63 protein-coding genes and 1 pseudogene (2 of these 64 only partly in view) are annotated in these 55,705 nt (G+C 70.9%); 37 read left to right on the forward strand and 27 right to left on the reverse strand.

Translation table 11 applies throughout. The features are described 5' to 3' along the window. From IH44_RS46255 to IH44_RS42440, 21 genes and pseudogenes are all read left to right on the forward strand, one after another. Positions 1-40 carry the end of a hypothetical protein gene (locus IH44_RS46255; RefSeq protein ID WP_157852136.1) on the forward strand. Its footprint begins 548 nt before the window's first position, so 40 of the gene's 588 nt are visible here — the last part of the coding sequence; its start codon lies beyond the left edge, outside the window; the stop codon is at positions 38-40. 148 nt (positions 41-188) lie between these two features. Next, positions 189-560: a hypothetical protein gene (locus tag IH44_RS0106600; RefSeq protein ID WP_030458462.1), complete on the forward strand. Its 372-nt coding sequence runs from the start codon at positions 189-191 to the stop codon at positions 558-560. Next, the gene (locus tag IH44_RS0106605; protein ID WP_030458463.1) at positions 557-1,213 is read left to right on the forward strand and encodes a hypothetical protein; all 657 of its coding nucleotides are present in this window, start codon (positions 557-559) and stop codon (positions 1,211-1,213) included. The genes IH44_RS0106600 and IH44_RS0106605 overlap by 4 nt, the downstream gene beginning before the upstream one ends. A gap of 384 nt (positions 1,214-1,597) precedes the next feature. Next, the gene (locus IH44_RS0106610; RefSeq protein WP_030458464.1) at positions 1,598-1,861 is read left to right on the forward strand and encodes a hypothetical protein; all 264 of its coding nucleotides are present in this window, start codon (positions 1,598-1,600) and stop codon (positions 1,859-1,861) included. Positions 1,862-1,876: 15 nt separating this feature from the next. Further along, complete coding sequence (locus tag IH44_RS42420; RefSeq protein ID WP_030458465.1) at positions 1,877-2,521, forward strand: hypothetical protein; 645 nt, start codon at positions 1,877-1,879, stop codon at positions 2,519-2,521. After that, a complete protein-coding gene (locus IH44_RS47155; protein ID WP_198544953.1) occupies positions 2,518-2,694 on the forward strand; it encodes a DNA cytosine methyltransferase in 177 nt (58 codons plus the stop codon). The genes IH44_RS42420 and IH44_RS47155 overlap by 4 nt, the downstream gene beginning before the upstream one ends. Positions 2,695-2,737: 43 nt before the next feature. After that, positions 2,738-3,037, forward strand: a pseudogene (locus IH44_RS47700) (DNA cytosine methyltransferase); the annotation flags it as partial. 145 nt (positions 3,038-3,182) lie between these two features. Then, positions 3,183-3,515, forward strand: a complete 333-nt coding sequence (locus tag IH44_RS47705) for a hypothetical protein (RefSeq protein WP_232794841.1) — start codon at positions 3,183-3,185, stop codon at positions 3,513-3,515. Further along, a complete protein-coding gene (locus tag IH44_RS47710; protein WP_232794842.1) occupies positions 3,512-3,793 on the forward strand; it encodes a hypothetical protein in 282 nt (93 codons plus the stop codon). Before IH44_RS47705 ends, IH44_RS47710 begins: the two co-directional genes overlap by 4 nt. A 102-nt stretch (positions 3,794-3,895) precedes the next feature. Beyond that, positions 3,896-4,213, forward strand: a complete 318-nt coding sequence (locus IH44_RS46260; RefSeq protein WP_051816615.1) for a hypothetical protein — start codon at positions 3,896-3,898, stop codon at positions 4,211-4,213. Then, positions 4,128-4,463 (forward strand): DUF4913 domain-containing protein, encoded by a 336-nt coding sequence (locus tag IH44_RS40650; protein ID WP_081966753.1) that lies wholly within the window; start codon positions 4,128-4,130, stop codon positions 4,461-4,463. Before IH44_RS46260 ends, IH44_RS40650 begins: the two co-directional genes overlap by 86 nt. A 12-nt stretch (positions 4,464-4,475) precedes the next feature. Beyond that, positions 4,476-5,231: a hypothetical protein gene (locus tag IH44_RS0106630; RefSeq protein WP_030458466.1), complete on the forward strand. Its 756-nt coding sequence runs from the start codon at positions 4,476-4,478 to the stop codon at positions 5,229-5,231. Continuing rightward, positions 5,228-5,734 carry a hypothetical protein gene (locus IH44_RS0106635; RefSeq protein WP_157852138.1) on the forward strand — a complete coding sequence of 169 codons (507 nt, stop codon included), beginning with the start codon at positions 5,228-5,230 and terminating at the stop codon, positions 5,732-5,734. Before IH44_RS0106630 ends, IH44_RS0106635 begins: the two co-directional genes overlap by 4 nt. 36 nt (positions 5,735-5,770) lie before the next feature. Continuing rightward, positions 5,771-6,601: a winged helix-turn-helix transcriptional regulator gene (locus tag IH44_RS0106640; RefSeq protein WP_030458468.1), complete on the forward strand. Its 831-nt coding sequence runs from the start codon at positions 5,771-5,773 to the stop codon at positions 6,599-6,601. 116 nt (positions 6,602-6,717) lie between these two features. Further along, a complete protein-coding gene (locus IH44_RS0106645; RefSeq protein WP_107066477.1) occupies positions 6,718-7,827 on the forward strand; it encodes an MFS transporter in 1,110 nt (369 codons plus the stop codon). Positions 7,828-7,910: 83 nt separating this feature from the next. Beyond that, positions 7,911-8,609, forward strand: a complete 699-nt coding sequence (locus IH44_RS0106650) for an HAD family hydrolase (protein ID WP_232794843.1) — start codon at positions 7,911-7,913, stop codon at positions 8,607-8,609. Further along, positions 8,606-9,148: a hypothetical protein gene (locus IH44_RS0106655; RefSeq protein WP_030458471.1), complete on the forward strand. Its 543-nt coding sequence runs from the start codon at positions 8,606-8,608 to the stop codon at positions 9,146-9,148. The genes IH44_RS0106650 and IH44_RS0106655 overlap by 4 nt, the downstream gene beginning before the upstream one ends. Before the next feature lie 166 nt (positions 9,149-9,314). Then, the gene (locus tag IH44_RS0106660; protein ID WP_157852140.1) at positions 9,315-9,974 is read left to right on the forward strand and encodes a hypothetical protein; all 660 of its coding nucleotides are present in this window, start codon (positions 9,315-9,317) and stop codon (positions 9,972-9,974) included. An 80-nt stretch (positions 9,975-10,054) separates the two neighbouring features. Next, on the forward strand, positions 10,055-10,369 hold the full coding sequence (locus IH44_RS42435) for a hypothetical protein (protein ID WP_051816618.1): 315 nt from the start codon (positions 10,055-10,057) through the stop codon (positions 10,367-10,369). Between the two features lie 8 nt (positions 10,370-10,377). Continuing rightward, a complete protein-coding gene (locus tag IH44_RS0106670) occupies positions 10,378-11,226 on the forward strand; it encodes a hypothetical protein (protein WP_157852142.1) in 849 nt (282 codons plus the stop codon). A gap of 174 nt (positions 11,227-11,400) precedes the next feature. Further along, positions 11,401-12,909 (forward strand): DUF317 domain-containing protein, encoded by a 1,509-nt coding sequence (locus IH44_RS42440; RefSeq protein ID WP_157852143.1) that lies wholly within the window; start codon positions 11,401-11,403, stop codon positions 12,907-12,909. Positions 12,910-13,088: 179 nt separating this feature from the next. Here the strand turns inward: IH44_RS42440 and IH44_RS46265 are convergent, their stop codons facing one another. After that, on the reverse strand, positions 13,089-13,235 hold the full coding sequence (locus IH44_RS46265; protein WP_157852146.1) for a hypothetical protein: 147 nt from the start codon (positions 13,233-13,235) through the stop codon (positions 13,089-13,091). Between the two features lie 244 nt (positions 13,236-13,479). Here IH44_RS46265 and IH44_RS46270 point away from each other — a divergent pair, with 244 nt between their 5' ends. Beyond that, positions 13,480-14,256 (forward strand): hypothetical protein, encoded by a 777-nt coding sequence (locus tag IH44_RS46270; protein ID WP_157852149.1) that lies wholly within the window; start codon positions 13,480-13,482, stop codon positions 14,254-14,256. A 35-nt stretch (positions 14,257-14,291) separates the two neighbouring features. Here the strand turns inward: IH44_RS46270 and IH44_RS47715 are convergent, their stop codons facing one another. After that, entirely contained in the window at positions 14,292-15,791 is a 1,500-nt protein-coding gene (locus IH44_RS47715; protein ID WP_232794844.1) for a hypothetical protein, read from the reverse strand. 270 nt (positions 15,792-16,061) lie between these two features. Between IH44_RS47715 and IH44_RS0106700 the strand changes: the two genes are divergently transcribed. The 4 genes from IH44_RS0106700 (at position 16,062) to IH44_RS0106715 (ending at position 18,377) form a co-directional block, all read left to right on the forward strand. Next, positions 16,062-16,706: a hypothetical protein gene (locus IH44_RS0106700; protein ID WP_030458479.1), complete on the forward strand. Its 645-nt coding sequence runs from the start codon at positions 16,062-16,064 to the stop codon at positions 16,704-16,706. Between the two features lie 268 nt (positions 16,707-16,974). Beyond that, a complete protein-coding gene (locus IH44_RS40665; protein WP_035954162.1) occupies positions 16,975-17,211 on the forward strand; it encodes a DUF317 domain-containing protein in 237 nt (78 codons plus the stop codon). A gap of 122 nt (positions 17,212-17,333) precedes the next feature. After that, positions 17,334-17,513, forward strand: a complete 180-nt coding sequence (locus tag IH44_RS0106710) for a hypothetical protein (protein WP_030458480.1) — start codon at positions 17,334-17,336, stop codon at positions 17,511-17,513. A gap of 498 nt (positions 17,514-18,011) precedes the next feature. Then, complete coding sequence (locus IH44_RS0106715; RefSeq protein ID WP_030458481.1) at positions 18,012-18,377, forward strand: hypothetical protein; 366 nt, start codon at positions 18,012-18,014, stop codon at positions 18,375-18,377. A gap of 176 nt (positions 18,378-18,553) precedes the next feature. Here IH44_RS0106715 and IH44_RS0106720 read toward each other — a convergent pair whose 3' ends face one another. The 7 genes from IH44_RS0106720 to IH44_RS42445 form a co-directional block, all read right to left on the reverse strand. After that, on the reverse strand, positions 18,554-18,955 hold the full coding sequence (locus IH44_RS0106720; RefSeq protein ID WP_051816622.1) for a hypothetical protein: 402 nt from the start codon (positions 18,953-18,955) through the stop codon (positions 18,554-18,556). Positions 18,956-19,150: 195 nt separating this feature from the next. After that, complete coding sequence (locus tag IH44_RS0106725; protein ID WP_157852155.1) at positions 19,151-20,281, reverse strand: hypothetical protein; 1,131 nt, start codon at positions 20,279-20,281, stop codon at positions 19,151-19,153. 373 nt (positions 20,282-20,654) lie between these two features. Next, complete coding sequence (locus tag IH44_RS0106730) at positions 20,655-21,896, reverse strand: ATP-grasp domain-containing protein (protein ID WP_081966756.1); 1,242 nt, start codon at positions 21,894-21,896, stop codon at positions 20,655-20,657. Between the two features lie 58 nt (positions 21,897-21,954). Continuing rightward, positions 21,955-23,076 carry an MFS transporter gene (locus IH44_RS45205; protein ID WP_157852158.1) on the reverse strand — a complete coding sequence of 374 codons (1,122 nt, stop codon included), beginning with the start codon at positions 23,074-23,076 and terminating at the stop codon, positions 21,955-21,957. Between the two features lie 113 nt (positions 23,077-23,189). Further along, entirely contained in the window at positions 23,190-24,440 is a 1,251-nt protein-coding gene (locus IH44_RS46275) for an acetyl-CoA carboxylase biotin carboxylase subunit family protein (protein WP_030458486.1), read from the reverse strand. Positions 24,441-24,517: 77 nt separating this feature from the next. After that, on the reverse strand, positions 24,518-25,792 hold the full coding sequence (locus IH44_RS0106745) for an acetyl-CoA carboxylase biotin carboxylase subunit family protein (protein ID WP_030458487.1): 1,275 nt from the start codon (positions 25,790-25,792) through the stop codon (positions 24,518-24,520). 43 nt (positions 25,793-25,835) lie between these two features. After that, positions 25,836-26,642, reverse strand: coding sequence for a hypothetical protein (locus IH44_RS42445; RefSeq protein ID WP_051816624.1), 807 nt, complete (start codon positions 26,640-26,642; stop codon positions 25,836-25,838). A 213-nt stretch (positions 26,643-26,855) separates the two neighbouring features. On the opposite strand from IH44_RS42445, the gene IH44_RS0106755 reads away from it, so the two are divergent. Further along, positions 26,856-27,989, forward strand: coding sequence for an IS630 family transposase (locus IH44_RS0106755; protein ID WP_030458489.1), 1,134 nt, complete (start codon positions 26,856-26,858; stop codon positions 27,987-27,989). Positions 27,990-28,219: 230 nt separating this feature from the next. Next, positions 28,220-30,460 carry a hypothetical protein gene (locus IH44_RS0106760; RefSeq protein ID WP_157852161.1) on the forward strand — a complete coding sequence of 747 codons (2,241 nt, stop codon included), beginning with the start codon at positions 28,220-28,222 and terminating at the stop codon, positions 30,458-30,460. Positions 30,461-30,474: 14 nt separating this feature from the next. Here the strand turns inward: IH44_RS0106760 and IH44_RS0106765 are convergent, their stop codons facing one another. The 8 genes from IH44_RS0106765 to IH44_RS0106800 form a co-directional block, all read right to left on the reverse strand. After that, on the reverse strand, positions 30,475-30,783 hold the full coding sequence (locus IH44_RS0106765) for a hypothetical protein (RefSeq protein ID WP_030458491.1): 309 nt from the start codon (positions 30,781-30,783) through the stop codon (positions 30,475-30,477). Positions 30,784-30,950: 167 nt separating this feature from the next. After that, positions 30,951-32,672 carry a mobilization protein gene (locus IH44_RS0106770; protein ID WP_030458492.1) on the reverse strand — a complete coding sequence of 574 codons (1,722 nt, stop codon included), beginning with the start codon at positions 32,670-32,672 and terminating at the stop codon, positions 30,951-30,953. Further along, on the reverse strand, positions 32,662-33,066 hold the full coding sequence (gene mobC / locus IH44_RS46280) for a plasmid mobilization relaxosome protein MobC (RefSeq protein ID WP_051816625.1): 405 nt from the start codon (positions 33,064-33,066) through the stop codon (positions 32,662-32,664). Before mobC ends, IH44_RS0106770 begins: the two co-directional genes overlap by 11 nt. A 264-nt stretch (positions 33,067-33,330) precedes the next feature. Beyond that, positions 33,331-33,555, reverse strand: coding sequence for a hypothetical protein (locus tag IH44_RS0106780; protein WP_030458494.1), 225 nt, complete (start codon positions 33,553-33,555; stop codon positions 33,331-33,333). Between the two features lie 49 nt (positions 33,556-33,604). Then, complete coding sequence (locus tag IH44_RS49040; protein ID WP_051816626.1) at positions 33,605-35,272, reverse strand: DUF2637 domain-containing protein; 1,668 nt, start codon at positions 35,270-35,272, stop codon at positions 33,605-33,607. After that, positions 35,269-35,811 carry a WhiB family transcriptional regulator gene (locus tag IH44_RS46285; RefSeq protein ID WP_051816627.1) on the reverse strand — a complete coding sequence of 181 codons (543 nt, stop codon included), beginning with the start codon at positions 35,809-35,811 and terminating at the stop codon, positions 35,269-35,271. Before IH44_RS46285 ends, IH44_RS49040 begins: the two co-directional genes overlap by 4 nt. A 355-nt stretch (positions 35,812-36,166) precedes the next feature. Next, on the reverse strand, positions 36,167-37,507 hold the full coding sequence (locus tag IH44_RS46290; RefSeq protein WP_030458497.1) for a helix-turn-helix domain-containing protein: 1,341 nt from the start codon (positions 37,505-37,507) through the stop codon (positions 36,167-36,169). Between the two features lie 211 nt (positions 37,508-37,718). Further along, a complete protein-coding gene (locus IH44_RS0106800) occupies positions 37,719-38,054 on the reverse strand; it encodes a hypothetical protein (protein WP_030458498.1) in 336 nt (111 codons plus the stop codon). A gap of 328 nt (positions 38,055-38,382) precedes the next feature. Between IH44_RS0106800 and IH44_RS0106805 the strand changes: the two genes are divergently transcribed. From IH44_RS0106805 to IH44_RS0106820, 4 genes are all read left to right on the forward strand, one after another. Further along, positions 38,383-38,847 (forward strand): helix-turn-helix transcriptional regulator, encoded by a 465-nt coding sequence (locus IH44_RS0106805; RefSeq protein WP_157852167.1) that lies wholly within the window; start codon positions 38,383-38,385, stop codon positions 38,845-38,847. 489 nt (positions 38,848-39,336) lie between these two features. Continuing rightward, a complete protein-coding gene (locus tag IH44_RS0106810; protein WP_030458500.1) occupies positions 39,337-39,837 on the forward strand; it encodes an ImmA/IrrE family metallo-endopeptidase in 501 nt (166 codons plus the stop codon). 20 nt (positions 39,838-39,857) lie between these two features. Next, positions 39,858-41,102, forward strand: a complete 1,245-nt coding sequence (locus IH44_RS0106815) for an MAB_1171c family putative transporter (RefSeq protein WP_030458501.1) — start codon at positions 39,858-39,860, stop codon at positions 41,100-41,102. An 11-nt stretch (positions 41,103-41,113) separates the two neighbouring features. Next, positions 41,114-42,298 (forward strand): cytochrome P450, encoded by a 1,185-nt coding sequence (locus tag IH44_RS0106820; protein ID WP_030458502.1) that lies wholly within the window; start codon positions 41,114-41,116, stop codon positions 42,296-42,298. Between the two features lie 118 nt (positions 42,299-42,416). On the opposite strand, the gene IH44_RS0106825 is transcribed toward IH44_RS0106820, so the two are convergent. Both IH44_RS0106825 and IH44_RS49630 read right to left on the reverse strand, forming a co-directional pair. Beyond that, complete coding sequence (locus IH44_RS0106825) at positions 42,417-43,286, reverse strand: hypothetical protein (RefSeq protein ID WP_232794845.1); 870 nt, start codon at positions 43,284-43,286, stop codon at positions 42,417-42,419. A 194-nt stretch (positions 43,287-43,480) separates the two neighbouring features. Beyond that, on the reverse strand, positions 43,481-43,900 hold the full coding sequence (locus IH44_RS49630; RefSeq protein ID WP_051816631.1) for a GNAT family N-acetyltransferase: 420 nt from the start codon (positions 43,898-43,900) through the stop codon (positions 43,481-43,483). Positions 43,901-44,150: 250 nt separating this feature from the next. Here IH44_RS49630 and gltX point away from each other — a divergent pair, with 250 nt between their 5' ends. Then, positions 44,151-45,512, forward strand: a complete 1,362-nt coding sequence (gltX, locus tag IH44_RS0106835) for a glutamate--tRNA ligase (RefSeq protein WP_030458505.1) — start codon at positions 44,151-44,153, stop codon at positions 45,510-45,512. 57 nt (positions 45,513-45,569) lie between these two features. Here gltX and IH44_RS45210 read toward each other — a convergent pair whose 3' ends face one another. The 6 genes from IH44_RS45210 to IH44_RS46295 all read right to left on the reverse strand — a co-directional run bounded on the left by IH44_RS45210 (position 45,570) and on the right by IH44_RS46295 (position 51,473). Next, a complete protein-coding gene (locus IH44_RS45210) occupies positions 45,570-46,664 on the reverse strand; it encodes a radical SAM protein (RefSeq protein WP_030458506.1) in 1,095 nt (364 codons plus the stop codon). A gap of 17 nt (positions 46,665-46,681) precedes the next feature. After that, positions 46,682-47,797, reverse strand: a complete 1,116-nt coding sequence (locus tag IH44_RS0106845) for a radical SAM protein (protein ID WP_030458507.1) — start codon at positions 47,795-47,797, stop codon at positions 46,682-46,684. Beyond that, the gene (locus IH44_RS0106850) at positions 47,794-48,579 is read right to left on the reverse strand and encodes a nucleotidyltransferase domain-containing protein (protein ID WP_030458508.1); all 786 of its coding nucleotides are present in this window, start codon (positions 48,577-48,579) and stop codon (positions 47,794-47,796) included. The genes IH44_RS0106845 and IH44_RS0106850 overlap by 4 nt, the downstream gene beginning before the upstream one ends. Next, positions 48,576-50,003 (reverse strand): FAD-dependent monooxygenase, encoded by a 1,428-nt coding sequence (locus IH44_RS0106855; protein WP_030458509.1) that lies wholly within the window; start codon positions 50,001-50,003, stop codon positions 48,576-48,578. The genes IH44_RS0106850 and IH44_RS0106855 overlap by 4 nt, the downstream gene beginning before the upstream one ends. Beyond that, the gene (locus IH44_RS0106860; protein ID WP_030458510.1) at positions 50,000-50,953 is read right to left on the reverse strand and encodes a hypothetical protein; all 954 of its coding nucleotides are present in this window, start codon (positions 50,951-50,953) and stop codon (positions 50,000-50,002) included. Before IH44_RS0106860 ends, IH44_RS0106855 begins: the two co-directional genes overlap by 4 nt. A 106-nt stretch (positions 50,954-51,059) precedes the next feature. Further along, positions 51,060-51,473 (reverse strand): ATP-binding protein, encoded by a 414-nt coding sequence (locus IH44_RS46295; protein WP_051816632.1) that lies wholly within the window; start codon positions 51,471-51,473, stop codon positions 51,060-51,062. 199 nt (positions 51,474-51,672) lie between these two features. Between IH44_RS46295 and IH44_RS46300 the strand changes: the two genes are divergently transcribed. After that, positions 51,673-52,530, forward strand: coding sequence for a helix-turn-helix transcriptional regulator (locus IH44_RS46300; RefSeq protein ID WP_030458512.1), 858 nt, complete (start codon positions 51,673-51,675; stop codon positions 52,528-52,530). Further along, positions 52,527-52,838 (forward strand): DUF397 domain-containing protein, encoded by a 312-nt coding sequence (locus IH44_RS0106875; protein WP_232794846.1) that lies wholly within the window; start codon positions 52,527-52,529, stop codon positions 52,836-52,838. Before IH44_RS46300 ends, IH44_RS0106875 begins: the two co-directional genes overlap by 4 nt. Before the next feature lie 88 nt (positions 52,839-52,926). On the opposite strand, the gene IH44_RS0106880 is transcribed toward IH44_RS0106875, so the two are convergent. Together IH44_RS0106880 and IH44_RS0106885 are read right to left on the reverse strand one after the other, a co-directional pair. Beyond that, on the reverse strand, positions 52,927-53,361 hold the full coding sequence (locus tag IH44_RS0106880; protein ID WP_030458514.1) for an NUDIX domain-containing protein: 435 nt from the start codon (positions 53,359-53,361) through the stop codon (positions 52,927-52,929). 88 nt (positions 53,362-53,449) lie between these two features. Continuing rightward, positions 53,450-54,262, reverse strand: a complete 813-nt coding sequence (locus tag IH44_RS0106885; RefSeq protein WP_232794847.1) for an aminoglycoside phosphotransferase family protein — start codon at positions 54,260-54,262, stop codon at positions 53,450-53,452. A gap of 332 nt (positions 54,263-54,594) precedes the next feature. On the opposite strand from IH44_RS0106885, the gene IH44_RS47165 reads away from it, so the two are divergent. Both IH44_RS47165 and IH44_RS0106895 read left to right on the forward strand, forming a co-directional pair. After that, a complete protein-coding gene (locus IH44_RS47165) occupies positions 54,595-54,765 on the forward strand; it encodes a hypothetical protein (protein WP_198544954.1) in 171 nt (56 codons plus the stop codon). Positions 54,766-54,845: 80 nt separating this feature from the next. Continuing rightward, positions 54,846-55,705, forward strand: partial view of a JmjC domain-containing protein gene (locus IH44_RS0106895; protein WP_030458516.1) — the 5' portion only. It continues 340 nt past the right edge of the window; 860 of the gene's 1,200 nt are visible here — the first part of the coding sequence; it begins with the start codon at positions 54,846-54,848; its stop codon lies beyond the right edge, outside the window.

A 55,705-nucleotide genomic window follows, 5' to 3' on the forward strand; every position in this document is an offset into this window, starting at 1 on the left:
CGCCGACCTGCAGCAGCACGCGGCCGGCCGACGCCGCTGAACCCGGAGACACCCTGACCAGCACGCCCCCTGCCGCCATCCGCGACATGAGCACCGTCGCCGGGATGCTCCGCCTACTTGGCCGCGTCACCGCCGCGCCTCCTGGGCCAGGACAGCTCGCTCCCGACCCCGCCGCCGTATCGGAACGCATGGCCCAAGCCCTCGCGTTCCAGCGCCAGTGCGCCGACAACGCGCGCCGCTGCCGAAGGTCGAGCGACTCCAACCCGGCGTTGGCCGGCGCCTACACGGCAGCGGCCGTCCGCGCCGCCACGATCACCCGGCACCTGGGCGTCGCGTTCGACCTCTCGGTCAAGTGCGCCCTGACCGAGCGCGGCGCACCACGCAGTGCAGCCGAGTCGCTGCACCAGCGCCGCCACAGGGCAGCAGTGGCGGCGCTGGCCGAAGCGGAGAAGGAAGCCGACCGCGGGCACCAGGAAGTCCTCGGCTTCGTCACCACCGACACCGCAGAAGCTCCCGTTCCCCGGCCTGTCGCCCAGCCCGCGCCCCGGAAGCACCGGTGAACGTGGACCAGTACGAGGTCGGCCGTCTCCTGCGGACCATGGCGACCGACACCCGCAAGGCCGCGCTTGGCGGGGTGCCGCCCACCGAACCGGTCGACGTCGCGGAGCAGCTCCAGGACGTCCTCGCCCTGCAGCAGCAAGCCGCCGCCAACGCCGCCCGATTCAACCAGACGTCCCCCGAACAGCCCGCGTCCCGTACCGGTGCCCTCGTGTTCGCTTGGGCCGCTGCCAGGCTGGGCCTGGTCGGCGCGGTTCTCGGGGAGACCCTGGAGGCCGCCGCCCACCTCTCCGACGCCAGTGCCGCCTCCCTCAACACCCGGCAGCTCGACGCCCTGGAGAGCGTGGTCAGGTGGGGGCTGGAGAGCACTCGGTCGGGCCTGCACGCGCTGTCGGCCGACCTCCGCACCGTCAGCACCGCGATCACCACGGGCCCGCCCTGGCCGAAGGTGCCGCTACCCGCTGCGGCTGTCGCCCTCGCCGACTCGTCCTCACCGAAACCTGCGCCGATGCCCCCGGCCGCCGGCGAGCACGAACCTCGCCCTCGCGCAGCACGGCGGCGGACCCCGCATCTGCTGATCGTCGCCGCCCCGCCCGCTGCGGCCCCGGGCACCCCCGCCGCGTCCGCGACCGTTCTGCCATTCCGCCGTCCCTGACCGGCAGCCGCCGCGCCGGTCACCGCCCCACGTACGGAGCCCACCACGCCCGCCCCCGAACCCGCGCCGGCCCTCGGCGACTACCAGGAGCGCCTTCGCCGCGTCGCCGACCAGGCCGAAGACCTCGCCGAGAAGCTGCCCGGCCCCTTCGCCACCGACCCCGGTGTCCCGGACGCCCGCATCGTCGCCCAGCAGCTCAGCGACCTCCAGCTCGTTCAGGCCATCACGCTCGGCGCAGCCGACTACGCCAACCGCATTCCGCTCGACCCCTCCGCCACCAGCGCCGCACGGCTGACCGCCATCGCCCTCGCCCGTGCCCACAGCCGGGTCACGGAGGCGGCCCGCCACCTGGCGCACCTGTTCCAGCACTCCGTCACCGCAGACGTGTGGGCTGTTCCCGACGCACAGCCGGTCGACCCCCGCCAGGTCTACTTCGCCGCCCGGCACCAACTCGGCGCCGCAGCAAGGGAGCTGCGGATCGAGGCCGACCGCCTCCCCTCCGTCGGCGTCTCGCACCTGCCCGCACAGGCCCGCCAGCACGCAGCGGTGAGCCTGCCGCAGCGGCTGCGTCGCGCTCTCACCCGCCGCTCGGCCGAGCCTGCCCCCATCGCCGCCCTTCCCCGCAGCGCTGCCAAGCTGCGCCGCTGAAACCGAGGCCCCGCCATGACCTACACCACCCCTGTCGAACTGCAGTCGCAGTGGCTGCACGGCACCGCCAACGACCTGCACGCCTTCCGCGAAGAGCTGTGGCGCCTCTACACCTACCGGGACCCCCAGAGCGCCCGCCTCGGCGCGGTGCTGGAGGGAATGACCCAGGTGCAGGAGACGCTGCTGTCCAACACCACCGATGAGTACGACACCGTCGCGCCCGATTCGACCAAGCCCTCGGACATCGCCTGGCGGCGGTGCACCGTCGCGTACGCCTACGCCGGGCTGCTGACTGCCAAGGCGATCGTGCGCCTGCAGCCCGCCCTCGTCTCCGCCACCCTCACCCGGCTGACGCCTGGCCCCGCCTACGCCTCGCGGCACCGCCTGGCGTACTTCAAGTCGCTGTCCGCCGGATGGGAGGTCCTCGACGAGGCCGTCTGGAAGCTGCGGGAGGTCGCGGAGAACCTGACCGCCTCCGAAGAGCCCGCCCTGCTCAAGGCGTTCACGGGCGACGCCGCCGTCCGCATGGTCCGCTCGGCCGCGGTGACCGCCAAGCCCGCCGAGCCGGACACCGCACGCACGGCGGCCGGGCCGGGTGCCGTGGTCGTCGCGGCGCCGCCCAGCCGTGCTGCGAGCGCCCGAACCGGGGCGCGCCGATGAGCGCGCCCAACCGCGGGGGGCCGCGGATCGGGTCGATGTGCTCGGGGTTCGGCGGCCTGGACATGGGGGTGCAGGCCGTGCTCGGCGGCGAGGTGGTCTGGCACGCCGAGATGAACCTCTCCGCCGCGCAGATCCTGGCTCACCACTGGCCTAGAGACGCCAAATTTCGGTGATATCACCGCAGTTGACTGGTCGTCGGTCCCCTCGGTCGACGTCCTGACGGCGGGCTTCCCCTGCCAGGACCTGTCGGTCGCCGGCAAGCGCGCCGGCCTGATGGAGGGCACCCGCTCCGGACTGTGGCTGACCATCGCCAGCGCGATCGAGGTCCTTAAGCCGAAGTTGGTGATCATTGAAAATGTACGCGGAATCCTCAGCGCAGCCGCTGCCTCGCCAGCCGATGGCGACCTGGAGTGCGGCTGGTGCGATCTGGGAGACGGCGGAGGTGAGCCTCCTCTGCGGGCACTCGGCGCGGTACTCGGAAGTCTGGCCAACCTCGGGATGGATGCGCGATGGACGGTGCTATCCGCGGCAGCCGTCGGTGCCCCTCATCGCAGGGAGCGTCTCTTCCTCGTGGCCTGGCCCGGCGGCTCCGGGGCTGCCGACGCCGCGGGCGCGCGATGCGAAGGGCCCGGATGCCTGGCGGGCGGACCTGGGGCACACGGTGGCGTTGCTCAAGACGCCGACCTCCAACTTGGGGCAGATCGGCGGCAGTCAGCACCCGGACAAGCGCCGCTCGGGCGGGCACGGCCCGAACTTGTCGGACGAGGTGGAGCACCTGTTGCTGCCCACTCCGAAGGCGTCGGACGGGACGCACGGGGGCCCGAACTCCCGTGGCTCCAAGGGCGATCTGACTCTTCCCTCGGCGGCGGCGCAGTTGCTGCCGACGCCGCGGGCCTCGGACACGGGGACGCCGGGGAGGCGGGCGGGGCAGGGGTTTCGGCAGCCGCTGTCGGCGGTGCTGCTGCCGCTGTGGGACAGGATTCTGGAGGAGTGAGCCGGTGGGGACCGTACGCCTCGGCCGTCGCCCGGTGGGAGCGTGTCACCCGGCCGGCCCCGGAGCCCGTCGACGGAAACGGTCGCCTCGCCCCGGAGTTCGTCGAGTGGATCATGGGGCTCGACGCCGGTCACGTCACCGGCGTTCCCGGCCTGTCCCGGTCGGCCCAGCTGACCGCCCTCGGCAACGGAGTGGTCCGCCAGCAGGCAGCTGCGGCAATGCAGTTGCTCGATGCCCCCGGCCTCCTCGCCGCCGCGTGCTGCGGCGGGCGGCGGTGAGGAGGTGGTGCTTATACCTCATGATCGGCCGGATGCGTCCGGCCGATCGCGGCGGAACCTTGTCTCACGCCCCGCAACCGCACCGAAAGGCCCCTTCCTCCCTTGACCGCACCCGAGCCCGCCGAGGGCGCCGAGCCGAACTCCGGCTACAGCGACGCCCAGATCGAGGCCCTGTCCGCGAAGCTGACGGCCCTGGCGGCCGGCTTCGACGCTCAGGCCGAACAGCTGGCCACCATGTCGACCGCACTGGAGCCCGAGGACGACGGCGCCGCCGCCGAGCCCATGTTCATCGTCGCCTTCGAGGACCCGGCCTACTACAAAAGAGGTCGAACTCATGGTTCCGTGGGTCGACGAGATCTTCACGAAGATCTACGGACCCGAAACCACGGCGTCGCGGCCGTGGTGCGTGCGCTGGCCTGAGCACCCGGAGGCCGTGGCCCGGCTGCACGCCCTGTGGCTGGCCTGGCAGGCCGCGATCGATCCCGAGTCCGGGGCGAACGGCCCCAGCGCCTGGCAGCGCGACCATCTCGAGCCGGCGCTGATGAAGCTGCGCGCCGCCGACGGCCCCTTCGGCGCGTGCACCAGCTCCGGCGGCCACGTCAGCCACCGCCTGCTGGAGCACCCGGCGCTGACCGACCCCGACTCCCTTACTCCTTTCCCCTCGACCTGACCGGAGGCCGACATGCCCGACCTCAGTCTGCCCCAGTGGCAGCCCGCGGACAGCGCCTCCGCCCGCGCCCAGCAGCACTTCCTGGAGGCCGAAGAGGTCTATGACCTCCTCATCGAGACCGACCCTGCAGAACCCGACGGCCCCGAGCCCGGCAGCGACAACTTCCTGCTGTTCGAGAACCTCGACGCCTACGAAGAGAACGCCAACCCCGCGCTCGGCGCCCATCTGCACTACGGCACCGACGGCACCTTCACCCTGGCCACCCGCCCGGCTCCCACCTTCGCCATGGCGGCGGCGTGGCTGGTCGCCCGCGGCGCCGACCCGGGTGCCTTCCTCCACCGCGCCGGCCACGGCGGCACCCCGGCCGACGAGCGCAGTGCCGCCGTCGCCGCCCGCTTCATCACCGACCACGCCCGGTACGAGCAGGTCGAGCACAGCGTCGAGCCGGGCGAGACGTGGGTGATGCTGCGTGACACCACCTCTGCCGGTGCCGCCCGCCCGTACCTGCTGCAGGTGGAGACCGGCGACCCGGACCGCGGGTACACCCTGCGCGAGGGCAGCTTCGCCAGCCCGCAGGAGGTCCAGCAGTGGCTGGAGACCCGGCGCACCGCGCTGCCGCCCGTCGCCCAGGGCGAGGTCACCGTCGTCTACAGCCCGCAGGCCCTGGCAGCACGCGCCCGCACCACCGCATCGTCCGCCAAGAGCACCTCTACCGAGGCTGCCCTCGCCCCCGTCCCGGTGTCGGCCGGACGGCGGGCCGTGCGGTGAGCGAGCAGCGGCCGAGCAGTCCTCCGGTGGGCTTCTCCGCCCACCCGGAGGCGCTCGCCGACCTCCTCGACGCGCCCGCAGACGTTCGGGACCTCGCGCTGGAGTACCTCGACCGGCTGCTGCGCGCCGAGGTCCGAGGACCTCTGCTGGACCAACAGGGCGACCGCGACCTGCGCGGAGCCCGCAAGCTCTACCTCGACGAACGCAACGCCTACCGGCTCGTCTACACCGAGCAGCGCGCACCGGGCAACCCACGCCGACTGCTCGGCATCCACCTCGTCGCCGTCGGGCGGCGCTACAACATCGAGGTCTACAAGACGGCGGCCGAGCGGCTCAAGCAGGTTGCGGCTCAGGAGGTTCCGCGTCCGGGCATGCCGGCTCGGTTCCAGGCCGCCCTCGCCTCCTCCGTCTCCCGGCCCTCCCCGGCCCGGGCCATCGCGACCACCCCGGGCGCGGTGCCGCCCACCGTGGTCGCCGCTCCTCCTGCCGCCGTTCGGCGCTGATCCCGACACAACCCCACTGCCACACCGGAGTTCTCCATGCCCGCCACCGCCAATGTCACCGTCCTGGACCGCGCCCAGCTGGCCGCCGAGGGGATCTCCACACGCTGGTCGACCCGCCTGCTGCGCACGCTGGGCTCCTCCGGCCCGCTGCGCAAGGCCGAGATCGCGAGCTCCTCCCCGATCCCGGCGGGCAGCCTGTACAAGGTGACCGGTCTGTTGGAGCGCGCGGGTGCGATCACGCGCCTGCCCATTCCCGGCAGCCGCCGGTACGAGCTGGCACTGACCGATGCCGGCAGGGCATTGGATCCGGTCCACGCCGCTGCCAAGTCCTGGGCCGACCGGCACCTGGTCGGCCGCGCGGCACTGGAGGCGCCGGAGGCGATCGACGACGCCTTGGGCCTGTTCGCCATTCCCCACACCGGAGCCGTCCTGGTCGAGCTGGTGGCGGGCGAGTCGTTGACGGTCCCACAGCTCGCGCAGCGGCTCCCGGTCCCCAACAACGGGATCCTTCACCACCGCCTGTCCGTGCTGGCAGAGCAGGGCCTGATCTCGCGCAGCGGCAGCCCGCGGGCCTACCGGTGGGCGATCAGCGAGGCCGGCATGCACACCGGCGCCATGGTCCGCGAGCTGTCCGGGTGGGCGGAGCGGTACCTGCCCAGCATCGCCCACCCCGACCCTGCCGCGCGGGCCTCCTCCGCCGCGCTGACCTCCGGCACCGGCGCCGTGGTCATCGCCGCGCCCCGCCCCGCCGCCGCGCGGACCGACGCGGCCCGGCTACGCCGGGACACCCTGCGGATCCACTTCTCCCACGCTCCCGGCCCCCAGCCCCCGGCGCTCCTGCAGAGCGCCGCCGGCCCGCGCCGCTGATCCGCCCGCCCTCGACCGGAAGTTCCGCCCTGACCACCACACCCGTCACCGACACCGCCCAGCGGTCCGGCCCGGATCGCCCGGTCCGCAGCGTCCTTCGCGCACCGCACGTCGCCGTGCTGCTCACCGCCACCCTGGTGGGACGGCTTCCCACCGCGATGGCCCCGCTCGCTCTGCTGCTCGCCGCCCGCGCCGACCATGCGGGGACAGCACTGGGAGCGCTGCTGGCCGCGCTCTACGCCCTGTGCGGGGCCGTCGGCCAACCGCTACTCGGCCGAGCCGTCGACCGGCGTCGCCTGGCCGGCGTCGCGCTGGCCGCAGCCACCGTCGCGGGCACCGCGTTCACGGCACTCGCCGTCGTCGGCACGGGCCGCGACCCGCTCCTCTCGGCCGCCCTGGTCGCGGTTGCCGGGCTCGCCACCCCGCCGCTGGAGGCCGGGCTGCGGGCGATGTGGCCGCGCCTGGTCGCCCAGCAGGACCAGCAGGCCGCGTTCGCCCTGGACGCCACCGCCCAGGAGGCTGTCTACGTCGCCGGGCCCGCCCTGGCCACCGTCCTGTGTCAACTCGCTTCCCCTGCTCTGGCGTTGCTCGGTTGCGCGATCCTCGGACTGGCGGGCACGGCATTGGTCGCCTCCCGCCAGCCCGCCCGCGTCCTCAACCCCGTGCGGCGGGAGGCCCACTGGCTGGGGCCGCTGCGCTCACCTGGCCTGCTGGTCCTACTTGGCGCCGCCACACTCCTGGGCGCGAGCCTGGGATCGTTCAACGTCTACGCCCTGGCCGCGGCCGACCACCACGGAGCCGGGTGGCTGGCCGGAGCGCTGCCCGCCGCCCTCTCCCTCGGCAGCCTGGTGGGCGGCATCATGTGGGCCAGGCTCGCCCACAGCGCAACGGCCGACCAACTGCTGCGCACTGTCAGCGTGCGCTTCGCCGCACCGTTCGCGCTGTTCCTCCTCACCCCCGAACCGGCTCTCGCGGTGGCCGCCGCCGCACTTCCCGGCCTGTTCCTGGCGCCGTGGCTCGCGACGGCATTCCAGCTGGGCGATCGGCTCGCTCCCCAGGGCACCGCCACCGAGGCCGCGGCCTGGCTGGTCGCCGTCATCGGACTCGGCGGCGCTGCCGGCACCGCGCTGGCCGGGCAGCTCTCGACGGCCGGTCCCGTCGCAGTCGCCGCGCTCACCCTGGCGAACGCGGTCGCAGCCGCGCTCACTCTTGCCGTGCGCCGCTGACCTGCCACCTCCCCGGGCCGCGCTCCGCCCGCCCGGTCTGCGAGTGCGCAGAACCACCTCAACCTTCTTCCGGAGAAGCCTTCTTGCATCGCACCACCGCCCCCGTCCCGACGCCCATCACCGTTGTCTGGGACTGGAACGGGACCTTGCGCGACGACGTCAAGGACCACCTCGACGCGCTCAACGCCACCCTGCCCGACCTGGGCATTTCCCCGATCACGCTGGAGCGTTACCGCGCCGAGCACCGCACCCCGATCCGCGCCTTCTACGACGCCCTGCTCGACCGCGTCCTGGACGACCAGCAGTGGCACGACGCCGACGCCGCCTTCCAACGCGAACTCGCCCAGCACCCGGTGCGGCTGCAGCCCGGTGCCCGCGACCTGATGCTCGGGCTGCGAGCCCGGGGTATCCGGCAGAGCCTCCTGTCCCTGTCCCTGCACGACCGGCTACTGACCGAAGTCCGGGCCGTCGGCATCACCGGCCTGCTCGACCGGGTCGACGGCCGACACGAACCGGTCGTCGGCAGCAAGGCCCCCGCCATGGCCCGGCACCTCGCAGCCCTCGGACCGGCCACCGACCCGGCGCGCACCCTCGTGATCGGCGACACGGTCGACGACGCGCTCGCCGCACTGTCCGTCGGCGCAGTTCCGGTCCTGCACACCCGCGGCCTCCACTCGCCAGAGCGACTGGCCACCGCCGGAGTGCCCGTCGCCGACAGCCTGAAGGACGCCGTCGACATGGGACTGGCCATCATCAACTCGACCGGACCGGAGCCCCGGTGAGCGCCGAAGACCGGCGCGGGAAGCCCATCGCTCAATGGAGGCCCCGCGTCCCCGGCAACACCGACGTGGGAACGCGCCTGGTGTGCGTGCAACTCCAGGTCGAGCATCTTCACCAGCTACCCGGCCGCGGTACCGACACCGTCCACGGAGCCATCGCCGACCAACTCGCCTCCCAGGCACGCCGGCTCGATGACGTCCAGACCCGGATTGTGCACCTGGCCGACGCCCTGCGCCGTGACCTTCAGCGCGTGATCGACGGCCGCGATGCCGAAGAGCCCAGCATCAACGGCCTCCTCCACAACAGCGCCCCAACGCTCGACCTCCTCGCCGCGCGGCGCACCGAACTCCACCGCTCCCTGACCAACCTCGTGGAGATCTACAAGGGCCTACCCCCGTTCGAGGCCCAATCGGACCGGCAGCGGGCCGCCTCCCTCCGCGGCACCGTCAAGACGAGTTCCACGCCCCGCACACCGTCCGCGCCCCCCAAGAACACCGGAGAACCCCATCACCGACACCACCAAGCCGCTCCTCGCCATTGACGAGGCACTCCAGGTCGAAGACCTCGAAGCCCACGCCGACGAGGACAAGCAACGCTGGTGGGAGTTCGCATATGAGCGGAACGTCAGCGTCCTGGCTGCGCAGCACACCGTCAACCCGCACTCGCCGCTGCTGACCGACTCCTACCTCGTCGTCCACGACGCCACCATGACCTATGGCATTCCTGGGTCGGATCAGCTCGCGGGCATCCACGTCCAGCGCGACCTGGGAGCAGGAACGTTCAGGCTCGACTACGAGCGGGCACCGATCGTGGCCCTCGCGCAGAACTGGCTCATCGCCCGCGGCGCCGACCTCGACCAGCTGACACCGCAGGCCGAGTGGCTGCCGACCACCGACCAGCCCAGCCGCGACCTGGAGCAGAGGCTCGCCCTGGCCGGTGACCGGTACTGGTTCGCGAACAGCTACACCTCCGACGTCGTCCTGGACCCCGCCCACGCTTCGGGCGGACCGCCCAGCGCCGCCGAGGACCTGGTCTACGACTTCCACACATGGATCATTGCCCAGGACCAGCACCCGGAGCCCGGGCTCCACCCCGTCCGAGTGTTCTTCGAGGACGTCGACTACCTCGGCCGCTCGTACACCCTGCGCGAAGGCGGCTTCCCCGATCTCGATGCCGCCTACGACTGGGCCATGCGCATCGGCGAGCCGGACAACCCCCTCCCGCCCGTCGAGGTCGCTCCCTCCACCAGCCCGCGCACCGCCGCCGCCCGCGCCACCAGCCCGGCCTCCGCAGCCGGGGCCGCCCCGGCCGAGGCAGCAGCCCCGCCTGTCATCACCACAGACCCGGCCGCCACCCGCACCCGGTGACGGCCCGACCTCCAGGAATACCTATCTCCGCCGACGTCCAGCGGGCCCGACCGCGCCCGCGCACCACCGAGCACCGCTCCGTGCAGAAGTCCGTGCGCCTGACGCCGACCGCGTTCTCGGCCATCCGAGAGCGGGCGGCACAGGAGCACCTGACGACCTCCGGGTTCATCGCCACCGCCGCACTGGCCGCCGCTTTGGCCGATGGTCCCGTCGGCCGGCCCGAGACCGACCCGCGCCGCCCGCTCGTCGAAGCGCTCGACCGCCTGGCCTGGGAACTGTGCACGCTGACGGGCACCGTCACCGGCCGCGAGCAGGCGTCCGAAGTGCCGGCTGCACTGCCCGCCCTGGCCCAGCGGATCTACGCCGTCCTCGACGCCGTGCTGGAGGCCGCATGATCCCCGACGTGTCCACTGGTGCTAGCCCCCGGCCGCTGCTGGATTACCTCTACGGCCCCGGTCGACGCGAGGAGCACGAAGACCCGCACCTGGTCGCTGCCTGGGACCGGGCCGGTGCGCCCGACCCCGGCCGCGACCCGGGTGCCACCGTCGGCCGACTCGCCGCCCGGCTCGACCAACACGCACAGCTGCGGGCCGCCGAACTCGGCGGGCCGCCGCCCAGCCGGGTCTGGCACTGCTCAGTGCGTACGGCTCCCGAGGACCCGCTGCTCACCGACGACCAGTGGGCGCACGTGGCCCGGCGGATCGTCGCCGCGACCGGGCTCGCACCCACCGATGGGCCCGGGTGCCGGTGGGTGGCTGTGCGGCACGCCGTCCACCACATTCACATCGCCGGGATCAGCGTGCTGCCGGACGGGTCCCGGCCGGCGATGCACCGTGATGCGGCCCGCGCACAGGCCGAGTGCCGGGCGATCGAGACGGAGTGGGGCCTTCGGTCCGTCGGCCAAGGCGAGCGCGTCACCACCAGCTATCCGACCACCGCCGAGATCATCAAGGCGGAGCAGCAGGGCTGGGACCAGCCGTCCCGCGTCTGGCTCCAGCAGCGCATGCGCCAGGCCCTGGCCGGTGCCAGCAGCGTCGCGGAGTACGCCGCCGCGCTGGAGGCCGACGGCGTCCAGGTGCGCTGGCGAACCGACGAGACGGGCGCCCGAGTCGGATACAGCCTTGCCCGCCCCGGCGACACCGGAACGAGCGGCATCCCGTTGTACTTCGCTGCCGGCCGCCTCGACTCCGCGCTCACACTGCCTCGGTTGACCGCGCTGCTGGAGGCGAGCGCATCAACGGAGCCGTCCTGAGCGGCCGCCGCCATCCCGTCCTTCACCACACCATGCCCGGTTCGCACCCGTTGGAGACCAACCCTGACCGAGATTCCCTGGGACGACTTCTGGCCCGAGGAGGACACCCTCGTCCGGCCCGCCTACCTCGCCGGTCTCGGCACACGGCTCGGCCTCGACACTCCTCTCAGGGCGTTGGAAGGCTGGACCACCACCGCCGTGCGGGACACGACGCGCCTCGTCAGTGAAAGCCCATGCATGGGGATGCGGGTCGTTTACGACCCGGAGCGTCCCGAGCCCTGGGGCGTCTTCGCCCAGCGCGACCTGTTCGAAGGCATCAACTGGTACGGCTCCTTCAGCCGGAACTGCCCGCCCGAGATCCTCCACACGTTCTTCGCCGACCTGGCCGACGTCTTGGAGCGCGATGTCGTCGCGGACACCGAGGCCGTGTTCATCGGCGACGGCCAACCCGTCGCCGACGCCTTCCAAGTCCTGGCTGCTGACGGCTGGAAGACCACTGCCGCAGCTCACGGCACCCTGCGGGCAGCGTCCAACGACGGCCTGGTGCTGGTGACCGCCGGCGCGCATCGCAGCCAGGAGGAGGAATCCGCTGACGGAGCCTTGCGGTTCGTGTGGAGTGTGGCCCCCGGAATTCCGGAGGTGTCGTGGTCCGCCCGGTTCAGCTCCGACACGCCCGCACTCGTGATGGCGGCCTTCAACCGGGCAGTGCTCTACCGCGAGCCACTGATCCGTTTCACCTCCAGTCTCCCGCCGGAGGTGCTCGCCCGGTCCCAGGCCGAACAGGACGCCGCCGAACGCCCGACGGAGCGCCGCCCGATGATGCCGAAGGCCACCGAGCTGCTCGCGGCCTCGCCGGGCCTGGCGGACTCGGAGGTCCTGGTCGTCCCTGCCCATCTCGCCGGGCCCGGAGACAGGGGCCGGGCCGTATCCGCCTTGAGCAGGGCGAACGGGTGGACGACGACGAGCGGCGCCACCGCCAGGTTCTGGGACAGCCCCTGCGCGACCATCCGGGTCGCGCAGCTGCTGCGCACCGATCCGGAACCGTCCTACCGTGTGCGACCGTCCGAGGGCACGTGGATCATTACTGGCGCGGAGGAAGCCCTCGCCGCTCCGCTGTGGCAGATGCACCTGAGCCCGCAGACGCCGGCCGAGGTCGTCGGTGCCGTCACCAGCTTTCTCGCCCGAGCCTCAGCCGAAGGCCACCCCTCGGCCACCCGACGGGCGTTGAACGCCCACAGCTCCCTCAGCAGCAACCTCGTCGAGGGCGGCTGGAGCCGTGAGGAGCACGGGCACACCATCCGCTACACCCATCCGTTCCTGCAGGTCTCCTACTCCCGCAGTCTCCTCTCCTTCTCCCGGCACGAAGAGCTGGACCACAACAGCCCCTCCACCCACCTGCTCGCCTCCCGCCTCGACAGCCGACTCACCGCTTGGACGCTGGCCGGCACCACGTCCACCCCACACGTACTGATCAGCGCGGCGCTGGAGGCCGCCACCGCGCCCGAGCCCGCCCGGCGCGCCCAGCACACCGTGCCCCAGCAGTTCCTTCCCTTCATCCGCGTCCTGCCTCCGGCTGCACCCCGTGCCAGCGCTGCCCGATCCGGCACTGCCCGCACCACAGGGCCCGAGCCCATGCCCGGTGCGGCCCCCAACCCGACCACGCCGAGGAGGCGAACACGCTGACCCCAGCTCTGCTCAACGACTTCAGCCAGGCGGTGGCCCTACGCCTACCGGGCCGCTGGAACGCCTCGCTTCGCGACAACTCCACGGCCAGCCAGCGCACCGCCTTGATGGACCGGCTCTGGGACCTCGGCACCGCCCACTGGGCCCTGCTCGACTTCGTCAACGACCACGTAGGTCAGCTACGCCACCCCGCGGGCCTGGAGCTGGTAGTTCTGCGGCGGCCCTTCCGCTCTCGGCAATACCTCGTCGCTGCGCTGGTCCCCGTTGGCCACGGACTCGCCCACCAGGTCCAGGACGCTGTCCCGTTCGGTATCGCTGTCGCCCACGATCCCGCCCGAGCCGCCGCCGATGTCACGCGGCGCCTGCTCCCCTCCTACCAGCGGGCGCTGCGCACCGTCGGCCACAACGCAGGCTGGAGCACCCTCACCGCAGACCCGCCCAGCCGCGCCGTGGCCGCCATCGGCCGCAGCCCTCACGATGCCACCGTGGTGGCGTCCCCGCCGGCCACCCCCTTCGCCTCGCCCGTCGCCGGCACGCGCCGGGCCCGAACCTGATGGAGCTGCCTGCTTCTTGCTCCCTGCCGCACCGCTCCGATCCGACGTCCTCGTCCGCCCTGCCCGCCTCGCTGACGGCTTCGACCTCCCCTTCCACCTCGCCTCCGAGCATGGCTGGTACCGGCCCGTCGAAGCGCCACCCGCTCTGGTCCTGATCAGTCCACAAGAAGAACTCGCCCTCAACCGGCAGCACCAGCAGTGGACTTTGACCAGTACAGCAGGGTGGACAGTACGCTTCTGCGACCGAGTCCCCGCCGAAGTCCCCTACGCCCTCGTCACCGCAGCCCAGGAGGCCGAGGCTGGTCCCGCCGCCGATGCCGCACCGATCACCGGCGACCGGGCAACCGTGCTGCTGCTGGCCTCCGGCTGGTCCGGGTTCAACCGGGACGGGTACCGCCTGGTGGCGGCCCCCGACCGCCGTGCAGCCCTCTCCTGGCCCAAGTCGGCCCCCTACTCCGGCCCGGCCCTGACTGCCGCCGCCGAGACGGGAGCTGTGTGGACTGTCCAGTTCAGCCACAACGCACCTGACCACCTGCTCACCGTCTCCACTGCGGCGCTGCTGCGTGCCGCGGCCCGGAAGCCGGAGCAGATCCCGGAGCGGTTCCGCGGTCTCGTCCGTGCCGATCCCCGCCGCACAGGACGAGGAGATGGCGATCAGGCTGTCCGGTCGGTTGCGGCCCGGCTGCACGGCTCGGCTTCGCATCCGGCGCTGCGGCAGATTCCTCCACCCACCCCTCCGTCCGCCCCCTTGCACTACAGCCCTACGGGACCGGCCCGCTCACGTCCGCGCTGAACGGTGCCCCAGGGAGCAACCCCCTCACGCTGCGGTCAGCGGCGTCCCGACAGGATCGGATCGGCGGATTCCACTGCGACGTACGTCTCGGCCGTCCTCGCCTCCAGCAATCCGCCTCGGGCTTCCGGCCGTTCCACCACGGTCGGCGCATCGCGCAGCAGCCAGGTCGGAACCTCTCGGGTCGCGTACGCGCGGGCCATGTCCCGTCTGGCTGTCCCCAGCCGCTCGTCCTCGCGCTCGTAGAAAGTGCGCCGAGCCTCGCGACTCACCGCTTCGCGTTCCTCGTCCTCCCCGCGCCCCGTTAGAACCGGATCCGCGGGAAACAGGGGCTCCTCCGCCGGCACCTCTGCCTGCACCTGGTGGAAACGGGCGCAGGCTGCGAACATGCCGAGCGACAAGCCCAGGTGCAGGCCGATGCCGGGGATGCGCCCGACCACGAACTCCCTTACCGAATCGCCCTCGTGGGCGCGAACCCACTCGTAAGGAACCCCGGCGTCCAGTACCATCGCGCGCAACTCACGGGTACGCGCGTCCCGCTCCAGCGGCTGTGCCCTGCCGTCGTGCCGGACGTGTCCGGCGGAGTCCGGTGCTGCGTTCGCGAGCGGGATGACCCGCAGGTCCTGCACCGCCCCGAAGGCCAACGCCCGGAAGACGAGCAGATTTGCCCGCGTGGCCCGGAGCAGCTCGTCGGGGGTCTCGTCCAACGGAGGAGCGTCTCCGCCGCTCGGCGGGTCCGGCAGTGAGTAGACGCTGCCGTCCGGGGACGGGGCGGCGAGAGCGGTGTGCACCATCATCACGAGGTGGTCGTCCTTCCACCGATGGGGCTTGGGCAGCACCGTTCCGCAGAGCACCTGCCGATGAGGGACCGCGAGCTTCGCTGACGCCTGGTTCAGCTGTCCCTGTCCTTTGCGCATCTCGGGCTCTCCCAGTGCCTTGCCCGCTTTGGCCTCGATCAGCCACGGCAGTGCCTCGACCACGTGGTTGCCGTAGAGATCCGGGAACTTCTTGGTCGGATCCGTCAGCTCCGGGATCCCGCACGCCTCCAGGTGGACGGTGGCTGGCAGACCTGCCATGCCGACCGTCAGCCACTGGGCCATCGTCATGCCCAGGTGGTATCCGAAGGCTGCGTGGGCGCTGCGCTCCGTACCGTGGCGGTAGACGGTGTTGACGAACAGGCGGCGCCCCGCCGCTCCGGCCGGTGCCGCGACGTCCTCCAGGGCCAGGTACGCCTGCAGCGGGGCCACCCGAGCGATGAGTTCGTTGACGGCCAGCGCCGGCGTCTTGCGCAGCCAGGGGGCCAGATCACGGCCTGCGCTCGTCGCCGCCAAGACAAGCTGCCGCCAGGTGGTCGTCGCCAGGTACTCGCCGTCCGGCGGGAGGGCACCGGCGGTCGACCACGGTTGCACAGCTTTGGGTGCCTGCCGGCTGTGCCACTTCGTCAGGTCCCCGTCGGAGCGCACGCGGACCGGGATGTCGAGTGCGTCGGCCAGCGTGAAGGTGAAGTCCGCGGCATCGGGTGGAGGGATCATCGCCATGGAGAGAGCCTGCCAGATCCTCTCGGCGCTTCGTGGGCAGCCCCGGGCCCGCTCCGGAGCCGTAGGCGCCGCGCCATCGCCCCCGTTCCCAGGAGGTACGACGTAACCGACGACCACACCCCCTCCCTCGTCCAGGTCACCCCGCGCTACCTCGCGGGCGGCCGTCCGGACTTCTTCACCATCACCGGTGCGCTGGCCTCCCGCTTCGGCTGGCAACGGGCCACACACCACAACAATCTGCGTACCACGCGCAGCCCGTGCGGCCGGGCGGTGCTCATCGACCGCAGCCTGCGTGCCTCGGCCGACCTGGTGGTCGAGGTCGGCGACCCGGGCCGCAGCCCGCTGTGGCAGGCGGTGATCACCAAGCACACTCCGCAAGAGTTCCTCGCGCCGCTCACCCAGAACCTCGCCCGGGAACTGCGCGACCGCCCAGATCTCGTGCTCGATGACGCCACCGCACGCCCTGCCCTGCAGACCGCGTGGGCGCCAGCCGACGGCTGGACGGTCGAGGTCGACCGTCCCGGCGGACAACTGCACGCAGCCCCGACCGGGCTGTGCGGGTTCGCCGCCCTGGACCCCGGCAGCGACGGCCGCGCCGGCTACTGGTTCTTCGGCGGCAGCGCAGAGCACCGGTGGCTGATCACTCTCTCCCCCGCGACGCCCGCCAGCGTCGTCCGCCGGCTCTACGCCGACGTCGCCGACCCCGCCCCGGTCCAGCGCGCCCCGCGAGCCTTGCCCTCTTCGCACCTGGGGCACCTCACCATCACGCCCGCAGGGGCGGGCTCCCGGACTCTGCCGATGCCCTCCGGCCTCGCAACCGCAATCGCAATCGCCCGGATGAAGCAGCGCTCCGGGCCCACCGAACCGCTGTTCGCCAGGACGCCGGCCTCGCCGCCGCCACCCCGCCACCGCTGACCCAACGCGCTGTAGCCCGAACCCACTTGGGGTCGGGCTACAGCGCGTTCGCCCGCGGCAGACAACCTGCACCAACCCCTTGACGGGACTATGTGATCCAGGCGCTTCCAAGCAAACATGGACCCCCGGCCGCACCTGTCGAGGAAGGTGACACACCCTGACCATCGTCCTGTCTGCGCCCTCCGCCCCCAGCCTCCGCCCCGGCGACACCGTCCCGGCCCGCGACTGGCTCCTCGGCGAGGGGAACCCGACCGACCTGAACGCCTTTTTGTACGAGAACCGTTGGACGTACGTGATCGACGCCGACGGCGGTCTGCACGCCGCGTCCCCGTGCACCCGGGTGTACCTGGGCTACCAGCCGGACAACCCGCGCGCCGACACCTGGACCATCTCCCTGGACGGTACCGCGCGCCAGCCCGGCTGGCGGGCCCGGTTCGACCGCCACACCCCGGTCGAGGTCGTCCTCTCCGTCCTGCGCACGCTCGTCGACCATCCCGGCCGCTGAGCCCACGCCCGCCGAACCGAACCGACCGAAGGGAACCCCGCATCTCCACCCTGCGTTCCACCCGCGCCAAGGCCCGCCTGCTGCACCGCATCGAGGCGACCGAGTGGCTCACCGGCTGCGCCGTGTACACCAGCTTCCTCCACGCGGTGCTGCTGTGGCCCGGCCGACCGCTGATGTCCGCCAGCGCCGTGCTGTGCGCCCTCCAACTGGCGGTCGTCTACCTGATGCTGTGGACGATGCCCCCGCTCGTCGCTGACGCCCTCGGCGACCGCCCTCCGAGCCTCCGCCGCCGGAACCGGTGAACCGACCAGCGCCGGGCCCCACCGCCCGGCGGTCAGTCACGGCGCAACCGTGCCGCACCAGTCCATCGCCCTCGGAGGCCCCTTGCCGCTCCCGATCGAGTTGTCCGGAGACGTCCTCGATCCCGCCACCGTCCACCGAGCCTTCGGCACCGCCTACGGCCCGTTCGACCCGGACGGTAACCGTCCGGCTTTCGCCGTACTGGCCTACCTCGCCCCCGCTGACCGCTACCTGATCGCACCACTGGGAACCCCGACTCGCGACGGCGCGGCCCCAACAGTGGGAGGCTGTGGCTGGGTGGAACCCGCCGCGCTGGACGAACTAGTCGTCGCCCATCCGATCCGCGCCGTCGGCGGGGGCCGGACCGTGTGCCACCACCACGTACGCCCAGGCTCCCCCGGCGCTTGCCGCACCTGCCGCATCCGGCCTCCACGCTCGGACTGCGATTTCTTCCGCGTTTCCCGCTATGCCCCCATTCCCGAGGAGGAATCCTGACCGCTATGCCCGCTAGCCGCCGCCAGCTGCGCCGTGCAGCCCTCGCCACCGCCGCGACCACCGCCGCCCTGGCTGCGGCAACCGTCATCCTGGCGCTCTCCGGCCCCGGCCGTGCGACCGCCATCGCACCGGTCGCCCTCGCGGCCAGCGTGCTGACCTTGTACTGGATCTCCCTAAGCCTGGACGCCGATGCGGACGGCGCCGTGCTCGGCTGGCTCGACCAGCACGGCGAGGGCCGGATCGACCAGATCGCCGCAGGGGCTGCGCTGCGACCGGCGACGGTGAGACTCTCCCTGGTCCGGCTGGCGCGCTCCCGAGCGGTCACCGCCTCCAACGACGAGCAGAATCCGGTGTACCGGCTGGCGGACTGATGCTCTCACCACATGCCGAAGGGCGGTGGTGCACAAGGAAGTTCCTTGTGCACCACCGCCCTTCGGCATGTGCAGCGTCAAACACAGCCAGGACCGCGAAAGGTCAACCCGGAACAGTCACGGATTCCCAATTTCGGAAATCAATTCGCCCTGCCCGCCGCCCTGCTGACGCAGGCTCAGTTGAAGTAGATCCCGGCAAACTCGCCCCCGAACCCGAGGTCCGTCAGCGCCTGCTCGGCATCGCTCCAGGACCGGTCCGCATAGGAGAAGTTCGCCTCGAAGAAGTCGACGTCCAGCTCGCCCTCCTCCCACTCGTATCCGCACCGGCACCGCACGAAAACGCGCCGGCGGGTCTCCAGGAGCAGCCAGTCGCGGTTCGCGCGGCACGAGGAGCAGCGGACGAGGGTGCCCCGCGGGTTCAGTTCGCCGGGGTACTCGACGACGCGGATCACGGCACCGCCCGGAGCGGGCTCGGGCACCATCACGGGATAGTCCGGGATGTGCAGGTCGGCTTCGGAGAGCGGCGGGAGGTTCGAGGGGTCGTTCGGGTTCAGATCGCGTCTCGGCGAGTCCGACAAGCTGCAAGCCCTTTCGTCAGAGAGATGGTGGCTTAAACCGGGGCCTGGGCCGGAGTATTCCCGAAGTCAGCGACCGATATCTTATCGTGATCTTTTATGGTGCGGTACCGCTGAGGTGTGACTGGGCATCCGAGTTGGTCAGTAAGCGTGAGCGCTGTGCCGAGGGTGGCCTAAGCCAGTTGCCTCCTGGCGAGGTCAGACCCTGCTGGGTGTGTCGCAGCTGGCGAGTACGCGCCGGCCGAGGCCCGGCACATCGTCCAGGGCAGGGTCCAGGGCTGTGACATCTTCCTGAAACAGGCTTAGTCGTTGCGGGGAAGTGCACACGTCCAGGAGAAAGCCGGTGAAGCCTTTCCAGGCCCGTGCCGGGGGATGCCGGCTGATGGCCTCGGCCCGCTTCAGGTACTCGTCCGTGCGCGGGTTCGACGCACGAACTGTCTCAATATGCCGTATGTCTGGATCTTCGACCCCTGTTCGGCTGGCCAAAGCCAGTGTGGGGGCGGCTTCGACAAGGACGGCCAGCACGTCGCGGACCGTGCAGATCGTCGAATATTCGACCAGTTCCATCGTCTGGACCCGGTCCTGGACTGAGGGCCAGTGCGGGCGGCGGAGGAATGGACTCTCGCCGTTGCTTTCTACCTCTCGGGCCGCCTTCCTCAACTCGGCGAAGACTTGTTCGCCGTACTCGTCAGCGAGGTCTGGGAAGGACTTGCTGACTGCCTCCACGATGGCGTCGGCGCCAAACTCGTCGAACCCGAGCTCGATGGCCACGGCGATGGTCGCGAGACCGTCGGCGTCGGCGAGGTTCCACGGCGCATCCGGCACCGCAGTGCCCGCCAGGCGCCTCTGATTCGCCTGGCGGTACAGCTTGAGGAAGTAGAGGTGAGCCGACTCCAGAGCCGCATCCATGGCACGGTCAGGGCTGCCGTCTGTGGAACTGACGGCCTTCTTGATGACGGCCGGCGGCTGGGAGTCGTCTCGGGCGATGTACCAGGCCAGAGCCCGTCGAACAGCGCGCTCGGGCAGCGGCACCGACGTGGCCACGAAAACTTCACCGAACCCTGGGTGCGCGGTGAAAACGGTAAGTACCGCCTGCTCCAGGGGCCTCTTCTTGGCGGTAGCGAAAGCCAGGGCCTCAGCGACCACGAAAGTCTCCGGCAGGAGAGTCGAGGCGGACCCAGACCCACGCCCCAGTCCCTGCCGCTTCCCCCAGGGCAGGGCACCGAACTCCCGCCAGCGGCGGATCTTCGCCCAGCTCACTGATAGCCCATGCGCCGCCAGCTGCTCACGCAGTCGCCGTTCGGCATCACTGGGCTCCTTCCACGCCACAGGCCCAGTCTAGTTAAGAACCCCGCGATTCCATGAGGTCCTCACCCTGAGGCGGGTTGGCTTACTGGGGCCAGTCGTCTATGCCCTGCCGCGCTGCGCGACAGGCAACCCGCTCAGGAGGGGAAGATCCAATGACACGCCGTTTCCGCAAGGGTCCTCGGCACGTACTTCGGGCTGCGGGGTTCGCCATGGTCCGAGGTGCCGCCTACGCAGTCGGCAGCGCCGCCGCGACCGGGGTGATCTGGTGGTTCCACACCCGGTAGTTCGCGTTGTCTTGGGTGTGCCGTCTGCACGGATCCGCGAGGTGTGGCCAACTGTGGCGCTCAGACTGGCCAACTCGGGCGCTCAGTCACACAAGGTCGCGACGGACCGATCAGACGACCTCGGACACCTCCACGTCGAGCAGGTTGGCGACGTACTCCAGGCGGGCGTGGACCTGGTCGGTGTCGGTGCCCGTGACGACGAAGTGGGCGAGTCGACCGGTGTGCAGGTTGCCGCCGTGGTCGGGGAGGAGGATCTGCTCGCCGGCCTTGTGCTCGAAGCACAGTCGCTCCAGCCAGTCCGGGGCGCCGAGTTCGGGGCGGGCATCGGCTCGCTGGAGGGTGCCCGAGGCGGCGGGCGAGAGGAAGCGGACTCCGGCGGCCTCTCGCCGGGTGGGAGTGAGGTCGGGTTCGCGGCCCACTGCGATGTCAGCGGCGACCGCGGGCAGGTCGATGCCGGTGGCCAGCTGGACCAGGCGACCAATGAGGTCGCCGCCGAGGCGGGCGTTGACCTCGATCAGGCGCGGGCCGCCGGCGGTCAGGCGCATCTCGACGTGGGACACGCCCGTGTTGACGCCCAGGGCGTCCAGGGCGGCCTCGGCGATGGGTCCGACCTGCGCGAGGAGCGGGTCGTCGGCGCGGACGGTGTGGCCGACCTCCTGGAACAGCGGCTCGGGGCCCAGCATCTTGCGAGTGACGGCGACCGGGGTGGTGATGCCGTGCACGGTGACGCACTCCACCGAGATTTCGGGTCCGTCGAGGTATTCCTCCACGAGCACGCCGGAGCCCTCCTCGCCCTGGTCGCCAGCGTGGTCGCAGGTGTAGGCGAAGGCGGTCGGGAGGTCTTCGGCTCGCTCGACCTTGATCACGCCGATGCTCGCGGCGTGGGCGGCGGGCTTGAGGACGACGGGGTATCCGATGCGGCGCGCGGCGGTGCTCGCGGTGACGAGCGAGGTGGCACGGATCGACTGGGCGGAGGGCACGCCCTCGGCTGCCCAGACGGCTCGCGCGGCGGCCTTGTTGCGGCAGGCGGCGGCGGTCGCGGACGACTGGCCGGGCAGGGCGAGGTCGGTGGCGATCTGCGCGGCGGGCAGCAGGCAGTACTCGTCCCAGGTGAGGACGCCGGCGATGGTGTGGCGGTCGGCGAGGCGGGCGACGGCGCCGCGCAGGGCGGCCAGGTCGTGGGGGTCGGCGACCTCGTGGTCGACGATGTGCGCCAGCTGCCAGGTCGGCGTGGTGGAGTCGACGAGGACCAGGCGGTGGCGGCGCGCGGCGCTTTCGAGGCAGTAGGAGCGGTAGGCGGGGTTGCCCATGGAGATGACGAGCAGGACGGTGTCGTCGTCGGCGTGCGGCATGCGGTCTTTCCGGTCGGGGCTGGGAAGCTCAGGCGGTCGGTGAGGGCGGGGATGCCGGTCAGGCGCTGTTCGGGCGGCGGCGAGCGGCCTGGAGGGCCAGGGCTGCGGCACAGACCGAGGCGAGGAGGGTGCTGCCCGCCCACAGCCAGCCGGGGCCTCGGTTGAGGGCGGCGGCGCCGATCAGCGGGGCGGCCAGCGCGGAGCCACCGAACGCGGCACCCCAGACGCCGAGGTAGCGGCCGCGTGCGCCGTCCGGTGCGAGGCTGGCGACGTAGGCGGCGGCCCCGACGCAGAACGCCATCTCGCCGAGTGTCCACACGATGGCGGCAGCGATGAAGGCGGTGGCGGAGTGGGCGAGCCCGTTGGCGCCCATGCCGAGGCCGATGGCCAGGGCTCCCGCGGCACACGTCCACAGCGGCGGGGTTCGGTCCATCCGCGGCTGTAGCAAGGGCTGCAGCGCCAGGACCGTCAGCGCGTTGGCCACGTTCACCGCACCGTAAACGGCGGGCGAGAGCCCGTCGGCGTGGATGGCCAGTGGGAGGCCGTACACCATCTGCTGGTACACGGTGAGCGTGACCAGCGACAGGCCGGTGACCGACAGCAGGCGCCAGTCGGCGAAAACGCTGCGGTAGCCGACGGGGTCGGTGGCGCTGGCCGGGTGGTCGCGGATTGTGGGCAGGGCGAGGATGGCCGCGGCGAACGCGAGGCAGGTCAGCGCGTCGACCAGGCAGAGCCAGGCCATGTGGGAGCTGGCGAGGTAGCCGCCGAGGATTCCGGAGCCTGCTCCGCCCGCGTTGATCATCCAGTACTGCAGGCCGTATCCGCGGGCTCGCTGCTGCTCGGGGAGGAGGTCCGCGATCCATGCGGTGATCGCGGTGCGGGGCGCGTCGAAGACCAGGCCGATCGCGGCGGCGAGGGCGACCAGTTCGGGGACGGTGGTGGCGCGGGCGAGCAGCCCGTACGCCGCGGCGGTCAGGGTGAGGGAGACGACGATGGTGCTCTTGCGGCCGATGCGGTCTGCGGCGGCTCCGGCGAGCGGCTGGCCGAGTACCCATCCGGCGCCGAACACGCTCAGGACTTGGCCGGCGGTGCTGACCGAGAGGTGGAGCTGGGTGACCAGGTAGAGGGTTAGGTACGGGACAAGGACGGCGCCGATGCGGCTGGCGCCGAATCCGATCACGAGCACCCAGTACGCGGCCGGGAGGCGGGTGGTGGGGGGCGCTGTCGCCGGTCCGGTTGGGGCGGCGGCTGTCGACAAGAGGCTGCTCCGGCAGTCGTGTTCGAGTGGGGTGGTCAGTCGGTGGTGAGCGGCTCGACGCGGATGTCCAGGGCTGCGCGCAGGTCGGCGACCTCCTGGTCGAGCGTGTCGAGGTCGTCGGGGACGTAGAGCACGCGGCCGGCGAGCGTCATGGTGCCGATCCCGGTGGGTACGGGCTGGCCGACCGTGAGGCGGATGTCGGCATGGAGCACGCCGGGCAGCGCTTCGATGGGGTCCCGGTCGGGAACATGGGTCACCGTCCCGGCGGGGGCGGTGATCATGACGGCGGTGAGCGCGGGGAAGCGCGGGGTGCCGTCGAGGTCCGGGGCCTGGTCGGTGGCGAGGGCGGCCAGGGTGGCGGGCAGATCGAAGGCGTACATCACGCTGGCGAGTTCGGTGATGCTGCCGCCGCCCGGTCGCGCGCCAGCCTCGCCGACGAACAGGCCCCCGGTGCGGTCGCGCAGGATCTCGCAGTGCACGACACCGCTCTGTGCTCCCAGCGCGGCGGCGGCGCGGGCCGCGAGGTCGGCGACCTGCCGGGCTTCGGGGTGCTGTGGCGGCAGAGCGGTGTCGAAGGAGGCGGCGCCGAGGCTCTGCAGGAGCGGGGCGTTGTAGCGACCCGGCACCGCAAGGAGCACTGTCCCGCGGTGGACGTACAGGTCGCAGAAGAACTCGGCCTCGACGTCGAGAAACTGCTCGACGAGGAATCCGTCCCGGGCTCCGTGCAGGGAGTCCAGGACGTGGCCGGCGGTGAGGCGGCCGGTCGGGTCGGTGATCCGGGCATCGAACGCCCCGGCGTCGACCAGCTCCTTCAGGTGCTCCCGGTCGCGCACGACGAACGTGTTCAGCGTGGCCAGTCCACCGCGGGGCTTGACCAGGACGGGCCAGCCCAACTCGCCTGCTGCACTGGCGACTTCGCGGGCATGGTGGACCACCCAGTGCCGGGCGACGAGCAGCCCTGCTGCGGCGAGGGTGGTCTTCATGACGGCCTTGTCGGTGTAGGCGGTGGCGGCCTCGACCGTCAGGCCGGGCAGGCCGCGCAGCTGCCGCAGGTGCGCGGCGGCCACGATGGCCTGTTCGTCGATCGTCGCGATGGCGGCGACGTCGGGCAGGCCGGGCTCCAGGGCCGTCAGGGCGTCCAGGTCGTCCCAGTGCTCGACCGTGTGCTGCTCGATGCCGGGAAGGGCAGCGGTTCCGGCAGGTTGGAGGACGGTGACGGTGTGACCGGCGGTCAGGAGGGCGTTTTCGAGCAGGGGATTGCCGGTGGACAGGACGAGGACGTGCATCAGGTGGGTCGCTCCGGTACAGGGAAAGAAAGGTGGGGTGGTGGCGATACTGGGAAGCCGTCCTGCGCTTCGGGCTCCTAGCGGACGGGCGAGGCTTGGTGCGGCGGGCGGTCGCTGGTGGTGATCCGCCAGGCAGCGGCAGCCTGGCGGGCGCGGGCCTCGGCCTGCGCGGCGGTGGCGGCGGCGGCGAAGACGTGGCCGGCGGGGGTGAGCGTGCCGACGCGGGCGGGGCTCTGCTGGCCGACGTGGACGAGCTGGTGCACGTCGATGACGCCGGGCCGCTTCTGCAGCGCTTCGACGCCGTCCATGTCGGTGATCCAGCCGGGCGGGGCGATGGGAGCGGCCCAGGCGACGACCGGGCCAGCGCTGCGCAGGTCCACCTGCGGTGTGAGGCCCATCGCCAGGTCGGCGGCGAGCGCCCAGGGATCGATGCCATGCTGGAGCCCGAGCAGGTGGGGCAGCATGGCGCCGCCGGGACGCAGGCCGATCTCCCCGACAAGCAGGTCACCGGAGCGTGCGAGCAGGATCTCGGCATGGGCGAACCCGGTGACCAGGTGGAGGGCGTCGGCTGCGGCGCGGGCCAAGTCGACGACTTCGCGGGCGTGTTCGTCGTCCGGACCCAGCAGCACCGAACCCAGGAGGGTGGTGTCCAGCAGCGGGCCGGGATATCGGCCCGGCACGGCGTAGACCTCCCGGCCGTGGTGGCGCAGGATCTCACAGTGGTACTCGGCGGCGACGTCGATCCCCTCCTCGGCCATGAGGCCACCGCTCGCGTGGTCCAGCCCATGGTGGATGCCGGAGGCGTGAAGGCTGGCGGGCAGCGCCTGGGGGCCAAAGGCACCCTCGGCACGCAGGCGGACGAAGTGGGCCTGGTCGCGGACGAGGAGGGTACCGATCGCGCCGAACCCCCGACGGGGCTTCACGACGACCGGCCAGCCGAGCAGCTCTGCGGCGCTCTCGATGTCGGCGACGCTGTCCAGCGGGACGTGCCGAGCGACGGGGACGCTGGCGGCGGTGAGCACGTCCTTCTGGATGTGCTTGTCCGTTCCGGCTATTGCGCATTCCCTGGACTGGCCCGGCAGGCCGAGCCGTTCGCGCAGGAACGCGGCGGCCCGCAAGCAGGGCTCGTCGGTGGTGACCACCGACTCGACAGGCAGCGCGGCCAATTCGCCGGCCAGGGCGGACAGCTGGCGCCGATTGTCCCACGCAGCGACGGTCAGCATCGAATAAGGCACACCACGGGCCTTGCGGTCGGCCTCGACGGCGGGCGGTACGACGACGAGGATCTGCTGCCCGCGCTCGGTGAGCAGGTCCTCGAGCTGGGAACGGAGGGCGGAGAGCACGACGAGCATGCCCACGCTCCTTTCTGTTCGGTTCGGGGAGGGTTGCGCGGCCCTACCGCTGGCGTGCGACCGGCTGGTGGTGCTGGCCGGTGCTCCACTCGCGAGGTGCGGTCGGCTCCAGCGCCACGTGGGGCAGGGCAGCCGAGCTGGCGCGGACGGCCGAGTCGCGGCTGGACGGGAGGGTCGCTGGGGGCGCGGTTTGGACGACCACGCCGAGGAGGTCGGCGGGGCAGGCGTAACCGATGCCCTCGCTCTGGAAGGACCGGACGGCACGGGTGACCGCGACGCTTCGCGCGGCCAGCCCGGTCACGTCGGGGGGCAGTTGGAACCGGACGTCCGTGGTGGTGGAGTGGTCCACGAAGCCCGCCTCGCGCAGAAGCTGCTCTGCGCGGGTCTGGGTGGCCAGCAGTTCTTCGCGGCCGGGAACGCCGAGCTGTTCCAGGCGCTGGTACACGGCCGCGAGCATCGCAGGGACGCTGCCCCGGTTGTGCTCGTGGGGACCGCCGGGCTCGCTGTCGTAGATCACTTCGAACTGGTCGGTGGCGTCTGGGTGGTCCCGGGTGACGTGCCAGCTGTCGGGGAAGCCGGAGACGGCGTCTGCGATCTTTCCGGTCTCCTGGGGCGGGGAGATCGTCAGGTGGCTGCCGTCGGGCAGCAGGACGTGGACGATGTAGTCGCTCAGCCCGAAGTCCTCGACGCATTCGAGCCCGCGGTGTTCGAGCGGGCCGGTGATGTGCGGATAGCGTCGGCTGATCCGTGCAGCGTCGATGGTCCTGGGCGTGAACGGCCCGTACACGTAGGCGTTCAGCTCGTCGGGTTTCTCGGTGAACAGGACCGTCACCTGGGGCTCGGATTCCACGTCACTCTCCTCTGCTGCACGGGGACGGGTGTGGTGCGCCCGCCGACGCAGCGTCGATCACGTCCGTCGGCGGGCGGATCACCAGATTCCGCGCCGCGCGGCCGGACGCATCCGGCCGATCTTGTGCTAGTGCCGCGTCAGGCAACGTTCGCCTCGTCTTGAGGTGTCGCCCGGTTGCTGTGCCGGGTGGCACCGGGCCGTCAGAATGATCGCGTGGCTGAACGCGTGCAGGTCCGTGAGATCGACGACGACGAAGGCAGACGGCTGCTGCGGATCGTCCGCAGGGGCACCGGGTCGGTGGTGACCTGGCGCCGGGCCCAGATGGTGCTGCTCTCCGCCCAGCGCATGCCCGTGGCGAAGATCGCCGAGGTCACGTTCACCAGCGCGGACCGGGTCCGCGACGTGATCCACAACTTCAACACCGACGGCTTCGAAGCGCTCTACCCGAAATACCGGGGCGGGCGCCCGAGGACGTTCACGCTGCCCGAGCGCCGGGAGATCAAGAAGATCGCGAAGTCCAAGCCGGCCGAGCACGGCCTGCCGTTCTCGACCTGGAGCCTGGCGAAGCTGGCCGACTTCCTGGTCTCCGAGGGGGTGGTCGACGACATCAGCCACGAGGGCCTCCGGGTCCTGCTCCACCAGGAGGGCGTCTCCTTTCAACGTGTGAAGACCTGGAAGACCTCCCGCGACCCCGACTATGCGGCCAAGAAGGCCCGCGTCGAACACCTCTACGCGATCGCCGACGGCGAGGTCATACCCGAGGAGGGCGAGCCCGAAGTCGTCTTCTGCCTGGACGAGTTCGGGCCGCTCAACCTCCAACCCCACCCCGGCCGGCAGTGGGCCGAACGCGGAGGCAAGGGCAAGGACCTCGCCCGCGAGCCCAGACCCCGGCGGCGGGCGACCTACACCCGCCCGCATGGGGTGCGGCACCTGTTCGCCGCCTACGACCTGGCCAAGGACCAGCTCTACGGCCACATCAAGAAGACCAAGAACCGGTCCAAGTTCCTGGAGTTCTGCCGTTACCTGCGCTCGCTGCACCCGCCAGACGTTCGGATCGCGATCGTCTGTGACAACTACTCGCCGCACCTGACGACGAAGCGGTGCCAGCGGGTCGGGACTTGGGCGGCGGCGAACAACGTGGAGATCGCCTACACCCCGACCAACAGCTCCTGGCTCAACCGGATCGAGGCCCAGTTCACCGCCCTGCGCTACTTCGCCCTCGACAGCACCGACCACGCCAGCCACAAGGAGCAGGGCAGCATGATCCGCCGCTACATCATCTGGCGGAACAAGCACGCCGCCGACCAGCGCCTACGCGAGGTCGTCACCAGGGCAAACGTTGCCTGATACGGCACTAGGCACCTTTCGGCGAACGGGAAGCCTCCCGTTCTGGGGTAATTCGCTCCGCGTTCGGCAACCGCGGTGAGAGGCTTGGCGCCGTGAATTCGAGGAGATATCTCGGGCAGGCGGGCATGGAGGCAGCCGTCCTCCCCTCCCGGGCGGCCTATCTGATTGCAGACGGCAGCGCGGCCGGGTTCCGTACGGCCGTGACGCAGGCCAGCAGCCGGTGGGGCGGCATGACCGAGCCCATCGTCGAGGCCCTGGCTTCGGGCCTGTCCCCGCTGCACGAGCAGACCGTCCGCGTCGCCAAGGTCGAGGCGCTCGTCAACATCGACGCCGACCCCCTGGCCGCCGAGGAGATCGCTGCGGGCCTGGGGCTGCCCCTCGTTGCGCTTGCGGACATGCGGAAGTACGCGGTGGTGTTCACCTGCTCCCCGGCCGAGGTAAGGGAGTACACGGATCCGGCGTACGCCCCGATCGCGGCGAGCCCGACTGGGCAGATGTGGCAGCTGGCCGTGGCCGGTTGCGTAGAGCCGGGCCATCGCGAGCACGCGAGGGTGAGCGAGCGCGAAGACGAGTTCGGCCAGTGCCAAATGCACAGCAACACCCGGATTCAGGGCACGGTCGCACAGTTCGGTGAGTACCAGAGCACCACCCCTGGGCACACCCCACTGGTCCTGTGGGTCGTCGAGGGCGAGGGTCTGGCGGACAGCCTCGACTTCTGGAACACCCGGGCGCTGCGGCCGGTGGACACGATCGACATGCCCATGCTGCTGCTGCCCGGTGCCGACACGGTCAAGCACTGGCTCAACTTCCCCGAGCAAGTGGCTTATCTTCTTGGGTCTCGCCCCGGCCAGTTCGCGCCTGACGTGGCACTCGTCAGCCGCTCAGCGTCGCCCGAGCAGTTGCTGGAACTCGCCTCGGTGCTCGGCTTGGTGCCCAGCCACGAGGAGCCGAAGGCCGGAGCACGCATCCCCGCGCCGCCAGCCCGGAACGCCCCGTTCACCTTCCGGACGGACCTAGACCCCACGGCCTGGGTGACCCTCGAACGGCACTACGGCGTACCGACGTCCTTCGACGTCCAGGTCTTCGCCGACGGACCGAGCACCCTGCGCTTCACTCAGCCCGTCCGGTTCAACGGGCACGCCGGGGCCCTTGTGAGGATCTGGGGCGAACCCCTGCTCGGCCTGCCCGCCCGTCCGTCCATCGCCCGCCTTGTCCACAACGACGCCGAGTGGCGGGACGGCAAGCTGCAGCTCGCCTTCCTCCCGATGAGCCATCAGATCGCCGTCCAGATGACGTTCCCCCTCCTGACGCAGGCCACGGAGCAGCTTCTGGACGACGTCACCGCTGCGCACCAGCTGTCCTCTGCGGGACGGCTGGGGACAGCCTTGGCCGAGCGTGCCGACAGCTCCGTGCTTCTCGAACCCGGTGTCTACGAGGCGGCCATCGCCCTGACCACCCCGCGCTCCAAGGAGCTGCTGAAGCGGCTTCAGGAGCTACGGGCGGATGGCGCCCCGGACGCCGACCTCGCTGAGCTGGCCGCCACGTGGGGGGGTCGGTCCGAGCGTCGCTATCTGCCCGCCGACAAGGTGCCGAACGTCAGGGCGGAGGACCGGGCAGCGGCGCTGGAGCGGCTGTGCGCGCTCGGGTGGGCCGAGCGCGGTCTGGAGAGCACCTGCTCCTCGTGCGCCAGCCGGTCGTTCGTCCCCCTCGGCCAGACCAGCGGTTCCCCCCAGTGCCCTGGCTGCGGTGCAGTGTCCGCCTACCAGTCCGGCGGCGCGCCGACCGTGGTGCACTACCGGCTCGACAGCTTCACCGACCGGGCCAGCGACAACGGCCTGCTGCCGCATCTGCTCGTCATCGCCGAACTCTGCCGGCGCAAGCCCCGCTCCCATTTCCTCCCTGGCACCGACGTTACCTTCGCCGACGGCAGCCAGGAGGAGGTGGACATCTTCGGGGTCTGGGACGGGAAGGTCCTCTCCGGGGAAGTGAAGACCTCGGCCTCAGAGTTCAACGAGGCCCAGCTCCGGCGCGATGTCGCGCTTAGCCAGCGGCTCGGTGCGGACGTCCACCTGCTCGCCTCGGTCACCCCAGTCGGCGTGGCAGTCCGGGACACGGCGCGGAAGCTGTGCGATGCGGCCGGGCTGGAGTTGGAGGTTTTGGACCAAGCCGACCTTCGCCCGGCCGCGCAGAAGCCGGTCCCTGCGACCGCGGCCGACGGCCTCGGCTGGCTGCGTGCCGCGATGGCCGAGCTGGCCTCGGTGCTCGACAAGGGGAAGTCCGTCAAGCGCGGTCAGGTGGCGCAGATCCTCAAGGCTGCCTCCGGCGGTGCTGCCCCGGTCCCCGGCCACATCGAGGCCCTTACCTGGGCGCTGACCCAGCACCGAGACGCTGCCGCGGATCTTCTGCCCGGCCTTCTTGAAGCCCTCGACGCGGCAATTCATGAGCACGACGCCACGGAGCGGGAGGCATAGGGGCCACTCGCTCGCTACCAGCCGCCGAGCAAGCGCAGGCCGGTGCGGTGGCACAGGTACCAGCCGCTGACCGGGTGGCCGTCTTCGTCGTGCCAACTGACCTGCGCGGACCAGCTGAGGCTGCCCAGTCGCAGCCTCCAATGTTCGATCCGGGCGGGGCGCCACTGCCCGCCGACACGGATCTGCGCCCGCGCACAGCGGGCTTCCGCCGGCCAGGTCCGGCCAGGCCCGATCAGCAGCGCGGCCGGCGCGGGCAGCGCGTCCCCGTCGGCGTTCCCGAGGGTGCGACTGCCGGTTCGGGGGTGCGGGAGGGCTGTACTCACAACGGCATCGTACGCCTGTTCTATTTTTGTTTTCTGCTCCCCTCCGTGCTCCGGCGGGTGCCGGAAACACCGAGGACGCCAGCCCGGCCGGGCTGGCGTCCTCGGTGCTGCTTTCTCAGAGCGCGACCACGCTAGCGTGTCCCCGCCCTGGCGGCGTGCCGGGGCAGTCAGCGCCTCGGGCGTCGCCGCGGCGCGGGGGCCACTGCGGCAGCCTGCCCGGCCTGAGGGCTGCTGCCGCGCTTCGCAGCGGCAGGCTCGGGGGCGGCCGACAACCCTGCGATCCGCCGGACCCGCCACACCATCACGGCGGTGACCGAGTCGGCGCTGTCCAACTCCCGCCAGGACTTCGCCTCATCAAGCAGCGCGGCCGGATCGTGGCCGGCGGCCTCGGCCTCGGCGAGGGTCGCGGCGAGCGCGTCCCAGCCCTCCCTCTCCCGTGGGACACCCTCGGTCTCGGCGAGCCGGGCCCGGATGATCTCGGCTTGACGCTCGCGGACCTCCGGAGGCAGCCTCCGGCCGCCTTGGGCCATCGCAGCCATCGGCCTGGCGGCGACCGTCCTGTACGCCGCCCGCAGCTCGCGGGCGGCGGCCGTGGCGGCGGCGGCCTGCTGGGCGTGACCGCGCCCTGAATGCCAGCGGGCGGCGGCGATGGCCAGCAGGACCAGGGCCGACAGCAGCATCGCGGTCGCCCCGCCGTCCTCGCCCCGGTTGGTGGCGTAGCCGTTGGAGAGCATCTGCCGGGCGGCGTAGCGCAGGGCGCGGTTGTCGGCTCGCTCGGCGCGGACGTGGCTGCGCGAGGCGCGCTCGAACGCCCGTGCTGCGGCCAGGAGCTGGGCCCTGGTGTCGGCCGGGGCGCGGATGGCGATCACGTCGATCACCTCGATCGCTCCAGCGAGCTGGGCCGCGACTTGTCCGTCGTCGCCTTCGTCGATGGCGCGGGCGGCGGACTCGACCGCGTCGGCGGCGCCGCGTCGGGCCTGAGCGGCCCGGGAACCCGGCACGCGGGCCTGGCCAGTCGCCGCGCCAGCGGGTTGTGCATTGTCGACGGCCTGGAGCGGTCCGGTGCCCAGACGCTTGCGGATGCGGGGCAGGGACAGGTCAGGGGCGAGCCGGGAGCCGCCGAAGAACACCGGTTGTCCCTGTGCGTTGCGATCGTCCGGGTGGGCGACGGAGTACCCGAGCACGTCGCCCGATGGTGCGATCTTGAGGCTGACCAGGAGGCCGGCGGTCTTGAGCCGGTCGAGGAACTCGTCCTCGTCGGCGGCGCCCGCGACGGCGCGTCGGACGGCGTCGCGCAGCTGGAGCCGGACGGGTTCGCCTCGGCCGAGCCGTTGCGCCTTGTGGCCCTCGGCGCTGGTGGGCCGCTTGGCGGCGGTTCCGTCACCCTGGTTGAGCTCCTTGAGGCCGAAGTCCTTCTCGATCTGTCGGCATTCGGCCTGAGCGCGCTCCGCGTCCTTGTTGAGGCGGGCTTGGCGCAGGTCGCCGCGCACGATGGTGGCCATGATGTGGATATGCCGGGGGTCGTGGCGGACCGCGATCCAACGGCAGCCGTCGGGGTCGCCGGGCTCGGCGATGCCGGCTGCGGCGACCACGCGGCGGGCGACCTCGGCCCACTCCTCGTCGGTGAGGAGCCGGTCGCCGGGGTCCGCGCTGACGGGGCAGTGCCACACGTGGCGCTTGGGCCGTCGGTCGCCGAGCTGGTTGACGCGCAGGTCGAGGGCGGCCTCCAGTTGCGAGAGCGTGGCGGCCGGGTCGCGGCCCGGGTCCGGGGCGAAGCCGTCCCAGCTCGCGACGATGTGCGGGTCGACGTGTTCGTCGTGCTTGCCGGGGCCGAAGAGGTAGGCCAGCAGTCCGTACGTCTTTGACCCGCGGCTGATGTCAGGGACCACCGTTGGCCCTGATGGCGAGCTGGTAGGCGGTGCGGTCGACTGTGGCGATGGCGGCGCGGACCGCGCCGAGCGTGGCGTCGAGGTCAGCGGGTCGAACCTGGCCGCCGGAGTTGAGGGCGAACGCGATCTGGTTCAGGTTGTTGCCGACTCGGGCCAGGTGGGCGCGGGCGGAGACGAGGGTGTCGACGGCTCGGTCGAGTTGGTCTTGCGGGTCGCGGGCGCTGCTGTGGCCGCGGGCGGCGGCGAGCGTGCTGGTGGCGACGAAGCGGGAGACGGTCTGCTCACGCTGTTCGGCAGCGGCGGTGATCTCGTCGCGCTCGGTGGTGTTGAAGCGGGTGACGATGCGGTGGGGGCGCTGCTGGGCGTCGCGGTGGCGGCGGCGCGGACGGCGCACGGGCGTCAACTCGGCTTCAGCGTCTTGGGGTTGTGGCGTGATCGCGGCTTCTCCTTTCCTCGGTTCCCGGAGCGCCCTCGCTCCGGGCTCCTGGGTGGAGCCGAGCGCCCTCGCTCGACTCCACCCAGGTCCCTCGCCCCCGTGGGGCGAGGGCAAGTGCCTGGGGTGGCCCGTAGGGCTGCCCCAGGCGATAGCTTGCTGCGCCGTCGGTGCCCGGTCCCCGTCCCGCTGGTGCAGGTCAAGTCACCTTCACGGCAGCCGATTTCACCGCGCGCCGGAGGTTTCCAGCTGGTAGTCGACGAGCAGCTCGACGGCGTACTCGATCGCGTCCGGCGGCGTCTCAAGGACGAACTGCGGGCCGCTGCGGGTCCGGCGGACGATCCAGCTGCCGTCGCTCGCCCCTTCGGCGGTGTGCAACAGCCCTTGGTCGCGCAGCAGGGTCATCAGGCCGGTGGAGAGGTGTTCGTCGGTGGTGCTGTTGGCGGTCAAGTCGCTTCCTCGGGTGGGATGGTGGCCTGTTCGGCCGGTTTCGGGGCAGTCAGCGTCGGGCCGGCGGGGGTTTGCCCTCGATTTCCTTCAGCTCTCGCAGGAGCTGGCCGAGCGCGGTGTTGTTGATCGGGACGTTCTGGGCCCGGAGGCCGGCGCGCAGGGTCTCGCGGGTCAGCCGTCCCTCGGCGGTGGCAGCCACGGTGCGGCCGATCGGCAGCAGGGCCTTCAGTTCGTCCTCGCTCAGCTCGCGCTTGCGGGCTCCGCGGTCCGATCCAGCTCCGGTGCCGGGGACGGGGGACGGGGAGGCGGGGACGGGCTCGAAGGTGGTGGCGGCCTTCGGGACGGTCCCCGGTCCCGGCCCCGGCCCGTCCCCGGCGGGGACGGTCGGTGTGCCCGGGGTCTGCGCGGTCACCGTCCCGGGACCGGTGTCCTTCACGGGGACCGGGCGGGACCGGGTTTCGGGGTCGGTCCTCGCTCGCTCGGTCCCCGGTGTCGGGACGGCTCGCAGTGCGGTCGGCCGCGCGGGGACGGTCCCGGGGTCGGCCTGGCGCTCTGCTGCGGCGTTCGCCGGGGCGGGGACGGCCGGCGGGGACGCGGGTGTGCGGTCCGGTGCGGTCGCGGTGGTCTCGCTCACCGACCCGGTTCCGTCGGATTCTCCCGGGAGGGGGGCGGGACCGCCGTCGGGGACCGGTGCGGGCCCGTGCCGGGGACCGGATTCGGCGGGTGGCGGGACCGCCTCCGTGGGGACTGCGGGGGGCGCGGCGTGCACCTGCGGGGCGGTTTCGGTCCCGGCGGGGACGGTTCGCGCCGGGTTGCTCACCGGGGCCGGGGTGGTGGGGACGGTCCCTGTCGGTCCGGGGACCGTCTGCGAGGTGGGGGCCGTTCCGTTCCCGGGGACCGTCCCGGTGGTGGTGGCGGGCGCGGAGGTCTGGGGACCGGGGACGCTCCCGCCGAGGGTCGGTTCGGTGCCGGGGACGGGACCGGTTTGCGGTTGTGTCCCCGGGACCGTGGCCGGTCCCGGTGGGAGGGCAGCGGACTCCGCGGGGGCCTTGGTCAAGGACACCGGGGACGGCCCGGGGACTGCGGGTAGTTCGGGGTGCTCGGTTGCGGGTGTGGGCGCCACGCGGTCGAGAGCGGCGGCTTCGGTGCGTCGGTTCCACCACCGAGTGCGGACCGCGGGATTGGCATGGGCACCTGTGGTGGAGGTTCCCCGTCGGCTCCACCAGCGGGTCTTGCCCGGCCCAGGGGCAGCCGAGCCGGTCTCGGGGTCTGCGTCGGCCCCGGAGGTGTGCCGGGACATGACGATGTAGAGGTGGGTGGCGCCGCCCAGCACCAGCGGGGCGATGGTGCTCAGCACGCCGACGGACCAGTCCGGCAGGTGCAGGCCCTCGCTGGCGGGCGCGAGATCGTTGAGGCGCACGGCGTGGGTCCAGTTGGCCCAGACGCTCGTGGCCGTGGCGCTGCCGAATACCGACCAGGTGTAGATCCGGGCCCTCAGCGGTGCTTCCTTCAGCACGACCAGCGCCCTGGTGCCGTAGGCGATGAACCCGTCGATGGCGACGGGGAACAGGTAGCTCAATTCTGGACGGACGTGCATGGCCACGGCCATCTGCTGCAGTGCGTCGTAGGACAGGGCTCCGCCGACGCCGCCCATGACGCCGATCGCCGCCTTGTCCCACCAGGACATGCCGGTTGCGGGCCGCTGGTCGTCGCTCACGCGGCCACCGCCCGGCTGGCGGCCAGCGAAGCGGCGATGCGCTGCTCGCGCCGGACCGAGAGCGGCTGGTTGGCGATGTTGGAGCGGGCCTCGCGCAGGCGTTCCAGGCCGTACTTGCGGCTGATGCCGAGCACGGGCGCCCAGGTGTTCACGTCCAGGTCGAGGATCGCGGCCACCGTCACGACGGAGAGGCGCTCCGGCCGGGAGAGGTGGACCGACCGACCGGCGAGGGCGTCGCGGACGCGCTGTTCCTCCCAGCGGAACACGCCGGCGCTGCGGTGGAGGGCGAGACGCTCAGCCTCGGAAAGTCCGCCGCGGATGCCCCAGCGGTCGTTCAGGTCCAGGGCCTCCTCCAGGCACTGCTGGCTGACGGGGCAGGCGGCGCAGGTCGCTTTGGCTGCGGCGGTCTCCTCAGTCTCGCCGGGGAGGGGGTGGAACTGATCCGGGTTCACGGTGCCGACGCAGGCGGCGTCGGTCGTCCAGCTGTGGTCACGGCGGCGGCCTGCGAGCTGGATCGGGGTGGGCTGGGTGTCGGGCACGGTGCGGTGGTCTCCGAGGCGGGCCTGCGGGGGCAGGCGGTTGGTCGGTGGCGGCTCTGCGGTGGTGGCGGGGTTTGGGCCGCTCGGTTGCTGGTGGCAGGCACGTGGGCTGTTCTGGCCAGCGCGCGGACCTTGTGCTCGATGGCCGGGGTGGCGAGCGGGTCGGCGGGGGCGCGGGTGCGGGCTGCTCGTAGCTGCGCGAGGGCGCGCTGGTAGCCGGGCGAGGCGTTCTTCCGGGGTCTGAGCGGTCCGGGCGGGCGGCGGTCCGGCCTGGTGGTGTTGGTGGTCGGCGTGGGCGCGGCCCTGCCTCCGCGGTCGGCCAGGACGTGGATGTCGCGCGGCTCGTGGGGCGGGGTCATCGGGGGGCTCCGGTGGTGAGGTGGCTGGAAGTGCTGGCGAGGCGCACGACACGCTGGACGAGGTCGGTGCCGTAGATCTGCTCGGCGCTGTCCCGGCCGGCGAGGGTGATGGCGGAAATGACCAGTTCTGGCTGGCCTGCGAGGTACTGGCGCCAGGCAAGGGTGCGGATTTCGGCCTGCTCGGCGTCAGTGGGCTCCGCCGGAAGCTCGGCGAGGTGCGGCTTGGGCTTGGAAGCGGTGAAGGCTTCGCCGACCAGGCGGCGCACCGCGTTGCTGCGCGGCGCGGACCACGAGCTGCTCCACTCGACGTGGCGCTCTCGGCTGGCCTGGGGGCTGTCGCGCCACCAGGCGACCAGGTTGGCGCGCTTGGCCGGGGTGTCGAACAGCTTCTCCACGCCGATCAGGCGGGCCGTCAGGAAGCCGCTGGGCCGGTGGATCCGGTCGGAAGGGGCGCGCAGGGCGAGGACGGCGATGACCTCGTGGGCCGTCCAGCCCGCGTCGGCGAGGTGCCGTGCGGCCCAGGCCACCCGCGCGACCGGCGTGCCGGCCAGCCACGGCACCTGCCGGACCAGTTCCAGGCCGAGCTGGTAGCGCCGTCCAACCGCGTTCAGCGCCTTGCGGGTTCTGCCTCTTCTCGTCGGGGAGCTGCTGGATTTCCCGCTTCGAGGCTCGTCCTCAGAGGGAGAAGAAGTAAGTGCTGCAGGAGAGACAGTGCAGGAACCACCCTCCATTGGGGTGCAATCTGAACTCGCAGAAAAAGAGGGCTTCTTGGTGCTGCGGGCCTTGCGGCGCACGGTGCGTGCGGCCTTCTTTCCGAGCCGGGCCAGCTGGGCGCGGCCGTACTCGGAGACGCCGACGACGGCGCGGATGAAGGTGTCCGAGGGCACGGTGCGCAGGCCCAGGGCCTGGTCGAAGGAGGAGGGGATGGTGCGGGCGAACTCGCTTGCCAGCGGGCGTCCTTGACGCACGCGCGTGCCCTTGACGCGGTAGGCCAGCAGGCCCGCTTCCCGCAGGATCGCCATGTGGTACTTCACGGTGCGCGCGGAGACCTTGAGGATCCGGGCGAGGAAGTCGATGCCGGGCCGGCAGGGGGTGAGCTGGGCGAGCTGCTGGGCCAGCAGCACGGTGGTCGTGCCGAAGCGCGGACCGTGGCTGCGGACCGGTATGCGGGTGCCGAGGTCGTGCGCCCAGTGGACGGCCTGCATCCAGGTGTAGGGGTCAGGGGCGATGCGCGAGCCGGTGGTGGAGATCCACTGCTCGGAGTCGGGGACGGGCAGGCCGGGGCCGCCCAGTGCCCTGTCTGCGGAGGTGCGCGAGGGCATGAGGGAGCTAGGCATGGAGGTGGAAGGTTTCGCCTGGTGCGCGCGGCACCGGCCACCAGGGCAGGCGGTGCCGTCAGCGCGGAACGGGTGAGGGCGAGTGAAGGCGCGTCAGGGCGCGGCTGCTCCGGCAACGGGACGGTCCTGTCCCGGCTCGGGTGTGCCTGCGCGGCGCGGCCGTCCGGGGGCGGCGAGCCGGCCCGTCGTCGGACGTGGTGAAGGTGAAGGCTCAGGCTGCCAGCGGGAGGTCCCCGCCGCCGGCGGCAGCGAGAGCGGTCAGCTCCCCGGTGGCCAGGTCGAGGCGGTGGGGGCATCCGCGGTCGAGCGGGAAAGCGGTGCTGATCCAGCGGGCCATCGCCTGGCGGATCGCCAGCGGCTGGGGGACGTGTCGGCCGTGCGCGTCGTACGCCTCGGCCGTGCGCGGCAGGCCGCTCTCTGCGGCACTGTTCAGGCGCACGGAGGCGGCGCCGGGAGCGAGCCTGGCGAGGATCTCGGCGAAGGCCACGGAGGTGGTGGCGACCAGGCGGCCGTCACCGGCCCCGGTTGTGCGGATCGAGGAGGACATGCGAGACTCCTGGGCTGATGTCCGGCCGCGTTGTGAGAGGCGGAGGCCGGCGTCGGACGTGATCGACGTCCTCGCATGCGGAGAGGTCCGGGAGCGCCAACTCCTGGGCCCTCCGCCGAGGGCGGCCGAAGCCGCTGCCCTACCGGCATGACCGGCGCGCCAGCGATGGCATCCCCCAGATGAGCAGGCACGATACGCCCCCCACCAGGGATTCTGCACTCTAGTTTCCCTTCGGCGAGATCAACGTACACCAGAGTTCGCCAGAATGGGACACTAAAGTTCTGGCCCTGGCGTGCATCCGAGCACTGTTGGGTACTAAAGTGCGCCCGTGGGACGATCCGACACGGAGGGCAGTGCGATGGGCGGACAGGCAGACAAGGACAAGGGCCTTGCGCAGATTGCCGAGCGCCTCGACCGCCTCTTCGAGGAGCGCCACCCCGACAACCGCGGCCCGTACACCGTCGGCGAGGTCTCCGCCGGCACCGGGATCAGCGACACCCTGCTCCGGGGCATGCGACGAGGGGACAAGACCAACCCCACGATCGACACCCTCATGAAGATCGCAGCATTCTTCGACGTCCCTCCTACGTACTGGGTCTCGGACGACCCGGGCAAGGAGATCGCCGGCCGCGACCTCCAGCGCGCCATGGAGGACGCCGGTGTCCAGTCGATCGCCCTGCGCAGCAAGGGGCTCGACGCCCGCGGCCTGCGCTTCGTGAGGGAGTCGATCGACATGGCACGCAGCTCGCAGGGCCTGCCTCCAGTGGAGGAGCCGGGCGAGCCGACGCCCTGAGCCCTCTTCGGCAACCGGCCGGAGCGTGACGAAAATTCTACGCGCGGAGATCCACCGGGGCGCATTCCTGATTGCCCATCAGGAATTCCCCCCCCTCCCAAAATGTGATAGCTCCATCCCTTGGCACAGGGAAATGAATCCACCCAGGAGATAGCGGGAAGGAATCCAACAAGGGGAAGAGAGTGATGCATATCACCCTCCCCTTTGACATGATCCCGACTTATTACTTTCGGTAGTGAAAGATCCGGAGACTGTCCGTGACATCCCCGGTGGCTTCCGATATCACCACAGGTCACAAGCCGACCAGGCGCGACGTTGAGTAACCACGCAACCCCACACCGTCCAATATTCGGACACCCGGGCAGGCAAAAGACCTAAACGATCTTTATGCGATGTGCTTAACATCCTCACGTTGCCATCGCACCGAGCCGCCAAGTCCGACTCGGAATCCGGGTGGCAAGTTCATGATCATTTTCTTGGGAGGGGATCGTGCATGCCGAATCGCTGCGCACCGCTTGCGAGGACCTTCTGCTGCACCTTGACCTGCCTCATCGGTTCACAGAGGCCGAACTGATCGAGGCGGTCTCCGCCCGCGTTGGCCGGCGCATCGAGTGCCAGCCCAAGGCGATGCAGGAAAGCGACGGCTGCGGCCTGCGCCAGCGCTACGACGATCGCGAGGTCGTCTTCTACGAGCAGAGCGCGCCACCACTTCTGCGCCTGCAGATCATCGCCCACGAACTGGGCCACATCTTGTTCGACCATGCCGGCACCGTGAACCGGGCCGACTTCAAGACGGACGCCCAACTCGCGTCCGAGATCGACTGGATGGGCGCGCTCGGCATCTCGGCGCGCACCTCCTACAACACCCCCGAGGAGCAAGAGGCCGAGTTCCTCGGCTCTCTGCTGGTCTCGCGGATGGTCCGCGAACGCAAGACTCCCTCAACCCGCCCCGCCGCCGCCTCCGAGCGGTGGGCTGCCATGTACACCTAAGACGAGAGAACAGCGCCACCGTGATCTCCCTCATCACCTTCGGCCTGCCCGCCCTACTGCTCGCGGCTGCCGCCTTCTGGATGCGCCCCCGCCCCGACGGGGTGCCCAGACCTTCCAACGCCGTCGCGACGGCCGTACTGCTCGTCGCCTGGGCGATCGCCATCATCGGCTTCAACCCCCTGGTCCAGGACGCCGCCGACCTCGTAACCCGTGACCTCGCCAAGCTGATCAGCAACGCCTTGATGCTGTGCGCGAGCCTCGCCGTCGTCGGCTTCCTCTTCGCCCTCAACCACGACCCCGCGCCGGCCCGAGCCAAGCTCCGGCCCCGGCTGCGGCTGCTGGCCTTGACCGTCGCGGTGATGAGCGCGGCGTTCTTCTCCACCCCCGCCGACCGGCGGTGGAGCAGCCCCTTCACCAACACCCACTGGGGCCAGGCGCCCGTCACGCTCGCGGTGTACACCATCGCCTACGTCGCCTTCATGGGGCACGCCACCTACGACGCCCTCGTACAGACCTGGCGGCGCAGCACCGAGACCGACTGGCGTGTCCACAAGATCGGACTCAAGGCCGTTGCAAGCGGATGCTCCTTCGTCCTCGTCTACCTGCTCTACAAGGTCGTGAACTCCGCCGCGAGCCTCGCCCACGTCGAACTCTTCCCGGGAGGCCCGCGGTGCACCTCCCCGGTGACCCCCTACCGCTGTGCTTTCAGCTTCACGGCCCCGTTGACCGGCGTGCTGCTGATCACCGCTGGACTGACCGTGCCCGCGATGCTGTGGCCGCTGGCCAAGCGCAGGCTCACCGCTTGGCAGCGGCAGACCGCCCAGATCATGGCTCCCCTGTGGCAGGACCTCACCTCGGTGGACCCCGACGTCGTACTGGCCACCCTCGGCGACGACGCGGAACCCGACCTCGTCCTGCACCGCCGCACCGTCGAGATCGCCGACGGCATCCTCAGCCTTGAGGAGTACCGCTCCCGGGCGGTGAAGAGGGCCGCCGAGGAAGCCGTGGCCGACGCCGGCATCACCGGCATCGAGGCGGACGCCGTGGTCGAAGCAACGGTTGTCGCTGGCGCCATCCAGGCCGCTCGCTGGGGCGCTCGCGCCCAATACGACCCCGCGCCGCTGGCCGACCAGGGCTCCGCCCGCGAGGCGGACCTGGGGAAGGAGGCTGTCTGGCTACGGTTGGTGGCCGAGCAGTACACCTCGAACGAGATCGTTCACCGCATCGCCGCAGCGCACCAGCCCCCCGCGTTGGACGCGGCATAGGAGCGAGCACCATGGCCAGCCCCTTCTCCGACCCCGCCTTCTACCGCGACCGCTACCCCGTCTACGCCGCGCTGCGGCAGAGGTGCCCCGTCGCGCAGGTGCCCCTGGGTGGCAGCTCGGGGACCGCGACCGTGGTCACCGGGTACAACCAGGCCCGGGCCGCACTCGCCGACCCCCGGCTGTCGAAGGACACCACTGCGTTCTTCGCCGACCGTCCTTCCGGGAGGGCGCTGCACCCGGCGCTGGCCAGCACCATGCTCAACAGCGACCCGCCCGACCACACGCGGCTGCGCCGCCTGGTCACCCGGGCCTTCACCCCGGCCCGCGTCCAGCAGCTGCGTCCGGCAGTGCTCGCTCTCGCCGAGGAACTGGTCGACGGCTGGTGTCCCGGCGACCGGGTGGACCTGATGGAGGGGCTGGCCGTACCGCTGCCGGTCACTGTGATCTGCCAGCTCCTCGGCGTCCCCGCCGCCGACCGTGAGAGGATCCGCCGTTGGTCGTCGGACCTGCTCGCCACCGGCGACCACGAGCGGATCGACGCCGCCTCCCACGCGCTGGCCGACTACATGGGCGGCCTCGCAGCGGCCAAGCGCCGGGAACCCGACGCGGCACTGCTGTCCGCGCTGGTCGCCGTCCGCGACGAGGACGGCGACCAGCTCAGCGAACTGGAGCTGGTCTCCCTATCGGTACTGCTCCTGGTCGCCGGCCACGAGACGACGACCGCAGCGATCGGAAACAGCGTCCTGGCTCTGCTCCAACACCCCGAGCAGCTCGCGCTGCTGCACGCCGATCCGAACCGGATCGCGGGAGCCGTCGACGAACTGCTGCGCTACGACTCCCCGGTCAGCATCGCGACCTGGCGGTGGGCACCGGCGGACTCACGGATCGGTGACGCGGAGGTGCCGGCAGGCAGCCCGGTCTTCGTCAGCCCCGGCGCCGCCAACCGCGACCCGGGCCGCTTCGCCGACCCGGACCGGCTCGACCTCGGTCGGCCCGACGCCCGAGCGCACCTGGCGTTCGGTCACGGCATCCACCGGTGTCTCGGCGCGCCCTTGGCCCAAGCCGAGGTCGAGATCGTCCTGCGCCTGATGCTGGAGCGCTTCCCCGGCATGCGCCTGGCCGAGCCAGCCGAGCAGTTGCCCTGGCGGCACTCCCGGCTCGTACGCGGCCTGGAAGCACTACCCGTCCGGCTGTAGCCCGCTGCCGCCGCCCCGCCCGTGTGACCACAGCGGCCCACGGCGGGCCGACACGGGCCCGAACGCTGTCGCCCGGTCCATCGGGGCCACCCTGGTGGACACGGGCGCACAGCGGGCTTCAGCGCCGCGAACTCGCCATCGCCGCACGCACCTTGGCCATGCCGCGCGCGGTCACCTGGGCACCATGCTCCTGGGCGACGTCGTTCCGGCCAGCGCCTCGGCAACTCCCGCACAGCCCCGGCTCGGGCAGCGGGTCGCGGCACAGCTCGCACTCCGCCAGCCGCTGTCGCAGAGCGGCGGACCGCCCGGCGGGCTTCTTCCGCTCCAACCTCGACCGCACCACCGCGATCGGGGAGTGCACCACCTCGGGCAGCCCTGCGAGCAGCGCCTGCCGCAGCTCGTCCTGCGAGGCCCCGCGATCCATCCACTCCCGAACCAGCGGAGCGAGCGCCGCCGCCTCGGCGACACCCAGCGGCAGCCTCCGCTCCGGCCGTACTGCTCTCAGCAGGACGTTCACCGCCGCGAGCGACTCCTCGTCGAGGTCCTCCGGGCGCTCTGGAGGCACAGCACGGCGGAGCTGGGGAGTCTGTTCGGGAACGCTCTCCTCCCGCCCGCCCTCCTCGTCGGCCGGGCTCGCGTCCGCGAGCGGTGCCGGGTCCTCGTCGGAGGGGAGGGAGGGTTCTTTCACCAGGTCCTTTGGAAGGACGCCACGATCACCGCACTCCGACTCACCGGAGCCCGGCGCAGTGGCACCCGGCAGCAGCCCCGTCTGCGGGCGGTCGAAAACGTGCGCCTCGGAACGGACCCGGCCGTTCGGCAGACGGATGACCTCCACGCGGTAGTACCCCCAGGCCCGCAGCTCATCCAGGGCCGCCGCCAAGGTCTTGCGCCCCTGCGGGCTCGAGTCCGCCATCTGCCGACACGTCTCGCGCCAGTCGTCCGGGCGGGACAGGAGGTCCACCAGCAGCCCGCGGGCCGTGTAGCTCATGGAGCGGTTTTGCGCCAGGGCGTTGGGAACGATCACGAAGTTGGACGGGTGCGGGCTGCGGTGGATACGCAGGGAGGGCCTCCTCGAAACCTCAGCCGGGCCACTCCAAGCCGAGGGACGACGGACCATAGCCAGGAAGCCCGCGCAAGTGAAGCTCATACAGAGCGACCTTGATCACAGAGCCCGACCTGGTGTCATGCTCGCCGGCCGAGCCCCGAGCGGCCTGGTACCTCGGGGCCGAGGAGCCTCATCGACCGATCGTTCTGCCGAAAACCAAGCGACCGGTACAGTTGCTCGCCATCGGCGCTCGCGGTCAGAGCGACCAGACTGCAGCCCTCCTCCCAGAACCAGGCGAGCAGGCTGGAGGTGACCGCTCTGCCGAACCCTTGGTGGCGGTGGTGCGGTGCCGTTAGTACGAGGTGGACGTACCCTGTGCGCCCGCTGTATGTCGGCCCCGGCGGTGCCCGGTAGATGCTTCCGAGTGCGGCCGATATCGGCTGTCCGGTCGGACCGTCGACGACGAATGCCGCCATGTCCTCAGCGCGGTCAAGCCCGTCTGCCAGGTATGCAGTGAGCTCCTCGAACCAGGGGCCTGCGGGAGGTGCCGTGATCATTTCCGCGCGGATGCGGGCTATCGGCAGCGCGTCCTGCCCTGTCGCTCTCCGTACTGCCACATCGCCTCGTCCTTCGATCAGGTGACCTTGCACTTCGCCTCGGAGTGCCGAGGCGGCGTCTACCGCCAACCATCAGGTCAACACCGATCAGTGTGAACGGCAACTTCGCGCCAGCCCGCGCCGCTAACGTGTTTCCATGACTGCTGCTCCTGTGCCTGTTCGCGTCCGCTTTGCTCCGAGTCCCACGGGCATGTTCCACGTCGGTGGTGCCCGCTCGGCTCTCTACAACTGGGCGACGGCACGACAGCGTGGCGGCAAGTTCGTCCTGCGGATCGAGGACACTGACGCGGCGCGCAACCGCGAGGAGTGGACCGAGGGGATCATCAGCGCGCTCGCGTCGATCGGGATCTCGAAGGCTGATCCGGCGTTCGAAGGCCCCTACTTCCAGTCGGAGAACGAGGCTCGGCACCGCGAGGCCGCCGCCGGGCTGTACGAGGCCGGCCTCGCGTACTACTGCGATTGCACGCGCGACCTCGTTGCCGAGCGCACTGGCTCCCAGCAGCTCGGCTACGACGGGTTCTGCCGCGATCGGGGCCTGGACTTCGAGGAAGGCCGGGCCTTGCGGTTCCGCACCCCTGACGACGGGACCACCGTGGTGGTCGACCTCATCCGGGGCGAGCCCGAGTTCCCCAACGCGGCCATCGAGGACTTCGTGATCGCCCGCGGCAACGGCAGCCCTGTCTTTCTGCTGGCCAACGTAGTCGACGACCTCGACGAGGGCATCACGCAGGTGATCCGCGGTGAGGAGCACCTGTCGAACACCCCCAAGCAGCAGTTGCTGTGGCGTGCTCTGGGTGCCGAGCCGCCGGTGTGGGCACACCTGCCGGTCATCGTGAACGGGCAGCGGCAAAAGTTGTCCAAGCGGCGCGACAAAGTGGCCCTGGAGGACTACCTGGCCGAGGGCTACCTGCCGGAGGCGATGGTCAACTATCTGATGCTGCTGGGCTGGGGTCCGAAGGACGATGTCGAAATCCGTCCGTACCCCGAGCTGGAGCAGTTGTTCCGTGTGGAGGACGTGAACGGCTCCTCTGCGTTCTTCGACGTCAAGAAGCTGGCCGCGTTCAACGGCGAGTACCTTCGGGCGCTTTCGCTCGACGAGTTCGTGGCGGCCTGCGCGCCGTGGCTGTCTTCGCCTCGGGCTCCGTGGACTGCGGAGGCGTTCGATCCCGCGCAGTTCGCCGCGGTGGCGGGCCTGGCGCAGACGCGGATCTCGGTGCTGTCGGAGATCACCGAGTACGTCGACTTCCTGTTCCTGGACGAGCCGGTGCGGCACGAGCCATCGTGGACGAAGACCATGAAGGACGGGGCGGCGGACCTGCTCCGGGAAGCGCGGCGGCGTCTGGCCGAAGGTCCGTGGGACGCAGCCTCGCTCAAGGCCGGTCTGGAGGAGACCGCGGCGGTCTTCGGTCTGAAGCTGGGCAAGGCCCAGGCGCCGATCCGCGTGGCGGTGACCGGCCGAACGGTGGGGCTTCCGCTATTCGAGTCGATGGAGGTCCTCGGCCGCGAGCGGACTCTGGTGCGGCTGGACAAGGCGCTGGCAGAGCTTGCGTGATGCCGGCCAGCCCGCCCTGCTGCAGGGCGGGCTGGCTGTTGCTCGTCTTCGGGTACTTCAGCGCAGGTCGACGAGGCGGTGCTCGGTTCCCTCCGGCTCGGCGGGCATCGACCACAGCGGGCAGACCGGGATCGTGGTGCGGTCGCAGTCGCTGCTGATGAGGGTCTTCTGCAGGTGGTCGTAGGCCGCGCAACCGCCCCCGCAGGTGGAGCTGTGCGGGCAGCTGCGGCAGTTCGCCGAGATCGTGTTGACGAGGGTGAGTTCGCTGATCCCGTCCTGGAGACGGGGGCGGATCGCCCCGTCGCGGAACTCGCCGTAGTGGAGGTCGGTGTCGAAGAACGCGGAGCAGATGTAGACCCGGCCGTCCGGGAAGATGGCGAGGCGTTCGAGGTTGCGGGCGGTGCAGCCGCCGTATCCGGCGGCCCGCAGGGCGGGGAGCTGGTCGGGGTTGGCGAACGCGGGCGGGTAGAAGACGCGCACGCGGCGGCCGGCGGCGGCTTCGCGGATCTGCGCGCACAGCTGCACCCATTCGTCCGGCGGGATCTGGAAGTGGGGCTTGTCCAGGCCCAGGCCGGTGGGGGTGAAGTAGTGGAACGAGAGCATCTCCAGGCCGATGGAGTCGGCGAGGTCGATGGCCTCGAACACGTCGTCCCTGTTGGCGGTGGTGACGGTGAAGATGGCGCGGGTCTGGAAGCCGTCGGCGACGGCGCGCTTCATGCTCGCGAGCAGGGGGCGCCAGGTCTTCTCTCCTCGCATCTGCTCGTGGGTCTCCTGGCGGGCGCCGTCCATGGAGAAGGAGAAGGAGTCGAGGCGGCCCTTCAGCAACGGCCAGGTCTTCGGGGCGATGAGGCCGTTGGAGGTCAGGACGGCCTTGTAGCCCTGGGTCTTGCAGATGTCGAGGATCTCGCCGAACTGGGGGTGGGTGGTCGGCTCGCCGCCCAGCAGGTAGACCTTGTACTGGCCGTAGGCGACGCGGAGGCTGGAGAGGATGTCCTCGACCATGGCGGGGGTCATGCGCCGCTCGCGGTCGAGGCGGTCGCCCATGTAGCAGTGCTTGCAGCGCAGTTGGCACTTCTCGGTGATGTAGAGGAACAGGAACGGTTCCTTGGCCGCGGTGGCGTGTGCGGCGGCGTGTTCGAGGGTGTCGGTCACGGTGGTGGTCTCCTTGGTCAGCGCAGGGCGTGCAGCGAGTCGTTTTCGCGGGCGCCCCAAGCGGAGACCGTCCACAGGATGCACAGCGGCGTGGTGTCGCGGTCGCAGGAGTAGAAGCCGTCGTCCTGGTAGGCGGGGATCTGGGAGTACGCGGGGCAGCCGCCGCCGCAGGTGTCGGTGTTGGGGCAACCGGTGCACACGGGGTCGGCGGCGAGGTAGGCGTTGAGCTCGTTGTTCGGGTCGGGGTTCAGGACGAGCCGATCGCCGTCGAAGGTGGCGTAGTGCCGGCCGTTGTCCATGAAGACGGGGCAGGCGAAAACGGTGCCGTCGGGGTAGACGTGCGGGCGGTCGAGGGTGCGGGCGGGGCAGCCGGGGTAGCCTCGGTCGAACCAGGCGGCCTGGTCGTCGGCCTTGACGAAGGTCGGCGGGTAGTAGACCGCCAGGCGCGGCTCGGGCGGGAAGGCTTCGATCTCGGCGCAGAAGTCCATCCACTCGGTGGGGCTGAGCGGTTGGAGGAAGCGGGCGCCGTTCCCCGTCTTGCCGAGGTTGTGGTAGCTGAGGGTGTGGGCGCCGAGTTCGGCGAGGAAGGGGATGAGGTCGAGGGCTCCTGCTCGGTTGGTCTGCGAGACGGTGCACATCACGCGGACCTGGTAGCCGAGTTCGCGCGCCTGGCGGATGTGGCGGACGACCTTGTCGTAGTTGGTGGGGTTGCCGCGGATCTTGCGGTGGATGCGCGGGTCGGCGCTCTCGAGGGAGAAGTTGAAGCTGTTCAGGGCGCTGGGCGGGATCTTGTCGAACAGGTCGTCGTCGAAGTCGCCGTTGCTGCTGATGGTGACCTGGTAGCCGCGCTTGCGGCCCTCGCTGACGATGGCGGGCAGCTCGGGGTGCATGGTGGGCTCGCCGCCGAGGAGGTAGAGCTTGTCGTGGCCGCCAGTGATCCGGAAGTAGTCCATGATCTTGACGGCGGTCTCGACGCTCATGGTGTTGGCGGCGTTGAGGCGGTCGTTGCCGACGTAGCAGGTCTTGCAGCGCAGGCTGCAGGCGGTGGTCGGGTAGAGGAAGACGAACCGCTCGCGGGTCTGGCGGTAGATCGGCAGCCGCGGGGTGGGCATGCCGAGGGAGACGGTGGTCATCGGTGTCCTTCCGGTTCGGAGTGGAGGAAGGCGAGGCACTGTGCGGCCAGGAGTTGGGCCAGGGTGGTGCCGGCTGCGGGCAGCGGGCAGGTGGTGCCGTCGGGCGGCGCGACGGTGACAGGTCCGGCCGGGCGCAGGGCTTCGGATCGGGCGGGCAGCTCGGTGCCGAACCAGCGTTCCAGGCCGATTCCGACTGGGGTGTCGGTCCAGTCGTCGGCGGAGTCCCGGTTGCGCCACAGGTCGGCGAGCTGTTGCTGCGGGCTGCCGGACGGCAGGCGTAACAGGCCCTTGTGCGGCTGGATCCTGGGCATCGGCCAGGCGGAGAAGTAGGCCGCGGCTCGGGCTTCGAGCGCGGGAAGCAGGCCGGCAGGGTCGTGGACAGCGGTCTTCGGGTCGGCGAGGAACTTGAAGACCACGTCGCCCTTGCGGAACACCGACAGCGGGCAGTCGGCAAGGTAGCAGGCGGACCTCTGAATGGCTGGCACGGCCGCGATGCAGTGCTCCGTGAAGGCCAGCAGGGTGTCGAGGGTGTCGAGGGTGAGGATCTCTCCGCAGTGGTCGAAGTCGAGGCCGGCGGCCAGGTGGAGGTCGCGCAGCCGTTCGGCGAGGAGCCGTTCCCTGCCGTGGTTGCTGCGGGCGGTGACGACGAACAGGTCGATGTCACTGGTCGGTTTGTTGCTGCCGCGCGCGTACGAGCCGCCGACGAACGAGCACAGGAGGTCGTCGCCGAAGATCTCGGCGGTGGCTCGGCTGGCCGCCAGAACGGCCTGGGCGCCGGTCATGAGGCCAGCCCGGTGGCGTCGTGGGGGCTGCCGATGATGGCCTCGGCTGCGGCGAGGCCGCCGACGGCTGCTTGGAGGATGCCCTGGGCCAGCCCGGTGCAGTCGCCGGCCGCGTACAGACCCGGGGCCGTGGTCTCAAGGCTGTCGGTGAGGCTCAACTCGTCCCAGAGGTTCTCCAGTTCGAGGCCGATCACGGCGACCTGCGCGGCGGCGTGGCCGCTCAGGTGGGTGCCGTTGAAGTAGGTCATCAGGTCTTCGAAGGCGTCGCACAGAGCGGTGTGGATGTCCTGGGGCAGGATGCCCGCGAGGTCGGCGACCTGGTAGTCGCGGAGCGAGGGACGGAAGCCGCTGAGTTCGGCGAACTGCTCCAGGCCGGTGCAGGCGAGGGAGCGGCTGCGGAAGTCGGGGTACCACTGGAGGACGGGCTTTCCCGGCCGATCGGTCCTCAGCTTCCGGTACGGCACGAGGAGGTTCTCCTCCACCCAGGCGGTAGTGCGCGGAGCACCGTCGGGGGCCCGAAGCTGTGCCAGCAGGGCGAAGTTCGCGGTGCTGCCCGTCTTCGCCTCGGGGATGACGTGGCCGTCGAGGAGCGTGTGGTCGCCGTAGTCCGTGAACTTGATCCGGCCGCCGCCCGGTCCGACGCAGTAGCAGAACGTCTTGATCTTCACGCCGTTGGTGACGATGGTGGTCTTGAAGTCCTCGTGGATGTCGGACCCGCGCCGCAGCAGTGCCGTCGGGGCCTCGAAACGGACTCCCACAGAGGGTGCGGGCGCCCAGTGGGAGAGTTCGAGGCGGCGCAGCGCCTGCTGCCACCAGCGTTGGCCGCGTCGTCCGACCGCGACGACCACCGAACTCGCGTGCACCGTCTCGCTGGTGCCGGCCTGTCCTGCGGTCTCGGCCCGCCACCCCTGCCCGAGCGGGTGCAGGGACGTGATCTGGGTCTGCATCCGTAACTCGGTGTTCGGGGCAGCGGTGATGCGGCTGTGGAGCCGTTCGATCAGTGCGCGGACTTGGTCCGCGCTGAGCGAGGCCACCGGATAGTCCTTGATCTTGAAGGGCCCGGTGGTGGGAACGGCTCCGCGGAAAACCGGCTGCTCCGTACCGCACAGTCGCCGCACGGCCTGGTCGGCGAGGGCGTCGGCCCGTTCGGTGCCGAGGAGTTCGGCGAGGCGCCTGCCGCTGGGGAACTGCGAGAGCTTGACCCCGTCTCCGTAGTGGATGGAGCCTCCGAAACCGGAGATCACGTTGCAGATGCCCTTGCAGCCGTTGCAGGTGCGCATGAGGTCCACCGGGCAGGCGCGACGCTGGTAAGGGCGCCCGGCGTCGACGAGGAGAACCCGCGTGCCGTTCTCGGCGAGGCGATCGGCGGCGACCAGCCCCGCGGGGCCTGCGCCGATCACCAGCGTGTCGACGGTCGTGGTCAACTGCGGCCTCCGTAATGGTTCTCGATCCAGGAGGAGGCCGCGCGGGCGGCCTCGACGGTCGGCCGGTTGGCGTCCTCGATGAGGTGGGTGACGGCCGGGTGGTGCAGGTGCTGGTAGTTCGGGCGGTCGCGCAGGACCGGTGTCGCGCACAGGTCGACGACCTGGTGGCGGGAACCGTCGTCCACGAGGCGCGCGATGTGTTCGCGGTACATCGGGGTGAGTCCGGATGTCGCGAGCACCAGGTCGTATCCACTGCGCTTCACGGTGTCCGGCAGTTCCGTGATGCGCAGGACGGTCGCTCGGCCGCTGGCGTCCGGCAGGACCCGGCGGAGTTTCTTGGGGCTGCGCGTCAGGACGAAGACCCGTCGGTCACTGCCGAGTTCTTCCGCGACGGCCCGGGCGAGCATGCCGCCGCCGACGACGACCAGGTTGTCGGGGTGGACGACGGATGCCCCCAGCAGCGTGCGGGCGAGGTGGCGGTAGTCCAGGCCGGCGTGCAGGCCGAACCGGTCCCGGGCCTGGCTGGCGAGCAGGAGCACCTCGTCGCCGACGGACCTGAGGGGATGGCCGCCCGGCAACCGGTCGAAGGCCGTGCGGACCTGCTGGAACACGAACTGCTCCCCCAGGATCAGGGACATCGTTCCCGCGGCGATCCGTGCCAGCCGGGAGGCTGCGGCTTCATGCCCGGTGATCCTGCGGGCGAGGCGGATGGGGAGCGGGGCGACGGCAGCCGTCGCGGGCTCCGCTTCGTACCACTCGACGCGATGGCAGGTCTGCAGCAACAGTCCGGTCGTCGAACCGCCGGATCCGCTTTCAGCCGGCCGGAACGAGGCCCCCAGCTCCTCCCAGGTGTGGGTGGTGGCGTCGTTGAAGGAGCACCAGGCGATCCGGCCCGCTGTGCCTGCCGGACCGAACCCTTCGTCGCGCGGTGGATCGGCGGTCCGGGCCATGAATCCCTCCGTTCTGTTCGCAGGCGCTGACAGGACGCGCGCCCGGGGTCGCATGAGCCGCGCCGCAGCTCGGTGTCTGGCGACGCGGGTTGACACGGTTGGCGGCCTACCTCTGGTGTTCGGCAGAGGACAGCGTGAGGCGGACGCACTTTCCTGTGGTCAGCGGGCAGAAGTCGATGCTCGCGGCCATTCCGGCGAGCATGTGCAGCCCCCGACCGTCGACGCCGTCGTCGGTCGGATCCTTGATCACAGGCAGGGTGTTGCAGCGATCGGTGACCTCGACCACGACGCCGGCATCGGTCTCGCACACGAGCAGCTCGCAGCTGTCGGTCGCAGCGTGCTTGAGGACGTTGGTGAGCAACTCGCTTACGCCGAGAGCCGCCAACTCCTCCAGGTCCTTCTTGTCCCAGAGCTGCAGGTGCAGGCGCGTGATGCCGCGAAGAACACGGACGTCGTCGGGCCGAAGACCTGCGAGGAGCGCGTGGTATCGCCTGGTTGGTTCGGTCCCCGTGACGAACATGACCCTCCTGAGGCGCGTGGGCACCTGTATTGCGGTTGCGTTCTGTACCTGCTTTGACACTTTCCGCTCCCAAGATGATGGGGGCAGCAGGCCGTTACGGCAAGAGTGTCGGAAAGGAAACTCTGTCCTTTTCGGTGAGATGGGCATATGCGCCTTCGGGACCAACCGCTACCCTGTCCCAGGAAGGGGAGGTGCACAGGTGGCCGTCGAGCCGACACCGCGGCGACGCAAACTCGGCACGGAGGTCCGGCACGCCCGTCGCCGCCTCAACTGGAGTGTCGAAGAAGCGGCTGCCCAACTGGGTTACGGCAGCGCGTCCACGATCTCGAAGATCGAGAACGGCACGCAGGGCATCAAGCTGCAGCAACTACCGCACTTCTTCGAAGTCCTGAAGATCACCGATCCGAAGGTTCAGGACATCTGGCGCGACCTCGTACGCAACGCGCACAACCCCAACTGGCACCAGGAGTACCCCGGGACCGCGGACGACCCCCTCGGCGACTACCTCGTCAACCTGGAGATCGCCGACGGCCTCTTCATCTGGTCACCCGTGGGAGTCCACGGCCTGCTGCAATACGACGAATACGAACGGCAGGTGATCCTCGCCGGCCGACCGTCGAAGGGCGAAGAGGACGTCCAGCGGTTCATCACAGTGCGCCGCAACTGCCGACACACCGCCTTCACCCGCAAGACGCCCCTGCCGATCTGGGCGGTCCTGACGGAGGGCCAGCTGCGCCAGGAGGTCGGCGGCCGGGCCACAGCCCGCGCACAGGTCCTCCACCTGATCGACCTCGTCCGCGCCCACCCGAACCTCGTCATCCAGGTCATCCCTCTGTCGCACGGCGCACACGCCGGATTCGATGGCCCCTTCATGGCCTGGACCTTCCCCACCGGCCGCCATTCCGTCACGATCGAAGGGATGAAGGCCGCTCTCCACCTCACCGACCCTGCCGCCGTCGCGGACTACCGCACCATCAGCGACCACCTCAAGACGGACGCGCTGCCGCCGAAGGAATCGCTGGAACTCCTCGCCCGAATCGCCAAGGATCTAACGTGAACCGCCCTACCACCGACAGCACCGTCACCGCCGACCAGAAGAACGACCTCGACCCGGCCTGGATCGAACACCAGCTGGAACACGCGAAGTGGTTCAGCAACAGCACCGGCGGCTCCAACTGCGTGGAGGTCGCCTTCCTCGACCACGGACTGGTGGCCACCCGCGATTCCCTCAACCCTCACCACTCCCCTCAGCTCTACTCCGAGGACGAATGGACGGCCTTCATCGCCGGGGCGAAGAACGGCTTGTTCGACCGCAAGGCAGCGACCGCCCCGCAGCGCCAGGCTGCTGCCAGCCAGCAGCTCTGACTCGCGATGGCGCGCGTAGTGACTCTGCAGAGAGCTGAATCGGGCGAGAGCTGTTGCAACCCGCCCGACGGCCCTGTTGGGGCTGCTGCTACACCGGGATGAACAGGGTGCCCTCGTCGAGAGCGTCCAGGATCGCGGCCTTGATCTGCGGGGGCATCAGGTTCAGCGCACCGACTGCGTCGGCCGTGAGCGGGACTTCTTCGAGGAAGTACTCGCCGCGATCGTCGCGGGAAAACTCCGGTCCAGTTCGGTCGTCGAAGTTCCAGGTGGCGATGCGGGCGCTGTAGAAGTACTCGATCTCACCCTTGTCGCTCTTCCACTCGCGGAACGGACGCAGGTCGGTGGCCTCGCCAGCAATCTCCTCGCGGATCTCGCGAAGCAGGGCGGCTTCGCGGCTGGTGTCCTCGTCTTCGACGCCGCCACCGACGAAGACCTGGTACGGGGGAATGCCGGGGCGGGTGCGGTTGATGACGAGCATGGTGGCGTGGTCGGTGAGCAGGACGGCGCGGACGCGCTGCTTCATCTGTACTTCTCCCGTGGTTGTCGGGCTCGGGCAGTGGGGCATCCAGCCGCCGTCGATGTGCACCAGGGAACGATCGGCGCGTAAACCCCTATCCAGACAGTTCGGATCTGGCGCCCACCGGAGGCATGACCCCTGTTAACTCGTGCGCTCGACGCGCAAGCGGGGCGGCTAGTTCTGGGTACCAGCCACGTGCCACGGCTTGGAGCATCTCGGCAAGGGCCGACAGTTCACCGATCCGGCCGGCCGGGGTGTCGAGGATGTCGCGGAACTCGTACCGAACGCGGACGGCGGTGTCGGAGTCGAGGAGGCTGTTGGCATGGAGCAGCCCGACGTCAAAGCCGAACGGGACACAACCCCAGCGTTCCCAGTCGATGATGGTCAGCGTTGGACCGGTGAGGTTGGCCCAGTGGAGATCTCCGTGGCCGGTCGCCCGGTGAATCGTCGTCGGCGCGGGGATACCGAGGAACTGCGGGAACGCCCTCTCGATCCAGGTGTTCCGGACGGTGGTCCGGACGCCGTCGACGGCGGCCAGGTCCTCGACGGCGCGGCGAAGGCTGTACCACCAGAGGTCGGGAAGGCGGGGGTTGGTGGTCAGATTGGGGCGGGAGGAGACGATCGGGTTGGTGATGTAGTCGAGGAGGTCGGCCTGGTAGCCGTGGCCTCCGTCCGTCCAGTCGTGGGTGCCGTGCAGGCGCGGCCGGGGGATGCTGGCCGGGAGGAGTGCTTCGGCTCCGGTGATGCCGTGTCCGGGCGTCCGAGTGCTGGTCGGTGAGGTGGCGGCGACGCGCAGCCAGTGGGCGCCAGCGCGGCGGCCGATGGTGCTTCCAGCGAAGCCCCAGACGGGGTGACCAGTGCAGGTCACGCGGAGACGGGTGGCGGCGGTCGCGTGCGCGGCCTGCATCCGCACCTTGGTTGGTTCGTCAGGTGACTGCACGGACCACGCTCCTGAACCGATCGGGCTCCGGCGGCACGGCTGCCCAAGGGCATACCTGTGCGGAAGTCGCGGTCGTCCCACAGGACGACCGTGAACCAGTATCTGGTGTCCCGTAGTTCTGCACTGGGCAGAGCTCGATATTCATCAAGGAATATGGCCGCGCGCGGTTGGGGGTGATGATGGGCGCCCAGCGTGAGGCCATCCCGTATGCAGTCCAGGCACGGTCAGGCCGTCATGCGGGTGGGCTCCGCTTCCCGATCGCCTCCGGCCCCGGTTCGGAGGCAAGGAAGGAGCGAGACGTGACGAACAAACCGACGAACCCGGCCGAGCAAGGCAGCGGGCTGCTGCTCGCGGTCGAGGAGCTGAGTGCCGTCCACGACCGGTACGACAGCCTCCGGTCGGACAATGCGGGCAGCGGCGGCGACGACCCGTGGCCGGGTGGCGACGGCAACCTGCACGAGAGCGCGTGAACAGCCGGTCGGCGGGCGGGCGTCCTCCGCTCGCCCGCCGACCGGTTGCGTCCGGGGAAGCAGACCAAGGGGAGGTTCGGGTGGAGCACGGGTTGATCGGCGCGGTCGAAGCGGCGCTGGGGTGGAGGGGGCCGGGGGCAATCGGGGAGCGGTTCGCGCGCGGCAGCACGGGGAGTGCGAACCTCGGGGAGCGGCTGCTCACTCCGCAGCGGTTGCTCGACCTGGTGATGCGGCGGAGCCTGCAGCGGCCGCAGTTCCGGGTGTTCCAGAAGCAGGTGGAAGTCCACCCGGCGGTGTACTACACGGACAGCGTCAGCCCCCGGGGGCAGAGCATCTCCATGGTCAACATGAACGCGCTGGGGCGCCTGCTCGGCGAGGGCGCGACGCTGATCCTCGACCAGGCGAACGTCGCGGACCCCACCTTGGAGGTGGCGTGCCGTGCGCTGCAGTGGTGGAGCGGCGAGCGCGTCCAGGTGAACGTCTACTGGACCACCGGCGAGGCGCAGGGCTTCCCGCTGCACTGGGACGATCACGACGTCCTCGTGCTGCAGCTGGCGGGCGAGAAGGGCTGGGAGGTCCGCGGGACCTCGCGCGTGGCGCCGATGTACCGGGACTCCGACCCCAACGCCACGCCGCCCGAGGACGTGCTGTGGTCGGGCGTGCTGCGCGCCGGCGAGGTGATGCACATCCCGCGCGGGCACTGGCACCAGGCGACCAGGGCCGGGCACGGGGAGGCCGGGCACTCCCTGCACGTCACGTTCGGCATCACCAAGCGCACCGGTGCCAGCTGGATGGCGTGGCTGGCGGACTGGTGCCGTGACCGCGAGGTCTTCCGGCACGACCTCGACCGCACCCCGGGCACCGACTACAGCGAACTGGTCACCGCGGTGCAGGCGTTGGCGGCCGAGCGTCTACCTGCGGAGTTCCTCACCGCGTACGA

The organism is Kitasatospora sp. NRRL B-11411, from assembly GCF_000721345.1.
Taxonomy (GTDB): Bacteria; Actinomycetota; Actinomycetes; order Streptomycetales; family Streptomycetaceae; genus Kitasatospora; species Kitasatospora cineracea.

Excerpts from the sequence above, each read along its gene's own strand:
- IH44_RS47155 (WP_198544953.1), top strand. The coding sequence starts at position 2,518 with ATGAGCGCGCCCAACCGCGGGGGGCCGCGGATCGGGTCGATGTGCTCG.
- IH44_RS42420 (WP_030458465.1), top strand. The coding sequence starts at position 1,877 with ATGACCTACACCACCCCTGTCGAACTGCAGTCGCAGTGGCTGCACGGC.
- gltX (WP_030458505.1), top strand. The coding sequence starts at position 44,151 with ATGTTCCACGTCGGTGGTGCCCGCTCGGCTCTCTACAACTGGGCGACG.
- IH44_RS0106845 (WP_030458507.1), bottom strand. The coding sequence starts at position 47,797 with ATGACCACCGTCTCCCTCGGCATGCCCACCCCGCGGCTGCCGATCTAC.
- IH44_RS0106640 (WP_030458468.1), top strand. The coding sequence starts at position 5,771 with ATGCCCGCCACCGCCAATGTCACCGTCCTGGACCGCGCCCAGCTGGCC.
- IH44_RS0106660 (WP_157852140.1), top strand. The coding sequence starts at position 9,315 with ATGACCTATGGCATTCCTGGGTCGGATCAGCTCGCGGGCATCCACGTC.
- IH44_RS46290 (WP_030458497.1), bottom strand. The coding sequence starts at position 37,507 with ATGCCTAGCTCCCTCATGCCCTCGCGCACCTCCGCAGACAGGGCACTG.
- IH44_RS0106820 (WP_030458502.1), top strand. The coding sequence starts at position 41,114 with ATGGCCAGCCCCTTCTCCGACCCCGCCTTCTACCGCGACCGCTACCCC.
- IH44_RS0106600 (WP_030458462.1), top strand. The coding sequence starts at position 189 with ATGGCCCAAGCCCTCGCGTTCCAGCGCCAGTGCGCCGACAACGCGCGC.
- IH44_RS0106760 (WP_157852161.1), top strand. The coding sequence starts at position 28,220 with ATGACCGAGCCCATCGTCGAGGCCCTGGCTTCGGGCCTGTCCCCGCTG.
- IH44_RS0106880 (WP_030458514.1), bottom strand. The coding sequence starts at position 53,361 with ATGAAGCAGCGCGTCCGCGCCGTCCTGCTCACCGACCACGCCACCATG.
- IH44_RS0106850 (WP_030458508.1), bottom strand. The coding sequence starts at position 48,579 with ATGACCGGCGCCCAGGCCGTTCTGGCGGCCAGCCGAGCCACCGCCGAG.
- IH44_RS0106630 (WP_030458466.1), top strand. The coding sequence starts at position 4,476 with ATGCCCGACCTCAGTCTGCCCCAGTGGCAGCCCGCGGACAGCGCCTCC.
- IH44_RS40650 (WP_081966753.1), top strand. The coding sequence starts at position 4,128 with ATGGTTCCGTGGGTCGACGAGATCTTCACGAAGATCTACGGACCCGAA.
- IH44_RS0106745 (WP_030458487.1), bottom strand. The coding sequence starts at position 25,792 with ATGCTCGTCGTGCTCTCCGCCCTCCGTTCCCAGCTCGAGGACCTGCTC.
- IH44_RS0106885 (WP_232794847.1), bottom strand. The coding sequence starts at position 54,262 with ATGCAGGCCGCGCACGCGACCGCCGCCACCCGTCTCCGCGTGACCTGC.
- IH44_RS47715 (WP_232794844.1), bottom strand. The coding sequence starts at position 15,791 with ATGGCGATGATCCCTCCACCCGATGCCGCGGACTTCACCTTCACGCTG.
- IH44_RS0106715 (WP_030458481.1), top strand. The coding sequence starts at position 18,012 with ATGCCCGCTAGCCGCCGCCAGCTGCGCCGTGCAGCCCTCGCCACCGCC.
- IH44_RS46295 (WP_051816632.1), bottom strand. The coding sequence starts at position 51,473 with ATGTTCGTCACGGGGACCGAACCAACCAGGCGATACCACGCGCTCCTC.
- IH44_RS0106825 (WP_232794845.1), bottom strand. The coding sequence starts at position 43,286 with ATGAGCTACACGGCCCGCGGGCTGCTGGTGGACCTCCTGTCCCGCCCG.
- IH44_RS49630 (WP_051816631.1), bottom strand. The coding sequence starts at position 43,900 with ATGATCACGGCACCTCCCGCAGGCCCCTGGTTCGAGGAGCTCACTGCA.
- IH44_RS0106800 (WP_030458498.1), bottom strand. The coding sequence starts at position 38,054 with ATGTCCTCCTCGATCCGCACAACCGGGGCCGGTGACGGCCGCCTGGTC.
- IH44_RS46275 (WP_030458486.1), bottom strand. The coding sequence starts at position 24,440 with ATGCACGTCCTCGTCCTGTCCACCGGCAATCCCCTGCTCGAAAACGCC.
- IH44_RS0106860 (WP_030458510.1), bottom strand. The coding sequence starts at position 50,953 with ATGGCCCGGACCGCCGATCCACCGCGCGACGAAGGGTTCGGTCCGGCA.
- IH44_RS0106730 (WP_081966756.1), bottom strand. The coding sequence starts at position 21,896 with ATGCCGCACGCCGACGACGACACCGTCCTGCTCGTCATCTCCATGGGC.